This window comes from Gilvimarinus sp. 2_MG-2023 (assembly GCF_030547685.1).
GTDB lineage: Bacteria > Pseudomonadota > Gammaproteobacteria > Pseudomonadales > Cellvibrionaceae > Gilvimarinus.
Genome location: NZ_JAUOQM010000044.1, coordinates 224,750 through 282,420, shown reverse-complemented (window position 1 = coordinate 282,420; position 57,671 = coordinate 224,750). Strand labels below are relative to the sequence as shown.

At 49.1% G+C, this 57,671-nt stretch carries 44 protein-coding genes and 2 pseudogenes (1 of these 46 cut by a window edge); 26 read left to right on the top strand and 20 right to left on the bottom strand.

Translation table 11 applies throughout. The annotated features are described in order from the left end of the window. Positions 1–389, top strand: the final stretch of a protein-coding gene (locus Q4526_RS10590) for an alginate lyase family protein (protein WP_215977044.1). The gene continues 928 nt to the left of window position 1, outside the view; the window shows 389 of its 1,317 coding nt (coding positions 929–1,317); the start codon falls outside the window, past its left edge; the stop codon is at positions 387–389. 202 nt (positions 390–591) lie between these two features. On the opposite strand, the gene uxuA is transcribed toward Q4526_RS10590, so the two are convergent. From uxuA to Q4526_RS10570, 4 genes are all read right to left on the bottom strand, one after another. Next, positions 592–1,773: a mannonate dehydratase gene (uxuA, locus tag Q4526_RS10585; protein WP_215977043.1), complete on the bottom strand. Its 1,182-nt coding sequence runs from the start codon at positions 1,771–1,773 to the stop codon at positions 592–594. Positions 1,774–1,918: 145 nt separating this feature from the next. Then, positions 1,919–4,333 (bottom strand): glycoside hydrolase family 2 TIM barrel-domain containing protein, encoded by a 2,415-nt coding sequence (locus Q4526_RS10580; RefSeq protein WP_303609617.1) that lies wholly within the window; start codon positions 4,331–4,333, stop codon positions 1,919–1,921. A 45-nt stretch (positions 4,334–4,378) separates the two neighbouring features. Further along, the gene (gene kduD, locus Q4526_RS10575; protein WP_303609616.1) at positions 4,379–5,155 is read right to left on the bottom strand and encodes a 2-dehydro-3-deoxy-D-gluconate 5-dehydrogenase KduD; all 777 of its coding nucleotides are present in this window, start codon (positions 5,153–5,155) and stop codon (positions 4,379–4,381) included. 10 nt (positions 5,156–5,165) lie between these two features. Then, positions 5,166–6,416: a glycoside hydrolase family 105 protein gene (locus Q4526_RS10570; protein ID WP_215977041.1), complete on the bottom strand. Its 1,251-nt coding sequence runs from the start codon at positions 6,414–6,416 to the stop codon at positions 5,166–5,168. A 163-nt stretch (positions 6,417–6,579) separates the two neighbouring features. On the opposite strand from Q4526_RS10570, the gene Q4526_RS10565 reads away from it, so the two are divergent. The 3 genes from Q4526_RS10565 to Q4526_RS10555 all read left to right on the top strand — a co-directional run bounded on the left by Q4526_RS10565 (position 6,580) and on the right by Q4526_RS10555 (position 11,781). Further along, complete coding sequence (locus tag Q4526_RS10565) at positions 6,580–7,788, top strand: DUF4861 family protein (protein WP_215977040.1); 1,209 nt, start codon at positions 6,580–6,582, stop codon at positions 7,786–7,788. 11 nt (positions 7,789–7,799) lie between these two features. Beyond that, the gene (kduI, locus tag Q4526_RS10560) at positions 7,800–8,630 is read left to right on the top strand and encodes a 5-dehydro-4-deoxy-D-glucuronate isomerase (RefSeq protein WP_215977039.1); all 831 of its coding nucleotides are present in this window, start codon (positions 7,800–7,802) and stop codon (positions 8,628–8,630) included. A gap of 190 nt (positions 8,631–8,820) precedes the next feature. Continuing rightward, positions 8,821–11,781: a TonB-dependent receptor gene (locus Q4526_RS10555; RefSeq protein WP_215977038.1), complete on the top strand. Its 2,961-nt coding sequence runs from the start codon at positions 8,821–8,823 to the stop codon at positions 11,779–11,781. A gap of 1,301 nt (positions 11,782–13,082) precedes the next feature. On the opposite strand, the gene Q4526_RS10550 is transcribed toward Q4526_RS10555, so the two are convergent. The 4 genes from Q4526_RS10550 to Q4526_RS10535 are packed head-to-tail and all read right to left on the bottom strand — an operon-like array spanning position 13,083 to position 16,761. After that, positions 13,083–14,375: a TRAP transporter large permease gene (locus Q4526_RS10550; RefSeq protein WP_215977037.1), complete on the bottom strand. Its 1,293-nt coding sequence runs from the start codon at positions 14,373–14,375 to the stop codon at positions 13,083–13,085. A 10-nt stretch (positions 14,376–14,385) separates the two neighbouring features. Next, entirely contained in the window at positions 14,386–14,865 is a 480-nt protein-coding gene (locus Q4526_RS10545) for a TRAP transporter small permease (protein WP_215977036.1), read from the bottom strand. Beyond that, positions 14,865–15,854 carry a TRAP transporter substrate-binding protein gene (locus tag Q4526_RS10540; RefSeq protein WP_215977035.1) on the bottom strand — a complete coding sequence of 330 codons (990 nt, stop codon included), beginning with the start codon at positions 15,852–15,854 and terminating at the stop codon, positions 14,865–14,867. Before Q4526_RS10540 ends, Q4526_RS10545 begins: the two co-directional genes overlap by 1 nt. A 7-nt stretch (positions 15,855–15,861) precedes the next feature. Next, positions 15,862–16,761, bottom strand: coding sequence for a sugar kinase (locus Q4526_RS10535; protein ID WP_215977034.1), 900 nt, complete (start codon positions 16,759–16,761; stop codon positions 15,862–15,864). Positions 16,762–16,996: 235 nt separating this feature from the next. Here Q4526_RS10535 and Q4526_RS10530 point away from each other — a divergent pair, with 235 nt between their 5' ends. Continuing rightward, positions 16,997–17,692: a FadR/GntR family transcriptional regulator gene (locus Q4526_RS10530; RefSeq protein WP_215977033.1), complete on the top strand. Its 696-nt coding sequence runs from the start codon at positions 16,997–16,999 to the stop codon at positions 17,690–17,692. A 23-nt stretch (positions 17,693–17,715) separates the two neighbouring features. Here the strand turns inward: Q4526_RS10530 and Q4526_RS10525 are convergent, their stop codons facing one another. Both Q4526_RS10525 and uxaC read right to left on the bottom strand, forming a co-directional pair. Continuing rightward, positions 17,716–19,191 (bottom strand): mannitol dehydrogenase family protein, encoded by a 1,476-nt coding sequence (locus Q4526_RS10525; protein ID WP_215977032.1) that lies wholly within the window; start codon positions 19,189–19,191, stop codon positions 17,716–17,718. Beyond that, positions 19,188–20,606, bottom strand: a complete 1,419-nt coding sequence (gene uxaC, locus Q4526_RS10520; protein ID WP_215977031.1) for a glucuronate isomerase — start codon at positions 20,604–20,606, stop codon at positions 19,188–19,190. Before uxaC ends, Q4526_RS10525 begins: the two co-directional genes overlap by 4 nt. A 311-nt stretch (positions 20,607–20,917) precedes the next feature. On the opposite strand from uxaC, the gene tpiA reads away from it, so the two are divergent. The 5 genes and pseudogenes from tpiA (at position 20,918) to Q4526_RS10495 (ending at position 25,946) form a co-directional block, all read left to right on the top strand. Next, positions 20,918–21,694 carry a triose-phosphate isomerase gene (gene tpiA / locus Q4526_RS10515; protein WP_215977030.1) on the top strand — a complete coding sequence of 259 codons (777 nt, stop codon included), beginning with the start codon at positions 20,918–20,920 and terminating at the stop codon, positions 21,692–21,694. Positions 21,695–21,707: 13 nt separating this feature from the next. Further along, complete coding sequence (gene fbaA, locus Q4526_RS10510; RefSeq protein WP_215977029.1) at positions 21,708–22,787, top strand: class II fructose-bisphosphate aldolase; 1,080 nt, start codon at positions 21,708–21,710, stop codon at positions 22,785–22,787. Then, positions 22,780–23,790: a class 1 fructose-bisphosphatase gene (locus tag Q4526_RS10505; protein WP_215977028.1), complete on the top strand. Its 1,011-nt coding sequence runs from the start codon at positions 22,780–22,782 to the stop codon at positions 23,788–23,790. Before fbaA ends, Q4526_RS10505 begins: the two co-directional genes overlap by 8 nt. A 530-nt stretch (positions 23,791–24,320) precedes the next feature. Then, positions 24,321–25,211: pseudogene (locus Q4526_RS10500) on the top strand (glycoside hydrolase family 43 protein); the annotation flags it as partial. Between the two features lie 15 nt (positions 25,212–25,226). Continuing rightward, entirely contained in the window at positions 25,227–25,946 is a 720-nt protein-coding gene (locus Q4526_RS10495) for a hypothetical protein (protein ID WP_303609629.1), read from the top strand. A 179-nt stretch (positions 25,947–26,125) separates the two neighbouring features. Here Q4526_RS10495 and Q4526_RS10490 read toward each other — a convergent pair whose 3' ends face one another. Genes Q4526_RS10490 through Q4526_RS10480 form a run of 3 tightly spaced genes read right to left on the bottom strand, consistent with a single transcriptional unit; the run spans position 26,126 to position 28,884 of the window. After that, positions 26,126–27,508, bottom strand: coding sequence for an MBL fold metallo-hydrolase (locus tag Q4526_RS10490; RefSeq protein ID WP_215977025.1), 1,383 nt, complete (start codon positions 27,506–27,508; stop codon positions 26,126–26,128). A gap of 32 nt (positions 27,509–27,540) precedes the next feature. Further along, complete coding sequence (locus tag Q4526_RS10485) at positions 27,541–28,401, bottom strand: SDR family oxidoreductase (RefSeq protein ID WP_215977024.1); 861 nt, start codon at positions 28,399–28,401, stop codon at positions 27,541–27,543. A 12-nt stretch (positions 28,402–28,413) separates the two neighbouring features. Beyond that, entirely contained in the window at positions 28,414–28,884 is a 471-nt protein-coding gene (locus Q4526_RS10480; protein WP_215977023.1) for a hemerythrin domain-containing protein, read from the bottom strand. A gap of 398 nt (positions 28,885–29,282) precedes the next feature. On the opposite strand from Q4526_RS10480, the gene Q4526_RS10475 reads away from it, so the two are divergent. Genes Q4526_RS10475 through Q4526_RS10465 form a run of 3 tightly spaced genes read left to right on the top strand, consistent with a single transcriptional unit; the run spans position 29,283 to position 31,218 of the window. Continuing rightward, positions 29,283–29,513: a ChaB family protein gene (locus tag Q4526_RS10475; RefSeq protein ID WP_215977022.1), complete on the top strand. Its 231-nt coding sequence runs from the start codon at positions 29,283–29,285 to the stop codon at positions 29,511–29,513. A 59-nt stretch (positions 29,514–29,572) separates the two neighbouring features. Further along, on the top strand, positions 29,573–30,502 hold the full coding sequence (locus tag Q4526_RS10470; RefSeq protein WP_215977021.1) for a YihY/virulence factor BrkB family protein: 930 nt from the start codon (positions 29,573–29,575) through the stop codon (positions 30,500–30,502). Between the two features lie 59 nt (positions 30,503–30,561). Next, positions 30,562–31,218, top strand: a complete 657-nt coding sequence (locus Q4526_RS10465; protein WP_215977020.1) for a hypothetical protein — start codon at positions 30,562–30,564, stop codon at positions 31,216–31,218. Between the two features lie 44 nt (positions 31,219–31,262). Here Q4526_RS10465 and sufT read toward each other — a convergent pair whose 3' ends face one another. Then, positions 31,263–31,796 (bottom strand): putative Fe-S cluster assembly protein SufT, encoded by a 534-nt coding sequence (gene sufT / locus Q4526_RS10460; protein ID WP_303603886.1) that lies wholly within the window; start codon positions 31,794–31,796, stop codon positions 31,263–31,265. 746 nt (positions 31,797–32,542) lie between these two features. On the opposite strand from sufT, the gene Q4526_RS10455 reads away from it, so the two are divergent. Beyond that, positions 32,543–32,926: a GreA/GreB family elongation factor gene (locus tag Q4526_RS10455; protein WP_368411105.1), complete on the top strand. Its 384-nt coding sequence runs from the start codon at positions 32,543–32,545 to the stop codon at positions 32,924–32,926. A gap of 234 nt (positions 32,927–33,160) precedes the next feature. Then, positions 33,161–33,559, top strand: a complete 399-nt coding sequence (gene rnk / locus Q4526_RS10450; protein ID WP_215977017.1) for a nucleoside diphosphate kinase regulator — start codon at positions 33,161–33,163, stop codon at positions 33,557–33,559. Here the strand turns inward: rnk and Q4526_RS10445 are convergent. Beyond that, positions 33,543–34,514, bottom strand: a complete 972-nt coding sequence (locus Q4526_RS10445) for a D-2-hydroxyacid dehydrogenase (RefSeq protein ID WP_215977016.1) — start codon at positions 34,512–34,514, stop codon at positions 33,543–33,545. The two genes, rnk and Q4526_RS10445, sit on opposite strands and share 17 nt — an antisense overlap. A 189-nt stretch (positions 34,515–34,703) precedes the next feature. Then, the gene (gene hemN / locus Q4526_RS10440) at positions 34,704–36,095 is read right to left on the bottom strand and encodes an oxygen-independent coproporphyrinogen III oxidase (protein WP_215977015.1); all 1,392 of its coding nucleotides are present in this window, start codon (positions 36,093–36,095) and stop codon (positions 34,704–34,706) included. 196 nt (positions 36,096–36,291) lie between these two features. Here hemN and glp point away from each other — a divergent pair, with 196 nt between their 5' ends. Further along, on the top strand, positions 36,292–37,515 hold the full coding sequence (gene glp / locus Q4526_RS10435; RefSeq protein WP_215977014.1) for a gephyrin-like molybdotransferase Glp: 1,224 nt from the start codon (positions 36,292–36,294) through the stop codon (positions 37,513–37,515). Positions 37,516–37,720: 205 nt separating this feature from the next. After that, positions 37,721–38,407 (top strand): OmpA family protein, encoded by a 687-nt coding sequence (locus Q4526_RS10430; protein ID WP_215977013.1) that lies wholly within the window; start codon positions 37,721–37,723, stop codon positions 38,405–38,407. A 459-nt stretch (positions 38,408–38,866) separates the two neighbouring features. Here Q4526_RS10430 and Q4526_RS10425 read toward each other — a convergent pair whose 3' ends face one another. The 3 genes from Q4526_RS10425 to Q4526_RS10415 form a co-directional block, all read right to left on the bottom strand. Further along, complete coding sequence (locus tag Q4526_RS10425; protein WP_215977011.1) at positions 38,867–40,888, bottom strand: PhoX family phosphatase; 2,022 nt, start codon at positions 40,886–40,888, stop codon at positions 38,867–38,869. Beyond that, positions 40,881–42,731 carry a phytase gene (locus Q4526_RS10420; protein WP_215977010.1) on the bottom strand — a complete coding sequence of 617 codons (1,851 nt, stop codon included), beginning with the start codon at positions 42,729–42,731 and terminating at the stop codon, positions 40,881–40,883. The genes Q4526_RS10425 and Q4526_RS10420 overlap by 8 nt, the downstream gene beginning before the upstream one ends. A gap of 75 nt (positions 42,732–42,806) precedes the next feature. Continuing rightward, positions 42,807–45,575 carry a TonB-dependent receptor gene (locus tag Q4526_RS10415; RefSeq protein ID WP_303609615.1) on the bottom strand — a complete coding sequence of 923 codons (2,769 nt, stop codon included), beginning with the start codon at positions 45,573–45,575 and terminating at the stop codon, positions 42,807–42,809. A gap of 360 nt (positions 45,576–45,935) precedes the next feature. Here Q4526_RS10415 and Q4526_RS10410 point away from each other — a divergent pair, with 360 nt between their 5' ends. From Q4526_RS10410 to fabB, 7 genes are all read left to right on the top strand, one after another. Beyond that, complete coding sequence (locus Q4526_RS10410; protein WP_215977009.1) at positions 45,936–46,844, top strand: diguanylate cyclase; 909 nt, start codon at positions 45,936–45,938, stop codon at positions 46,842–46,844. Next, positions 46,844–47,875: a helix-turn-helix transcriptional regulator gene (locus Q4526_RS10405; RefSeq protein ID WP_215977008.1), complete on the top strand. Its 1,032-nt coding sequence runs from the start codon at positions 46,844–46,846 to the stop codon at positions 47,873–47,875. The genes Q4526_RS10410 and Q4526_RS10405 overlap by 1 nt, the downstream gene beginning before the upstream one ends. Positions 47,876–47,936: 61 nt before the next feature. Continuing rightward, positions 47,937–48,917: a Gfo/Idh/MocA family protein gene (locus Q4526_RS10400; protein ID WP_215977007.1), complete on the top strand. Its 981-nt coding sequence runs from the start codon at positions 47,937–47,939 to the stop codon at positions 48,915–48,917. An 85-nt stretch (positions 48,918–49,002) separates the two neighbouring features. Continuing rightward, positions 49,003–50,295, top strand: coding sequence for an NAD(P)/FAD-dependent oxidoreductase (locus Q4526_RS10395; protein ID WP_215977006.1), 1,293 nt, complete (start codon positions 49,003–49,005; stop codon positions 50,293–50,295). 81 nt (positions 50,296–50,376) lie between these two features. Then, positions 50,377–51,339: a polyprenyl synthetase family protein gene (locus Q4526_RS10390; protein WP_215977005.1), complete on the top strand. Its 963-nt coding sequence runs from the start codon at positions 50,377–50,379 to the stop codon at positions 51,337–51,339. Between the two features lie 121 nt (positions 51,340–51,460). Continuing rightward, a complete protein-coding gene (gene fabA, locus Q4526_RS10385; RefSeq protein ID WP_215977004.1) occupies positions 51,461–51,985 on the top strand; it encodes a 3-hydroxyacyl-[acyl-carrier-protein] dehydratase FabA in 525 nt (174 codons plus the stop codon). Between the two features lie 141 nt (positions 51,986–52,126). Beyond that, positions 52,127–53,341, top strand: a complete 1,215-nt coding sequence (gene fabB, locus Q4526_RS10380) for a beta-ketoacyl-ACP synthase I (RefSeq protein WP_215977003.1) — start codon at positions 52,127–52,129, stop codon at positions 53,339–53,341. A gap of 63 nt (positions 53,342–53,404) precedes the next feature. On the opposite strand, the gene Q4526_RS10375 is transcribed toward fabB, so the two are convergent. Beyond that, positions 53,405–54,268 carry a sugar nucleotide-binding protein gene (locus tag Q4526_RS10375; protein ID WP_215977002.1) on the bottom strand — a complete coding sequence of 288 codons (864 nt, stop codon included), beginning with the start codon at positions 54,266–54,268 and terminating at the stop codon, positions 53,405–53,407. An 862-nt stretch (positions 54,269–55,130) separates the two neighbouring features. On the opposite strand from Q4526_RS10375, the gene Q4526_RS10370 reads away from it, so the two are divergent. Next, complete coding sequence (locus tag Q4526_RS10370) at positions 55,131–57,131, top strand: hypothetical protein (protein ID WP_215977001.1); 2,001 nt, start codon at positions 55,131–55,133, stop codon at positions 57,129–57,131. Between the two features lie 206 nt (positions 57,132–57,337). After that, positions 57,338–57,671 (top strand): annotated as a pseudogene (locus Q4526_RS10365) (hypothetical protein); the annotation flags it as partial.

The window sequence follows — 57,671 nt, the reverse complement described above, 5'->3', positions numbered from 1 at the left end:
ACTACAGTGCTTTTAACCTGGAGGCTTTGTGGGGCTTGGCGGCAATAGCGGCTGACAATAATAAAATCGATGCTGTACTACCCCATCAAGAACAGGGCTCAGTCCCTTTACTTGTCGCTGCTTTGGATTACCTTAATCGAGAACAAAATAAACTTTTAACAAAAAGTAATTATGCCTCTGTGCAAGTTAGCCGGGAATCATTGATACAGATAAATTTAATCGCCGGCCAGATTTACCACCCAAGATTTACAATTTATGCCAAAAAATTGATGCAAAATCACAACGAATACGATTGCCTACTGGTTTACCCAGTCGATTTACAGGCTGCACCAGACACCTATTCCGGGAGTACCCACACCTCAGAAAGTGACGGCTTATGCCAATTGTAATTCGAAAGGTCAGTAGCGTAATGATTTCTATCGCTGCAACCCTGAACCTTCTGTACGCTAGTATCGTCCGGTATGGTCGCGAAAAATCACTCGGTATTAGTAGAATTCGGTAGTTAATTTAGGAGGCCGAAAAAACGCGTGGAATAAATAAAAAAAGACCGGCGGGATAAACCGCCGGCTGCACAAAGGTTGACAGGGAGGATTAATGACTCAATTGGGTTAAAGCGTGAATAACACCGCGCAACTCAGCCAGCCCGCGCATACGGCCACTGTACGAATAGCCCGGTTTAACACCTTCGGCTTTTTCTTCATCTGCCATTAAATGGCCGTGATCGGGGCGCATAGGAATGGAAGGCATACTTTCACCGGCTTGCTTACGGCGGCGCTCTTCTTGAAGTAGCGCATTGATCAGCCCTACCATATCGTTATCACCATCGAGATGATCAGACTCATAGAACGATCCATCCTCTTCACGCTTAACGTTGCGCAGATGAACGAAGTAGATGCGCGAGCCGAACTCTTCTGCCATGGCAACAAGGTCATTATCGCAGCGCGCGCCGTAAGAACCCGCACACAGGGTTAGACCATTGGCCGGACTGTCTACGGTAGTTAGAATCTTACGCGCGTCCTCGGCGGTTGACACCACACGAGGTAAACCGAACAGTGAAAATGGTGGATCATCGGGATGAATACACAACTTCACACCCGCTTGCTCGGCAACGGGAACAACTTCTTTGAGAAACTCCATTAGGTTATGACGCAAACCTTCAGTACCCAGCGCGATAAACTGCTCAATGGCAACTTTAATAGAGTCACGGGTGTAAGAACCCTCACCACCAGGCAAGCCGGCGATAATGTTTTTCTCAAGTAAGAGTTGCTCTTGCTCACTCATGGCTGCAAAACGAGTCTTTGCTTTATCCAGCACAGCCTGGGTGTAGTCGGATTCAGCCCCCTCGCGCTTTAGCAGGTATACGTCGTAGGCGGCAAAATCGGTAATTTCAAATCGCAGGGCCTGACTGCTGTTAGGCAAGCGATAACTGAGATTAGTTCGAGTCCAGTCAACCACCGGCATAAAGTTGTAGCACACGGCCGGAATACCCGCCTTGCCCACACTTTTGATAGATTCTTTGTAGTTCTCTATCAATTGCTGATAGTTGCCACTGCGGGTTTTAATGTCGTTATGCAGGGGAATACTCTCCACCACATTCCATTCCAGCCCCGCTGCCTTAATCTGCTCATTGCGAGCTTTCACTTCAGCTTCTGGCCAAACATCACCCGCCGGGATCTCATGCATGGAGGTGACGATATGAGTCGCCCCCGCCTGCTTAATCTTTTCCAGTGATATGGAATCACTCGGTCCAAACCATCTCCAAGACTCTTGCATCTGTACATTCCTAACTTATTTTGCAACGGTATTTCGATCAACCGCCCACATTGGCCTTACCATCTTACCACACCAATTTAATATATGCGATAACTAAGGAATACTGGCCCATCATGTTTACAAATTAATGTCAGTCAGCGGCGCCCTATCGGGCTGCCACCTCGACAAAAACACCTTTCACGTTTTGAGTTTTAACCTGTATCACCAGCGGGTGGTTAGCCTGGGGGGACACTTCGATGGAGGCATAGCCATCTGCCGCCTCTATTACGCTACTGCGCCCCGGAGAGCCGAACCCATCCACTAAAGCATCGTTAGAGCCCAAAGCAGAGAAATAAATACGATCCGAGTAATTGGTAAGTCGGCGTCCCTCAGCGTCTACGGCTGACACTTCAATCAAAGCGTTGCCGTTTTCCAGCATTTTCTGAGTGACTTCCAGTCGCTCAAATTTACCGGGCTCACCAACGTAATAAGTCACTTGAGTTTCATCACGCGCAACATTGTCACCATTGTTGCGACCAATAACACTGAGCTGGTTTTGCCCTTCTTTAAAGGGCACCTGCCACACTAAACCGGAGGCCGGAAACTGCCCCTGCTCACGTTTTCTTTCACCCAGCGACTCGCCATTTAAGAACAATTCCGCAGTGTCGGTGTTGCAATAAACATCAACCGAGCGACCCTCTGCGGGTCCATAGCGGTGAGTCCAGGTATGCGACTCGATATAACAAATGGGTTCAGCCGCCCAGTAGCTGGCGTAGACATAGTAAGCATCTTTACGCTTACCGCTGCGGTCAAACAACCCTTTTTGATTAACATAGGGAATTGGGTTTTCGGGGCGCAGTGGAGTACCAAAGTCCCGGATAGCCCACTGGGCGGTGCCCGTTAAGCCCGCCAATGATTCACTGACCATCAAATGCCAATCAAACAGGTCTACCATGTAGTTTTCGTTCCAATCCGAGGCTTTGGCCACACTCTTGACCACGGTTTGATTAACGGCCTCCTCGACAGAAACCTGCGCGCCGCGAATACCTTTGGCATCGATAGGTGTTTCGGTATGGCGCCCCACATGACTCGAACCGCCATACTCCATGTGAATCATATTGGGATATTTTTTCTGTGCGTTTTGCAAAGCTACTTCATACTGCCCATAGGCACCGCCATACCAACCCGCCCAGATAGAGGGCGAGAAAGAATCGACAATATCCGAACCTGGGTAATACTTACGAATACTGGTAAGGCGCGAACTGTCTTTGGCCTTAACAATATCGTTTAGCTTTTTCAGATAAGGCACCAAAATTTCATCGCGGCCCCCACCGGGAAAATCTTCTTCCCAATAAATCTCATTACCCAGCGACCAGAAGGCAATACTGGCGTGGTTAAAATTCTGGGCCAGTTGCTCGTGCAACAATTGCTCGGTATATTGCTCCCATTGCTTGCCGCCTTTACCACCACGGCACCAGGGAAGCTCATCCCAGAGAATAAGCCCAAGCTCATCGGCTGCGCGGTAAACCTCTGGGTCTTGCGGGTAGTGCCCCAAGCGCACAAGGTTGGCACCCATATTTTTAATAAGCTGCATGTCTTGGCGGTGTTGCTCATTGCTCATTGCAGCCCCAACACCGGCGATTTCTTCGTGGCGGTGAGTACCGCGCAGCAGCAAACGCTCGCCATTGACAAAGAACCCCTGACCCGGGATTTGTTCAAACCAACGATAGCCAAAAGCTGTTTCAGCCGTATCCAAAATTCCGTCACGCTTTTGCTCTAAAAGCTCGACCTTAATGGTGTAAAGGCTCGGCGATTCAGGAGACCAAAGCTTGGCATCAGCAATGCCATCCAAGGTGATTTTTTGCTGAGAAGGACCTTTGGCAACTACCACCTCCTGCTCAGAAGACTGAACCATTGCCCCTTCTGGGCTAATAAGGCTTGCCTTTAAACGCGCCTTAGTTTTCTTGGCGCTATCAAGAAATACAGTCAGTTCTGTTGTGTAGTCTTCTTTTTCAACTCCGGGAGCGCGCGCCTCAAATCGATCGATTAAGGTATCGTTCTTAAGCACCAGCCACACATCGCGCGTAATCCCGCCGTGGATAAAAAAATCTGATTTTTGCGAAGGAATAAGGTGCGGGTTGTACGCATTGGACACCCTGACTACCAACTCATTTTCGCCTCGGGTTTTAATCGCATCGGTCAACTCAACGTCAAAACCGATATAGCCACCAATGTGCGAGCCTACTTGCTCCCCGTTGAGATAAACATCGGTTTCCATATTGGAACCTTCAAAGTGTAAAAAGTAGCGATCGGCTTTTTTTACACTGAAGGTTTTTTTATACCAGCTAACCCCTCGACGATACCCCGGCACCTGGTCTACGGTATCTTTAGCGTTCCAGGTATGAGGGAGGTTAATGGCTTGCCAGTTTTCTGAAACTTCACTGGGTTTATCAACCCCCACTTCGGAATACTGCCAATCGCTGTTAAAAAGTAATCTATCGGCTTCGGCATAGCCTACCTGACTAATCAGCAGCGAACTTAAAACCGCGGCAAGTAAGGTCAGAATCTTTATATTTTTCATAATCAACACACAATGTTAGTTTAAATATCGAGGCACAATAAACGCTTAACGCGCCATCCAACCACCGTCTACCAGCAGTACATGACCGTTGACATAGTCAGATGCCTTACTGCTTAAATAAATCGCAGTACCGGCCAGGTCGTCGGGCACACCCCACCGAGCAGTTGGAATACGGGCACTAATGCTGGCTGAACGCTCGGAGTCTTTGCGTAAATTCTCTGTATTATCGGTTTCAAAATACCCGGGGGCGATTGCGTTCACCTGAATGTTATCTTTGGCCCACTCATTGGCCAGTGCTTTGGTCAGCTGTGCCACACCACCTTTACTCGCCGCGTAGGCAGGCACAGTAATACCCCCGGAAAAACTCAGTAAAGAGGCGATATTGATGATTTTCCCCGAGCCTTGGCTAAGCATTGACCGGCCCACTTCGCGGCACATCCGAAATACTCCGTTGAGATTGGTCTCGATCACATCGTCCCAATCCTCATCGGAAAATTCGTGAGCCGGAGCACGGTGAATGGTACCGGCGTTATTAATGAGAATATCAATACGACCAAACTCTTCGAGCACCTGTGCCACGGTCGAGCGAATAGAATCGGCCGAGCGTTGGTCGCACCCCAGTGCGCGAATTTCCAGCTTGTGCTGGGCAAACAAATCACAGGTTTTGTTCAAGCTTTCCGGACGCGACCCCAGCGCCACCACCTTGGCACCTGCTTGAGCCAACGCCAATGCCATGGCTTGACCCAAGCCCCGGCTAGCGCCGGTGACCAAGGCGACCTTTCCCTCAACGGAAAATAACTGTGAAATTATTGAATCGCTCATGCTGTTCCCCTTACTTCTCAAGCAACTGATAAACTTCGGCCGCGGCCAGTAGTAGTGCGCCGGTACCATACAACTGGGTATCCTCAGCCGTGGCACTCTCTGGCGCATAGCCCACCTGCTGAACAAAACCCAACTTGCCATTGGGCTGAACGGTACTCACTAACGATTTCCAGCCCTTTTCAACCGCTGGACGATATTCATCCGCAGGGAGTACATCGTTATTGATACCCCAGGCCAGCGCAAACACGATTAAACCGGTTGCGCTCGACTCGGGGTTCTGTGTATCGCTTATTTCCAGCAAGGAGGCGGGCCAACTACCATCGCTCTTTTGCGCCTTCAGCAAACTCTCGCTGATTTCTTTATACAGCTGGACGTACTTTTCCCGATCGCTAAAGTCTTGAGGAATATGAGGCAAAGTACGCGCTATACCTGCCAGTACCCACCCGTTACCACGGCCCCAGTAGATTGGCTTACCGTTATCGGCTTTACGGGTAAAATAGCGGCTGTCACGCAAGAACAGCTGATCTTCCTCGCTGTAGAGGTAATCAGTGGTCACCCAGAACTCGCGGTTCATAAACTCCAGGTACTTATCTTTACCGGTAATCTCGGCCAGTTGCGCCCATACCGGCGGCGCCATAAAAATAGCATCGGCCCAGCACCAGCGCACCGTACACCAGGGGTCTACATACTTACGGTTGGCACCGTGAATCACCTCTTTTTCGGGGTGTTCAAACGCCAAATCTCGGTCACTTTGATGCTCCAGAACCCAGTCGAACACCACTTCGATGTTCTCTTTCATCACCGGCTCTTGGTAAGTCTCGTAAAGATCCAGATAGACTTGACCAATGGCGTGATCATCCGCGTGATAACGTCGGGGCCCTAAACGCCACAAGTTGACCGCGGCAATATTACGCACCGCCTGCTCATAGGCAGGCTGGCCTGAAACCCGCGCCCAATCCAACAAGCCCGAGTGCAAAGGTGCGTACATCCAACCTTGAGGTAAACCACTCGCGCGCCCTTCGGGACGCATTTTGTTAGAACGGATGTCGTATTGATCCAGTTGCCAGTCAGCAACCTGATTGGCAATTTGGCTTACTGCGCTGCGGCTTAGCTCGGCACTCAAGGCAATATCAGTTGTACCGGGCTTTTTGTACTCCACCAACTCGGGCCAAGCCAGGCCCTGGCTCTGATCTATCTCGGCGGTCGCACAACCACAAGCAACCATACCTGCCAGCAGTGCAGAGAAGGGTTTCAGAAACATAGGAATCTCCAAATCATTATTGTATTTAAGCAAAAGCCAACTCAGTAAATAGGCAAACACTTAAACTTGCCAACTGGTAATGTGGTATTACCAATGATGTTATAGTATATTTCTCGTTAATTAAAGTCTAAGTTTTAACAAAACATTACCGGAGATCCAGCAAATGCTACGACTCACCACAGCCTCCATCGCCGCTGGCATAGCCCTACTAAGCGTTCCCTGCCTGGCCACACCCGCCACAGAAACCGTTTCATACTACTCCGTCGAAAACCCATTGTCGCAAGCACGCAAAGAGGTGATTAGCCTCCATCTCAACAGCCTGGCACCTAACCGGGATTCAGTTGTCATTATTAATGGCGAAGAAGCCCCCAGCCAGACGGCGGGTGACAAGCTGTTGGTACAGGTAAAATTACCTGCCGAAACAAAACAAACCCTGGCAGTACACCAATTAAACGATGGCTCCCTTCAGGTCGACTACCCCGCTCAAACCTACGCGGAACTAGCGGTAAGAGTCGGAGGCGAAACGGATAAAGAAGGTAACTACAGTGGCGGCCGCTATCACAACGCCCAAGCGATGCAACTGCCCGCCACTCACACCATAGGCAACAAGTTATTCAAATACGAAGGCTTTGGCTGGGAGTCAGAGCAGGTCGGTTATCGCTACTACTTTGATGAGCGCGGCGCCATCGACATCTTTGGCAAACAACAAAACGGACTTTCCCTAGCCCACACCGGGCTTGATGGCGGCGACTACCACAGCATGGCCGACTGGGGCATGGACATATTAAAAGTGGGACCATCTCTGGGGCTGGGCGCTGTAGGAGCTTGGCTCGATAACCGCTTGGTTAAACCCGAGCAAGTGGCCGACATGTCGGTAACCATAGCAACCGGCCCTCTGGAATCGAGCGCAACGGTTACTCACGGAGGTTGGAGCCCCGACTCGAGAACCGTCGACCTAACCACCCGCTACAGCATCCGCGCCAACTCATATCTGACCCGGGTAGACGCCCAGGCCGGGGACCTTGAGCAGCTGGCCACAGGTATTGTCGATCATGGTGTGCAAGTTCTCACTCACACACCCGATGACGGCAAATGGGGGTATCTAGCGACCTACGGCACCCAAAGCCTAAATGACGACAAACTAGGTATGGCGATATTTTTCCCGATAAACGCCTTTGACTCCTTCCAGCAAGACGAACACAACCAACTTGTTATTCTCAATAACAGCGCCGCGGGCGCCCACTATTATTTCGGTGCATTCTGGTCAGCGCACCCTCAAGGCCCGAAAACCATAGAGCAATTTAAAGTAGAGCTTGCAAACGAAATCGACAAGCTGAACAGCCCTATTCGCCTCAAACCCACCAACCCTTAAAAAGGTGAACCATGAAATTACGCTATACAGCCGACATTAATAGCTATAAACGCATGACCAATGCCGAACTTAAACAGGCATTTGTTATCGACGACCTATTTACGCCCGGCGAAACCGTTCTTACCTACACAGATGTGGACCGCGCCATCGTTGGCAGCGTAGTGCCACAGACCAAACCACTGGAGTTACCACAATCAAAAGAACTGGGGTCTGAGTATTTTTGCGAACGCCGCGAAATCGGGGTCATAAATATAGGTGGCGATGGCACCATCGAAGTGGACGGCAAGCGCTTTGAGATGACCTACAAAGACTCACTCTATATTGCTCGCGAAAGTAAAAATATACACTTTACCAGTGTCGACCCAGCGCAGCCTGCACAATACTATTTGGTCAGTTATCCGGCCCACCGCACCACGACGACCTGCCACGTGAGCAAGGCCAACGCCAAACACATCGAGCTTGGCAGCCCTGCTGAATCGAACGAACGCACAATCAACCAATCCATCCGCCCAGGTATTGTCGATAGCTGCCAACTGGTTATGGGGTTTACAGAGTTGGAGCCGGGCAGCGTCTGGAACACTAAACCGCCACACACTCATCGCCGCCGCAGCGAAATCTACATGTACTTTGAATACAACGATGAGAACCGTGTATTTCACTTTATGGGCGAGCCCAGCGAAACCCGCAGCTTGGTGCTCGCATCCGGCAACGCGGTCATTTCGCCCGCATGGTCTATTCACAGTGGTGCAGGCACCAGTAATTACACCTTCATCTGGGCTATGGGCGGTGAAAATCAAACGTTTGACGACATGGACCACATTCCCATCAGCGATATTTCATAGTCCATTACCAGGAGTCCATTACCAGGAGCCCCCTCCACGGGGGCCACACATCCGGCCTTACCACTTGACTACCTACCTGACTTCGCGTAGATTTTAGTATGCCCGCCAACTCTCTAGGGTTGAGCCAGACCCAAAAAGGACGGTTGGCGGGCAGCTGTGCTCCTCATAATAAATAAACGAAGGACTCATTATGAAAAACCGAACTATTCAACCACACCTGAAATATTTCAAAAAATCCATACTTGGTATCTCAATTGCTCTCGCCGCCTCTACTGCAGCCGCACAAGAACAGCAAGATTCGGCCACGCTGGAAGAAGTTGTAGTGACAGGCATTCGCGCCTCGCTGGCAAGTGCCCTCGAAGAAAAGCGCGAGTCAACTAAATTAGTAGAAGTGATCATCGCTGATGATATTGGTAAGTTGCCCGACCAAAACCTGGCCGAAGTAATGGAGAACATCACGGGTGTTCAAATTACTCGTACGGCGGGTGTGGGTACTGGTGTACAAATTCGTGGCACTAACGCTAACCGCGTAGAAATCAATGGCGTTGCCACCGTAGGTTCAGGTTCTGGCCGTAGCGGTATTGGTTTTGAAGATGTCAACCCAGCAATTATTGCCGCCGTTGAAGTAACTAAAGCACCAGATGCTAAAACTGTTGAAGGCTCTGTAGGTGGTACGGTTAACCTAAGAACTATTCGTCCATTAGACTTAAAAGAAACATTAGGCTCAATTAGACTTCAAGGCGAAGACAGTAGCTTAAGCACAGAAGGCATTCAACCTAGATTTTCAGGCGCTTATGGCGATAACTGGGAAACCAGTGCTGGCGATTTCGGTTTTGTAATCAGCGGTAGCTACACCGAGCAAGAAGCTTTGTCTTTCCGCCCTCGTGCTGATCGCGATGTTGTAGTTACTCAAGGTGACAATACTTTCAATGGCATTAACTTCTTGCTACAAGAGCAAGAAAATGACATCTACGAGACTGTTAACGTAGCATCAACTTTTGAGTGGGCGCCTAGCGACCAATTGAAATTCCATGCCGATGTTATCGTTAACGATCAAGAAAGAAGCCGTGACTCATACAAAATTGAAGGCTCAGGTGTTGGCTCAATAAGATCTATCTCCGTCCCAGACTCATACGAAACCGTTGACTTCGGCTACGGACTGGGCGAGTTCAAAATGGCTGAATCGGGGCGCTTGTCTCCGAACCTTGCTTTTGATGATGATGATCCAAACATGCGTGTGACTAGCGAGACAAACTCACGTGTCACAGACTCCACACTCTTTAGCATTGGTGGTGAGTGGCAAGGCGATAAGTTGACAGCAAGTTTTGAAATTGCTTCAGCAGCCTCTGACACGAGCACACCCAAGCTAAACACAACAATGAACTTCATTAACCCTCAAACTCCTCTTGATGGGGGCGGAGATACACCGACAGCATCAACTGGCAACGATAACGCTGTGCCATATATTTATGATCTGTCTGGTGGTGCCTTAGCATTTGGTATCGACTTTGAAAATGAATACGCACCAACCGTTGCGGATTTACTTTCAGTTGATAATTATGTACTTCGCGCACTCGATGTGAGCCGTGACACACAAGAAAATAGCGATGACCAAGTCCGTGTAGACTTCTCTTATGCTTTTGATCAGTTTGGTATTACATCCATTGATGCGGGCTTACGCTTCAATAGCACTTCTGCTGAATCAGTAACCATTAACGATAAGCTTGGCAACTTCAGTAAATTAGGTGACTCACCAAGAGCTTCTCTATTCTCTGACCTTGTTGTTCCTGGCCCGTCTAACTATGGCGATACGGGTGATCGTGACCTATTTGTTGGCGACTTCTTAATGATTGACGCTGACAAAGCCTTCTCTGACCCCGATGGAACAATCGAAACCTTTGAGGCTGCTTTTGCCGCTAACCGAGCGATTTTCCCTGAAGGTACTGGCGCTACTGCTCTAGAGCTAGAAGAAGATTTAAACGCTTACTACTTAGTTGATGAAGAAACAACCGCACTCTACGCACAAGCCAACTTTGAGTATGGCATACTGAGTGGTAACCTAGGTGTTCGTTATGTAGAGTCTGAAATTGACTCGGTGGCTTATGGCACTGAAGTAAATGGAGTTCGATCTTTAGAAACTACCAGTGGCAGCTACGACTTTCTCTTACCTCGTTTGAACTTAACTGCTCAAGTAACCGAAGATTTAGTAATTCGTGCAGGCTATGGTTCAGACATAAGACGCCCTGATTTTAACGATTTAAATGAAGGTTTCTCTTATAGCCAATCTGAGAATGATGTAATAGAACTGGGCAATTCAAACCTTGAGCCAGAAGAAGTAGACTCATTAGATCTTTCTATTGAATGGTACTTTGCACCTTCTGCGGTAGCGTCTGTTGCCTTCTTCAAAAAAGACCGTAGTAATATTATTACGACAATCTTTAACGGCGCCCCATTGTCTGAAAGCACTACGACAGTTGGTGGTCTCGAGCGTTCAACTGATCCATCGTGTCCAGGCGGTGGCTTGTGGAACCCAACAGTTATACCCAATACTTTAGGTGACCCTAATACGGTAGGTTTGTGTGTTGACTCTAGTCAAAGAGGTAACGATTCTGCGACAACGACTCAAAAAGGTATTGAGATGCAGGTTCAGTATGACCTTGCAGAGTTCGAAAATTCTCTAGGCTGGGCATCAGGCTTTGGTTTCTTAGCCAATTACACCATCCAAGAGTTTTCAGGTGGTTCGCAAATTGATACTACATCCGGTCGCGGCAATACTGTTCTAGGCGACTTCTCAATACCTCAGGGATTACTAGAGTTCTCTGAAAATGCTTATAACATTACGGCGTATTACGAGAAGTACGGCCTTTCTGCCAGAATGCGTTACACCTGGCGTGAAGCATACCGTTCACAAGACTTCGCGGGCGGTGCAGGTGTTGCTAGCACCTATAGCTTCCCTGTTGTAAATCACGACAGAGGCCAGTTAAATGCTAGCGTTAGTTATGATGTTACCGATCAACTAAACATTGGTGTTGAAGCGGTTAACCTTACCGAAGAAGGTATTCTTCAAACTTGTGTCTCCGAAACTGGACCTGTATGTTTTTCAGGCTATCCAGATCGCAGAATTACATTTGGTGCGAGCTACCGTTTCTAAGCTAGCTTACTGGAACAGAAGTTCAGGGCCTGCCCTGCTACTGTCTTAGAGCATGACAGTCATGAGACCAGCCTCACTTGGGGCTGGTCTTTTTGTTTGGGTAACAAGATTGAGCTTAGGCTCTAGAACCTCTTTTAGTTATATTCTCTCAAACGAATTGACCTGTAGCACTTCTAACAGACGCCGAACTAACAAACCCGTATTAAGCTGTAGTGTGACAATACGGCCAGCAAGTCTCTAGTTTCTTATACACCCATTAACATCTTATATAGGCACATTTCGTACTCAAGCAGAGAACAGCATTATTACGCTCAAATCGGATCTGTATAGTGTGATCCAGAACGATCCAATTAGACGCTGCATGTTCATTAGGATCTAATGCCAACCCAAGGCAGTAGCAAACCCGTGCTTGCCGTTTGAGTGGCCTCAAAATGGCAAAACTGCTTTGAGAACGGCACCTCAAGGTACAAATAAGTTTTATTCTCGAGCTCTTTAACCCACACCTCACGATTAACCATTTCCATGCTTTTTGGTATTACCACTTGACAGCAATACCCATCAGGCGTAGTCTAAAGATGTTAATTTAAAGGTTTATTAGCAATCGGCTATTGCGAATAGTTTATTCCTGAAACAAGTCGCTGCTTCGTCTTGACACTATAAGTGTTGAACATATTCCTTTAATTACGCTCGCTCTCACTGTCGCTACATGCGACTCTCTCTCTTGGCCGGCGATAACGCCGGCTTTTTTTCCGCAAGTTTTGCGTGGCTAGCGCTGAAAATGATCCCATCAAGTAACCCTCCCAGCTTGATAAGCTAGGTTGACGCTGCAGCAAAGCCCTACATCACATTATTGATCATGTCCTAGGTTTCAAAGCGCTGGAGCTTGAAAAAAGAGAGCCCAAAAGCGTCAATGAAATGGTGGGACTAGCGTCAGCTTTTATTGCCCCATTGGTACTCGATCACAACCAAAGAAATGATTCGATATATTGATCGGTATAAAACAGAGTTTAGCGTCGAGACATTGGCAAATGTATTAAAGTTAGCACCAGCAAGCCACCACCATAAACATAAACAAGTAAACGCGATCCAGATAGAGTCTGGAATAGAGACAGGGCCGGACGATCTCTTGACGTTTAAAATCCCTTAGTCTGGAAAGACTAACGTCTGTACTAGAACATTCTTAATATCTTAAATCAACATCTGAGAAATAAGGTTAAGGTGGATGGGAATATTAAGCTAGCCTCCTGTTATTAATGACAAGGAGGCCGTTACATCAGTTCAAACTGAGATGAATTAATAATTTACAACAATACCGAGGGAAGCCAAGTAGACAAAGATGGCAGACAAATAATAATCAATAACGCTATAAACATAGCAAGGTACAGCGGTAACAACGGGGGTATAACACGTGCGAGAGAGGTCTTACCAATACTGCAGCCGACAAATAGCACACTCCCAACCGGCGGGGTACACAACCCAATGGAAAGGTTAAGGATCATAATAATACCAAAATGGATCGGGGATATACCTAAGGCCTCAACCACTGGAAGGAATATGGGTGTAAAAATGAGTACAGCTGGTGTCATATCCAAAAAGGTACCGACCAACAGCAAAAGAACATTAATCATCAGCAGAATAACAATCGGGTTGCTACTAAAGCCCAGAAAAAAATCACTGATTGATTGCGGAATATTCTCATAGGATAAAACCCACGACATCGCAGAAGAGGCCGCAATCAGCAACATTACAATTGCAGTGGTACAAACTGATTTATTGATAACCTGAGTAAGCTCTTCGAACTTTACTTCTTTATAAACAAAAGTTGCCAAAACAAACGAATAAAGAACCGCAATGGCACCTGCTTCGGTCGGTGTAAAATAACCTGAGACAATACCGCCAATAACCAGAAAAACCAAAAACAGGCTGGGCAAGGCATCGAGGGTTTTTTTAGCTATTTGCCCGGTATTTTTATCTGTTTGTACTCCATAGCCTTTCATCTTAGCATAAATTCCGCTGGCAGCCATAAGACATAAAGCAACAAGAATACCTGGCAAATAACCTGCTAAAAATAGTGCGGCTATAGAAACCCCGCCACTGGCTAAAGAGTAGACAATAAGAATATTGCTGGGGGGAATCAGCATGCCTGTCGTCGAGGCGGTTACAGTCACAGCTGTCGAAAATTCACGGCTGTAGCCATCTTTTTCCATTTCAGGAATAACAAAGCCACCAATTGCCGATGTTGCAGCCACCGCTGAGCCGGATATCGCCCCAAACAAAGTGCATGAGAGAATATTAACAAAAGCCAACCCGCCCGGTAATCGAACAACCAGAATCTTGGCGAACTCAATTAACCTGTGGGCGATGCCCCCCTGCCCCATTAAAAATCCAGACAAAATGAAAAAGGGAATAGCGAGCAAGGCAAAACTATCCACACCGGCAGACATACGCTGCGCCATGGTGGTCGTAGTGGAGGCAAAATCAAGGCTGAAAAGCAATGAAAAGAATCCAGACAACGCGATGGACACGCCTACAGGAACATTTAACAGCAATAACGCGATAAAGCTGGCGACAAGAATTACAATTGAAATATCCATAGGAATTCCACTAAATTTTGTTTGAATAGTTTTTAAAAAATTCAACGGTAAACAACACAAAAAGTAAACCACTAATGGGAATCGCGAGGTACACAAAGCTAATTGATACCCCAAGTGATGCTGAGGTTTGCTCTAAATCCCAGGCAAGATAAGAAAGCAATGATCCGCCAATAATGAGTATGCATACACTAAAGACAACTACAAATAAAAGCACCAAATTAATAATTTTTCCCTTAACTTTGTCAGAAAACTTTTCCACAAAATAATCAAGACCTAGATGAGCGCCTTTTCGAAAGGCGTGAGCAGCCCCCAAAAAGGCAATCCAAATAAGGAAGAAACGAGCCAACTCTTCGGTAAATGAGCTGGGATCTGAAGTGAAGAATCTCGTCATCACTTGCCATGTCACATCCAGAACCAGTCCGACCATTAAGATACTGGTAAAAACTTCTAAAAAATAATCTATACGATTACAGATCTTAGAAAATGGCATTATCGAGCCTCTCTTATTCTATTAAACAGTTCGCCGAGTTCAGAACTTTCGATCTCATCGTGAATAGATTTGACGCTATCCAAAAAAATGCTTTTATCGGCCTCTATAACCTGAACACCAGCCTGCTTGACTGCGGCCAGAGATTCCTGACTGATTTTTTCCCATAATTCGCGCTCAAAGGTAACCGAATCACTCATCGCTTTCGCGACCCATTGCTTTTGCTGTTCTGTCATTCGCCCCCAGGTTTTGGTTCCGGTTATAACTACATCCGGTATTGACGTGTGCTCATCTAATATTAGGTATTTCGCTACTTCGTAGTGTTTAGATAAAAAGAAGCTCGGCAAGTTGTTTTCTGCGCCATCGACAACTCCTTGTTGCAACGAGGTATAGAGCTCTCCCCAGGAAATCGGAGTGGGCGATCCCCCCATGGCCTTAACCATTGCCACCGCGGACGGGCTATTCATTACTCTTATTTTCATTCCCTTCAAATCTTCGGGCGAGTGGACCGGTTTTTTAGTTGAGTAGAAGCTCCGACTTCCAGCATCGTAGTAGCCCAACCCTTGAATTCGATAGGGAGTGCCCGAATTAAGCAACTCTTTGCCTATGGAGCCATTAAGTACTTTCCATAGGTGATTGCTATCCCTAAACAGGTATGGAGTACTGAATATCTTCGTTTCAGGTATAAAGGGCTCCAGCGAACTTGCCGACACCTTGGTCATATCAATACTGCCAATCTGTATAAGCTCAATGAGCTCACGCTCACTACCCAGTTGACCAGAAGGGTAGAGCTCAACCTCCATTTCACCTTTCGAATATTGTCTTAACCTCTCGGCAAAATGAAGCATAGACAGATGGACCGGATGCTTTGTATCCAGACCATGAGCCAACTTAAGAACTTGTACCCCTCGATCATTACTACAAGAGCTCAACAGAACGAAAAATATGGATACTAATATAAATTTTATAGTTATCGTTTTCACAATGTTCATCTCTAAATTATTGAATTTTACGATCGATAATAGCCCCGGGGTGCTGAATCACCACTGTTGCACATTCCTGGCCATGTCTGATCGCCTGCGCAACTGAAGCATTTTTAGATCTAGCGGCAAGGTATGCTCCATTAAAAGAGTCTCCGGCTGAGGTTGTATCAACGGGCCGCACAATGTTCGTCAGTGGATGATGGTGCAGCTCATTGCCTATTAATGCATAGCAACCTGATTTGCCGTCTTTAATGATGACTTCGCCTACGCCCAAGTTACGATACTTTGCTGCGCAGGCCTCTACCCCCTCTAGCTCAAACAATTCTTTATCATCATCCAAGCTGGGCAAAGCGATATCAACCAAGGTTAAAAAAGTTGAAATTACTTCTTGCGCCTGCTGCTTAGATCGCCATCCTTTAGCTCTATAATTGGTATCAAACGCGACTACCCCGCCCCGGTTGCGAAATTCGCGAACAAATTCAGTAATGACGGCTCGATCCAAGCCATCAAATAAAGACAGTGTAATACCGCTCAAATACAAATAGTTAAACTCGTACAGACCGTTTAAAGCATCGGGGGATCGTTTGATAATTGCCCTGACGGGAGCGCTGGATCGCCAGTACTCGAAACTGCGCTCGCCCTCGTCATCTGTATCGATAATATAAAGACCGGGGACTTCGCCCTGATAACGAAGCACTAAATCAGTATTAATCCCTTCAGAGCGCCAGGCATTTATTAAGTATTCGCTGTAGGTATCGTCTCCTAACGCCGTAAAATAGCTTACATCGGCACCCGCACGCGCCATATATACCGCGCTGTTAAGGGTGTCGCCCCCATAGGCAAGACGATAATCTTGGCTGCCTGTTTGCGACAGCTCCAACATACATTCGCCGAAGGCCACTATCTTACTTTTCATCAAATAATCACACACTGTTATACTTTATTGTCATTGGTAATACCACCTTACCATGATAAGATACCGGTATACACCTTCAAAAACAAGAGCCACCAACCAAGAAACTGGTTAATGTTCGTGTTAACTTAGGTTAATATACGCAGGATTATTGATGGCTTGACCTTTTGATAGCCATCTTATAAAAACTTATCCTCAGTGTCGTATTCGAACCCAATGATTCAGCAGGTTTAAAACAGTGGAATTCCGTACAATCAAAGCAGAGCGTTTATACATTAAAGTTGCCGAGCAGCTTTCTGGCCTAGTGAAAGATGGCACTTTGAAGCCCGGTGATAAATTTCCTGCCGAACGCGACCTAGCCGAAAGACTAGGGGTAAGCCGCCCTACGATTCGCGAAGCCATGATCGCCATGGAGCTATCGGGAATTATTGAAATTCGTACCGGCTCGGGCATTTATGTTTCCGACACCAAACCCAAGCTCGACACGGGTGATAAAGGGGTTGGCCCATTTGAGATCTTAGAGATTCGGTACATTTTAGAAGCTGAAGCCTGCGCTCTGGCCGCCGCGCGCATTACGGATGAAGAAATCGCAAAACTGAAAGTCGCCCTGCAAGACATGGCAGAAGAAGAGAAACACGAAGATGCCTCAGAGAAGGCCGACTGGACCTTCCACAAAATCATTGCCGACGCCAGTCAAAATAGCGCCATTTCAGCGGTGGTCGACTGGCTCTGGCAGCTGCGCAATGAATCCGAACTGAGCACCGCATTTCTCGAGCGCTTGCGCAAAGAGGGAGTGCACCCCTCTATTGATGATCACAAGCGCATCATAGAAGCACTGGAACAGCGCAATCCAGAAAAAGCTCGCAACGCTATGCGAGTTCACATAGACAATGCCTCTGAAGCGGCGGCCACTTACTTCGGCCGCCCCAGCTAACTGACCCGCTTATCACCGCCCCCTCAGCGGGCGGTGACATTAGCCAATACTTCGGCTACCCCCAGAGTCTGCAAACTCTGGAAACACTCAAGTACCAATGACTCAAACACCTCATCCTTTTGCAAAGACTCGGGGAAAATTCCGCTTTGTGACATCATCGCACTCACCAGCGCTGTAGAGTCCTGCAAATGGGGCGTAATAATCGCCTCTAATCTTTCCAGGTTGGGGTCGCTGACCGAGTAAGAACCACCCGCAGCAAAACCCACCAAACACTGCAACCAGGCCGCTACCGCCAGAGCAATGCAGTGCGGCGTAATGTTTTTCTCCCGAAGATCATTCGCAGAAAATAACAAGCGCTGTGGTAATTTTAACGATCCGTCAGTTGCCACTTGTGCATTGCGATACGGTACGTATTTATTTTTAAACCGCTCTATAACCGCTCCGCTGTACTGCTCAATATCAATATCAGACGGCACTTGAAGTGACTTACTTTGCTCTGAGCCCATTAAACGTGCAATAAAGGCTTCCACTTCGGGGCGCGCGATGGTTTGGTGAATAAACTCATCCCCCAACAGTGAGCCAATATACGCCAGAGCAGAATGACAGCCATTAAGCATTCGCAACTTTAGTTTTTCATAAGCCGCTACATCTTTCACCAAAAGCGCACCGGCCTCTTCCCAGGCGGGTCGCGATGAAAGAAAGTTGTCTTCTATCACCCACTGCTTGTATGGCTCGCACAGAAGAGCCCCAGCATCATACAAGCCGATATCGGTGGATATTTCTTGCACCAGTTGCTCGGTTGCGGCGGGAACTATACGATCCACCATGGTTGAGCAAAAACGTACATTGTCATCAATCCAGTTACGCAGTTCAGCCTGCAAAGTATCGGCAAAATCCGTCACTACATTTTGCAGAATCTCGCCATTGTTGGGCAGATTGTCGCAACTGACAATAGTGATGCCAGCTAACCCGGCCTCTTTGCGGGCAAGCAGTGCACGGGCCAAATAGGCAGGCAAGCTAGTACAAGAACCCGATTCAATGTCGGCCGTCACCGCCGAATTGGACGTATCCAAACGTTGGTTCTTCTGACAATAGCCTTTCTCGGTAACGGTGACCGTGACTATTTTGGTCGACTCGTCAGCGATCTGATCAATGACTGCCTGGGCATTTTCACTCCCCACCAAAATATCTTCCAGACAGCTGATACAACGTAAGTTATCTTCGTTTAACGAGCGTTCTTTGATGGTATACAAATAATCTTGCGGCTTGAGCGTATCTCTCACACCCGGGCTGCGCAGACTAACCCCCACAATGGACCAGTAGTCTTGCGTTTTATCATTCGCAATTTGGGTGTAGAGAGCCTGATGGGCACGGCTAAACGCTCCGATGCCAATATGCACAATTTTGTTATCAGAGCGCTTGCCCACCGAAGATGGTTGGCCGAGAGCGGCCTTTGCCTGTGTGAGATTCGCCTTATTTAGTCGCGGTTGAGTCATCATAAATGGTAGGCCTTTTTGGCAAGGTTGTAGGTTAAATCAACGGCCACCTCTTGGGCGTCCCCGAGACTTAAACGCCCGGTATTGACCAATCCAGCCAAATACGCACAATCACAGCGCCGCGCTACATCGTGCCGAGCTGGGATGGATAAAAACGCCCGGGTGTCGTCGTTAAAACCTACTGTATTGTAAAAGCCCGCAGTCTCGGTCATTTGCTCACGGAACCGTTTCATACCCTCGGGGCTATCGTGAAACCACCAGGCCGGCCCCGCCTTAAGACTTGGATAATGCCCCACCAAAGGAGCAATTTCGCGGGAATAATTCGTTTCATCCAGTGTAAACAGGATGATTTCCAGATCTTTACTATTACCCAAACGGCTGAGCAAGGGTCGAAGATTCTCGACAAACTCAGCTCTCAGCGGAATATCAGCCCCTTTGTCCCGACCAAAATTCTCGAATAAACTCTGGTTGTGATTGCGATAGCTGCCTGGGTGAATTTGCATCACTAAGCCATCGTCGATACTCATTTTGGCCATTTCGGTTAGCATTTGCGCCCGGAAAAGCTCTGCCTCGGCGCGAGTGCAACCACCAGACCGGACGGTTTGATAAAGCTTGGCTGCCTCAGCTTCAGATAAATCGGCAGTGGCTGGCGTCGGGTGCCCGTGGTCTGAAGAGGTGGCACCATGCTGCTTAAAAAACTCGCGCCTTTGCCGCAGCGCATTCAGATAGCCTTTAAAATTGCTGACATCTTCCGAGGTCAACTTGCCCAGAGAGTCGACATTGTCGTTAAATCCGTCGTGCTCTGGATCAACCACATTGTCTGATCTAAAGGCCGTAATTACTCTGCCTTGCCAATCGGATTCCATGATTTTGCGGTGGTGTGCTAGGTCGTCCAGAGGAGACTCGGTGGTTGCCAAGACTTCGATATTAAAGCGCTCAAACAACTGACGCGGGCGGTATTCATCCTGCCCCAAGGCCTTTTCGATGGTGTCATAGTAATGATCAGCCGTGTCCGATGACAGTACAGAATCCAGCGAAAAGACGTTTTTAAATACATAGTCCAGCCAAGTTCGGCTGGGTGTGGCTCGGAACAAATAATAGTGTTCAGCAAACAAGCGCCAGGCGTCGCGGGGATCTACCTGGGCGGCATCGGGGTTTGCACGGTTTTTTAAGCCCAAATCTGAAAGCTCAACCCCCTGACTGTAGAGCATACGAAACACATAGTGGTCGGGCTTAATCAGCAGCTCGGTGGGGTTGGGAAAACACTCATTGTCGGCAAACCAAGCCGGATCGGTGTGCCCGTGAGGACTGATAATAGGCAGGCCTTTTACACTGTCGTAAAGCTCGCGGGCGATGGAGCGCTCGCGAGCATCTGAGGGGAATAAACGGTCTTCATCAAGTACTAGGGGTATATCCACGGGTGACTCCAGATAAAATAAGCGTGAAGCAATACTTTTGGCACAACACATCTGGTAATGCCACTTTGCCAATATAATCAGTTAGAACTCAAGTTTCAACATTTAACCCCCCTTTTATAGCTTCCGTTTGACTTAAAATAGCCATATCAACCCTTTTGCTCGGCCAATGCTACCCAATTAAGGCAAAAAACAACCCATCAGCCCACTCAATATTGGTAGGGTTGTCATACCAATATTTATAATCTATCATCCTGCCTTAACAGAAATAGACTTTATACAGCCTTCATCATCGTAACTAGCAGGTTTATGCCGTGAACCAAACCACGAAGCAATCAACAAGTCGCCGTTCATTAATTATCGCCAATTGGAAGCTCAATGGCGGCATTGATCTAATGTGCACGTCCATCGCCACCTTAGTAGGAAAAGAATTTGATACCGATATCGCCGTTTGCCCACCCTATATTTACATACGTGACATGCTTAGCTTGCTTCACCATTCAGAAGTGCAAATTGGCAGCCAGAATATCAGTAAATTTGAGTCCGGCGCTTACACAGGTGAAACCTCGGCTGAAATGCTTAAAAAGGTTGGCTGTAGTCTTTGCCTAATTGGCCACAGTGAACGCAGACAGATGTTTCGCGAGAACAACATCAGCTGCAATATTAAAGTACAAAATGCATTGGCCCACGGCCTGCTTCCGGTTTTGTGTATTGGAGAAAATGCAGAAGAAAAAGAGGCGGGGATCACTAAGGATATAATTTTCCGCCAAATCGACGAGGGACTGAAAGACATAGAGCCTAATGAGAGTAATGTGTGCCTTGCCTACGAGCCCGTTTGGGCAATTGGCAGTGGGCAATCTGCCGACCCGGAGCTGGTTCAGGAAATTCACCAGTTTATTCGTGAATGCCTAGCCGAAAAGCATGGCACGGCCTTCTCTCAGAAAACTCGTATTCTTTATGGGGGTAGCGTCAGCCGAAAGAACGCCTGCGAGCTACTTGAGAAGCCGGATATCGACGGCTTGCTCGTCGGAGGCGCCAGTCTGGACCCAGAGCATTTCCTCCAAATATGCACACAATGCGAACTAAAATAACCACGGAGTCGCTATGAACACCTCATTAGAAAATATTTCTCCCGGCGTAGTCAGCGGCACTGATGCCGAAACTATTTATAACCACGCTCTCAAAAACGGTTACGCTTTACCCGCAGTGAATGTGGTCGGCACTAACTCAGTCAATGCCGTGCTGGAGTGCGCAAAGCTTGTGCGGTCACCGGTCATTATACAGGTGTCCAACGGGGGAGCCGCCTTCTTTATCGGTAAGGGTGTGGGCGAAAATGCCATAGAAAACTCCATACGTGGATCGATCGCCGCTGCCCACTATATTGACATAGCAGCAAAATTTTACGGTGTTCCCGTTATTTTGCATACCGACCATGCGGCCAAGAAACTCCTTCCCTGGATTGACGGTCTTATACAAGCCAATAGAGATCATTTAACGAAGAGCGGGCGCACTCTTTTTAGCTCGCATATGCTCGACCTATCCGAAGAGCCACTGACGGATAATATTAAAACCTCGGCTCAGTACTATCGAGAGCTTAATGAGCTTGGCATGGGCATTGAAATCGAGCTGGGCTGTACTGGTGGTGAGGAAGACGGTGTTGATAATAGCGATTTGGATAGCAGCCTATTATATACACAGCCCGAAGAGGTAGCCGAAGCGTACAAGGTTTTGTCAAATATTGGCTCTAACTTCAATATTGCAGCGGCTTTCGGCAATGTGCACGGTGTTTACAAACCGGGCAATGTTCAATTGCGCCCCGAAATTCTTAAAAATTCCAGAGATTACCTTAAAGATTATTTATCATCTGCTCAGGGGCCTTTACGTTATGTTTTCCACGGCGGCTCCGGCTCCGCACTTGAAGATATACACGATGCCATCGACTACGGTGTGGTAAAAATGAATATTGATACCGATACTCAATGGGCCAGCTGGCAGGGTGTTTTAGACTACTACTCGGAAAATTCGGGGTATCTGCAATCTCAAATTGGTAACCCTGCAGGTTCAGACAAACCGAACAAGAAATACTATGACCCCAGAGTATGGCTACGCAAGGCCGAAGTATCCATGGTTAGCCGTCTTAAAACCTCATTTTCCGATTTAAAGTGCGTGAATCGCTATGAATAACTTTACCTTAACAAAAACTTTTGCCAACTTTCTTTTAAGAAGTTCAGTTGACCTAAATCTTGGAAATGTTGTTAATGACATTTTGTTATCTTGTATTGAAATCTCAGAGCTGCTGGCAAAATCACCGATCGAAGGTCTGACAGGCTCTACTGAGAAAGCAAACAGCTCTGGTGAAACCCAAAAGCAGCTTGACCTGCTATGCAATCAAATCTTACGGGATCAGTTGCGCCAGAACCAAGCGGTAAAATATTTTGCCTCTGAGGAAGAAAGCAGTGCTATCACAGTACACGATCAGGGTGTATTCGCGGTTGCCTTTGATCCGCTTGATGGTTCAACCAATATTGATATTAACGGCTCAGTCGGAACCATATTCTCGATTCTACCCGCCCTTTCGGGAAAGTCTGCCGAGGAATCATTCCTTCAGGCCGGCACCAATCAAGTGTGTGCTGGTTATGTGATTTATGGGCCCGCCACTCAACTGGTGATCACTTTTGGGCGCGGAACCTATATTTTCACCCTCGACCCGGAAGAAAATATATTTTTTCAGACCGATGAAAATGTCCGTGTTCCCGTCGATACAAACGAATTCTCCATCAATATGGCCAATGCCCGGAACTGGAGCCGTGAATTCAGCAATTATGTTTTCCATCTACTGGATGGGAAAGGCGGCCCCAGACAAAAAACCTACAACATGCGCTGGACCGGCGCTATGGTTGCGGATATTCACCGGGTGATTTCGCGCGGAGGCATTTTTTTATACCCCTCCGATCAGCGTGCAAACATGTCATCGGGTAAGCTCAGACTGATTTACGAAGCTAACCCTATGGCACTTATTCTGGAAAATTGCGGCGCAAGCGCTTTTAATGAAGCTCACTCCATTTTAAGCATTACCCCCACCCAGCTGCACCAAAGGGTCCCTGTTATCGCAGGCTCCACCAAAGAGGTTTTTGCATGCTTAAATTATATCCAAAATGAAGGAGTGGCAGGACAAACTCGTCTTTAAAAGCATCATTGTGTCATGACTTAAGTGTTTTATGTGATCTCGGCGCCTATGCTACCCCAACCAAAACCGGCTAGGATGGGCGCCACTGAAACACTGAATATCCTCAGAATACGGTCTGCTCTTAATTTTTCCCCAATACCTCTCTATATATATCCGTCAATATCATCAATACGCCGAATGTCGATTCTGGGAAATAAAACCGTTAATATCTCAACCCTATATTGAGCCCGATTATCTAAGCAGTTGATATTGTTAACAGTGCAAAAAAGATAACGATATTCAAGGCGCACACCCTGTATAACCAAAGATTTTTAAGTGAAGCGGCACCGCACTCTCAATAACAATTTAAACGATCAGCACAGTCTTGCATTACCTTTACGATTATTAAACTGAAACATCTTGAATTCAGTCATGAAATGCATCATAAAAGTAATCAACGAGTGGACACTTTAAAAACAGCAATGCAATAGCCCGGGGTCATATCCATTAGTAGTAAGTGGCAATATACAAGCAAACAATAGGTTAAAATAATGATTATCAATCCAATTATTAAAGGGTTTAATCCAGACCCTTCAATTTGTCGAGTCGATGACGACTATTATATAGCCACATCAACATTTGAATGGTTCCCTGGTGTACAGATACATCATTCACGTGACTTAGCTAACTGGACATTAGTTACTCATCCGGTCAATAAAACTTAATTTCTGGATATGCGAGGCCACCCTAACTCTTGTGGAATTTGGGCGCCATGCCTAACCTATGCAAACGGTTTATTTTACTTAATTTTCACCGATGTACGAGATTATCAATCCGATTATCAAGTTAGAAAAAATTACTTAATCACCAGCCCCAGCATAACCGGTCCTTGGTCAGAACCTATTTTCCTAAATAGCAGTGGCTTTGACCCGTCGCTATTTCATGATGATGACGGCCGAAAATGGCTACTTAATGTGCTATGGGATCATCGACCTGAAATGAGTATTAATCATCATCGTCCGGCAAAGTTCTTCTCTGGAATTATCGCCCAGGAGTATGACTCTGCTAATGGCACGCTTACCGGGCCCATTCACAATATATTTAAAGGGTCCGACCTAGGTCTCGTAGAGGGATCTCACCTTTACAAGATTAACGACTATTATTATTTACTCACAGCAGAAGGTGGGACTTTTGCCCATCATGCTTCACTCTTTGCGCGCAGCAAAAATCTTTTGGGGCCCTATGAAATAGATCCTGATCAGCACTTCTTAACCAGTGCTGCTCATCATACCAGTGAGCTTCGTCGTGCCGGTCACGGCGATCTAGTCTCATTGCCTAACGGGGACTACTATTTCGTCCACCTTGCATCACGCCCACTTCCTCACCGAGGTCGAAGCGTTCTCGGTCGAGAAACAGCCATCCAAAAACTAATTTTTTCTGAGGATGGATGGCCGAGATTGGCTCACGGCCACCAAGGGCCCGAACTGGAAGTCCCCAACAGCCTTGGTTTTACTTCAAATAAAAGTCTGCAAAAAGAGCATTTTGATTTCTCGACCGACAAACTAACTCTTCATTACCAAAGCCCACGATTTCCCCTAATTGAGCCATATTTGTCATACCAAGCTCGCCCTGGGTATTTAAGACTGTTGGGACAAGAGCCACCCACCAGCCTGTACGAGCAAAGCCTAGTTGCCCGACGTCAGCAAGAGTTTTGCTTTACAGCCGAAACCACTGTTGACTTTAACCCCACCAATTTTCAGCAGATGGCCGGCTTAATCAGCTTCTACAATACTCAGAAATTTATTTACCTGTGCATTACCCACGATGAATCCTTAGGGCGAGTAATTGAGATAGTCATGTCTACTATGGACGGAAGTATGCGCTACCCATTAGGCAAGCGAGTTCCAGTACCTCACGGAAAAATTCGACTTAAAATTCAGGTTGAATGGGATCAGTGGCGTGGTTTCTGGTCCACTGATCTGGATAACTGGGAGCCTCTAGGCGGTTATCTTGACTACAGTGGCCTGGCTGATGAGGTTGAAGCGGAGCACTTTACAGGCGCTTTTATAGGAATGGCTTGTCACGATATATCAGGACAAGCCATTGCAGCGGACTTTGCCTCATTTAGCTATGTTGAGAACGATGTTTCAGATTCAAAACTGAAATCTGTGCAATAAAAATTATCGACAGACTGTTCGGGATAAAAAGGAAGGCTTGTGCCCGAACGGGACACCGGTGGAAATTAGCCTGGGAGTAATTATTCGCGGCATAGAGTGAGACATAACGCAGGCAGAGTACTTTAACAGCGATAGCCCGTGTGTTCTTACCCCGGGCTACCGGTTAAAAATGTGTAAGATCATTCAAATTTTTCTCGACCTGACTCGGTGGGAAAATTTAGGGTTTTCCATGCGCTCATTCCACCGAGCAAGTTGCGTACATCCTTAAAGCCGGCGCGCAGCAGAATACTGACAGCGACGCCCGCACGGTGACCGACACCGCAAGTAACGACAATGGGCTTTTCAGGGTGTAGGTGCAGCTCGTTAAGATGCTGCAGTAAGTGCCCGACATACATATGACGCGCGCCGGGAATATGGCCACTGTTGTACTCATCTAGCTCGCGCACATCGAGCACCTGCAGTGCTTCACCGGCGAGATTCAGCTGTTGCGGGGTTACCACGCCCGAGGTTTCTAGCGGTTGCCCCGTGTTGCGCCACGAGCCAAAACCACCGGCAAGCCCGCCTGCTACACCATCAATGCCAATGCGACTTAAGTGTGCTGCCGCCTGTTCAATGTCTTGGTTGCGATCGGCCACCAGGTACACGGTGGATTGATGATCGGCCAGCCAGCCGCCAAACACCGGCATACCACCCAGCCACACACTGTAGCTATTGGGAATATGGCCGCCGGCAAAACCTTCGGGATCGCGACAGTCCAGCAAGATGGAGTCCTTGGGCCTTTGCGCTATATTTTGGGCGGTTAGTAGTGGTGTGGAAAATGGCACACGCGGGGCGAGGCCGCCGTCTAAATTTACTTTTTCCATATGCCGGAAAAATGGTGGTCGCGGTAGGCTTTCGCTGCCTTTCTTTTGAGCAAACTCTTGACGAGATAGAGTAAACACATCGTTGTATTGTTTCTCATCCCCCAGGGTGGAAGATGACCGGTCAGCCATGCCACTACCACATACCGAGCCTGGGCCGTGGGCAGGCAGAATCAGTGCAGTATCGCCTAATTCGGCGATTTTGTTGTGTACGGAGTCGTACAGAAGTTCAGCATACTCGATGGATTTATCGGCATCGGGCAAGTCGGTACGCCCGGTTGTACCAAAAAATAAAGCATCACCGGTAAACACGCCCCAAGCACTATGAGGATTCTGCGGGGCAAACACTGCGTAAGAGTAGCTCTCGGGCGTATGACCTGGCGTGTGCAGGGCTTTTATAGTGAGGTCACCCAAAGTGAATGACTCGCCGTCTGCCAAGCGTTTATCGCCATGGCCAAACAATTCATGATCGCCGGTAATAATCTCGGCACCGGTTACCTCAGCCAGATGCGCCGAGCCCAACACAAAGTCTTCTTGTCGGTGAGTAACTATCACATACTTAATACGAGCACCAACCGAATTCGCGGCTTTTAAATACTCATCAATATCCCGACTGGGATCGATCACCGCAGCTTCTGGGCCATCGGCAAGCATATAGGCATAGTGAGAAATCTGGGGGGTTTCGATTTTTACAAGTTTCATTGGGTTCATCTCGACATTGAATCTTTGGATACTTACCCATCGATGACAGTGCCGCCATTGGGATGCAGCACCTGCCCAGTCATGTAACTGGCATCTGGTGATGCCAAAAATATAAAACTGGGAGCGACCTCATCGGGCTGACCGGCTCTCCCCATAGGGGAACCTTGACCAAAGCCTTCTACCTCTTCGGTGCTGAAAGAAGCCGGTATTAATGGCGACCAAATAGGGCCAGGCGCAACAGCATTCACGCGTATTTTTCGTTCGGTTAAATTGTCAGCCAAGGAACGTGTAAGGGCGACTAATGCGCCTTTTGTCGCCGCGTAATCCAAGAGTACGGCTTTGCCCCGATAGGCGACGATGGATGTGGTATTGATAATACTATCGCCTTCACTGAGCTGCTCGAGCGCGGCCTGCGATAGAAAAAACGCTCCAAACACATTGGTGTCAAACGTTCGACGAAGTTGCTCTTCAGAAATATCACGAATAGAATCCTGAACATGCTGCTCGGCGGCATTATTAACCAATATATTTAAATCACCTAAAGTAGCCACCACTTTTCGCACACAACCGGCGCAAAATTCGGCATTTGCAATATCACCTTTTATTGCCAATGCCTGCCTTCCTGTTTTGCGAATTTGTTGACATGTTATTTCAGCATCTTGATCCTCCTCCTTGTAAATAAACGCTACATCGGCTCCTTCTTTCGAAAATCCGATACAAACAGCCCGGCCTATACCGCTATCACCACCACTGACGAGTGCGACTTTGCCTTTTAACTTTCCTGCCGCCTTATAAGCTTGCATAAAAGATTCAGGAAGCGGGTCCATGCCTTGCTCTTTACCAGGCTGATGCTCTTGATGTTGAGGTGGAAATGACTCTTCCTCAATACTCATTAGATATCTACCTCAGCGATTGGGACGCTTAACAATTGTTTGATCGGCCTCTTGATGTTGTTTCTCAGTTCTCATAGCAGCTTCCATAAACGCTGCCTGTCCACCGTCAAGTACTTTTTTAGCATCGTAAAAGACATCGCGCTCCTCTTCCTCTATATGATGCTCAAGACTTTCTTGCAACACTAAGAACTTTTTAAACCATGCCTCTCCAGTTAACGATGAATCGGTTAAATCAGTCAACAATTTCTCCGTCTCCTGATGCTCATTTTCACCGTGCCTCACCTCATCTTGGGTTTTTGAATAATCCTTAAGAGGATCATAGAATGCTTTTTCCTCGGCTTTACTGTGAACAATGATTACCTCTTTTAATTGATTAAAAAGCTTAACTCGCTCGGGAGAATCATCAGCCCCCAGAACTTTAATTCTGTCCATCAAGTTTTTAATATTCTCATGGTCTTTTTTTAGATAAGAGTAAATAGACATATAAAACCTCACAAATATTCATACAATGTGTGGCTAGAAACGCAGAAACCGTGCCAATAAAATAAAGCCATCCGACAAATCAACTCAGAAGGTGCAAACAATAAGACAATAATCACCTACCGCCTTAGATTAAAGGCAAGCATAACTGGGTAGGCAATCACAGGGATTACTCAACAGAAATTAAACTTGAAATATGTACCGCCACCTCCCCTCACCCCATATAGCGTGAAATTAATACATCCAATTTGTAGTTATTTCATTAAATATTCAATTTTCTTCTCAACGATGCGAATAATAAAGTGTTTGAATGGATAAATAATATGGAACATTTGATGCTTAAGAATCCACCTATGTCTTTAAGTCATCCCTATTTTAAATTCTGATTGAAGGAGAAAATCATGTCTTACCGTCAACTGAACGATCTTCCCGATTCGGTACAAGACGTACTACCCAACCATGCACAAGAGATATATCAAGAGGCCTTTAACAACGCATGGAACACTTATGCTAGGCCTTCTGACCGTAAAGGAAATGACGATCGCGAAACAGTCGCCCATAAAGTGGCATGGTCTGCCGTTAAACACTCATACACTAAATCTAACCGTGGCGACTGGGTTAGAAAAAACTAACCGATAATTATTAGATTACTTTCGAATCAACCAATAATATCGTTAAGCTAGGATAAACAATGATGGTGGATGACAAGCATTCTGAAGATAATCACACGCTTAATTCGCCAACGGAAATCCCCAAAAAATGCTGGAAGAGCATTTTATTTAGGATTAAAGGGCAACTTACATACAACCATATTTCTATTGTGGCCGCAGGAGTTACTTTTTACTCCTTTCTAGCGATTTTTCCTGCCATCGCAGCCATCATATCTATCTACGGATTAGCGGTTGATGCTGAAACCGTTCAACTGCAATTAGACCAACTTACCTCAGCACTGCCTGAACAAGCCCACGCCTTATTGTCCACTCAATTAAGCGAACTTGCGAATCGCTCGCCCTCTACTCTAAGTATCGGTGCATTGGTTTCTTTTTTACTAGCAATATGGAGCGCTAAAAAAGGCGCCAATGCCGTGATTGAAGGAATAGATATCGCTTACGGGAGCAAGAGTTCAAGAAGCTATGTACATAAAACACTGCTTACCTTAGTGTTCACAGCCGGTGGAATTTTACTAGCTATTGCCTGTTCGGCACTGGTGGTAGGCTTACCTGCGGCACTTACCACACTAAATCTATCAGAGCCTATGGACTTAACGTTAAGAGTCATTCGCTGGGGCGTATTGGCGGGGATTTTATTGATTTCTTTAGCGATTATCTATCGCTACGCTCCCAGCCGACCTACACCGCAATGGCGCTGGGTCACCCCTGGCGCCGTTGTCGCTATTTGCCTTTGGCTGCTCGCTTCATCGGCATTCTCATATTATGTCAGCCATTTTAATAGTTACAACAAAACCTATGGCTCACTCGCAGCCGTAGTGATTTTACAGATGTGGACCTTTGTATCTTCTTACATTGTTTTACTAGGCGCTGAGATAAATTCAGAAATGGAGCGACAAACTATTATCCAAACCGAGGATGGTCACCAGAAATGCGAGCTAGTTGATAGCTAATTCCCTGACATATTAGCGCAACATATAAACCACCTAATTTTAGACTAGGAGAATTCGGCTTGAATATTGATTGGATCAGTGCCGCCAGTAACGTGATAATGACCGTTATATGGTTTATTTACTTGCAGTTTTTTTACTTTAATTTTCGCCGCTCTAACCGGCCCTATATGATTATTCACCAGGCGCACAGCAATGGGCCCAGCTCACCTTGCATGTTTGTCAATATGAGCAAAGAGCCAGTTCATATACAAAGCATCGTTGCCTATATTGAAACTGAGAATGGCGTTAGGCGACGCTTTATTACCGATTACCAGCGTCACTCGCCGGAAGATAAACATGTTGAAGACACTTTACGTGAAGGGCCACTGCAGCCTGGCGGGTATGTTGTATTGGGTAGCTTTAAAGAAATCCTTCGAGGAGATAAATCTGAGAGCACCGAAGAGGCGCTCGTTCCAGGAGCGATTGAGAAAAGCCGCAACATTGAAATATGTATTGCGGTAACCCACGGCCCCAGTCAAAACTTAATTGGTGTTAGGCGCAGCTTTAGTATTCGCGAAGGCAATAACAATGCGAGCTTACAACCGCGCAATATTTATACAGAGCAAATGACATCACGTAAGAAACGCAAAGAAGTCCGACAGTGGGTACAAGACCGCTTTAAGCCAGAAAAAGACAGCGAAAGCGAAGATCAGAGCAGTGAGCAAACATTAAATTGACCCAATAACCCTGCTCTTAATACCTAGCGATAACCAGCGATTCGCTAAAAAAACATTCCGGTTTCAAGCTGAGCTTCTTCGCTCATCATGGAGCGATCCCAAGGAGGGTCAAAGACCAGCTCGACTTTACTGGCAACCACGTTAGGCACTTGCGCCAAGCGGCGTTTTACATCGTCCACCAAGACATCCCCCATGCCACAGCCGGGAGCGGTTAGGGTCATAACAACCTCAACGTGACCGGTGGCTTGGTCAATATTCATGCTATAAACTAAACCTAAACTGACGATATTGACCGGAATTTCGGGGTCGTAGACCAGCGCCAGGGCCTGCCACACCTGCTCTTCATCGATTTTGCCGTCGGGGCGGGCTTCAAATTCTAGGTTGTTCACCTCCAGCCCAATAGCGTCGGCGTCACTGCCCTCAATACGGATCAAGTTGCCGTGATACAGTAATGTGTAGCTGGCTCCTAGCGCTTGCGTTATAGCGGCTTCGGCACCTGGGGGTATGCTTAAATCATCACCGGACGGTACCAACTTGGCAAGAACCTCGCGCTCGAATACGACCTCGCGCCCCTGCACACTCTGTGGTTTTTTGGCATTGGGGGCTTTGATAGTAAGCAATTTTTGCTCGCCTTGGTTTTGCAGTCCAATTTTTAAGCCTTTAAGGTAAGGCAGGCTGGGCTTATCGAAATAGAGCTTGAGGTCGCCCTCATAAACTTCGAGATCGCTGTCGGTTTCTTCCCCTGCGCGGCAGTAGGCCAGGCAAGTTTCTGCGCGTGGCGTCCCCCCATCGGTCACAAATAAACGGGCGGCGTCCACACTTTGTCGCCTGAGCAAATCGGCTAAATAATCGCGGGCTGTAGGTTCAATATCAAACGCGGGGGTCATGAACTGCTCCAAAAATGACGTAAATCGCGCCGACATCTTACCATTAGGCGCCGGCCGGTTAAATACCCAAGTGTTTTAGTCAAGTATAGTGGGCGGCAGCGGCACCCCTCTACCACCCCGCGCAGCTGTATCAACCATCCAGCCGCCTTTTAACAATCTGTACATCAACTCCCTCGAATCAGTAGGTGGCATAACGCGAGCCATGAGCGGTGCAAGGCCTTAGGCTTGACTTTAATTATCGCTCAGGTACTCTCAACCTAACGTTTTTTATTTGAAAGACTAATTGTGCATAAAAACATTCCGCTACTTTTTCTGATGTGGAGGCTTGCCCCCATCTTCCCCTCTTAAACGAGTGCTTTCTAGCGCTCGTTTTTTCGCATACCCGGCTTTAAATCAATTTTTTACTTTTTACGTAAGCCCCTAGGTCGGTAAATTTTATGTGTAACTCATCAAGCATTGAGCTTACTCGCTCAATGTACCAGCGTGCGCGCCGATTTTACGTTTTGCGAGCCTGGGGCGTAAACATTGCCCCCATGACGCTAACGACAATTTTGGATGATTGGCAACCTAGTGATGCCAACACGCCGAGAAATAGCAAGGTGATTGGCATGAACGCTGAAGTCACTCTTTTAGATTTACAAGAAAAAGAAATTTTTATCTTAACTATTACAACACCAGCTGACAGTCAACCCGAGCAGGGAATTATCTCTTGTCTTTCGCCTTTAGGTGCGGCATTGCTCAACAAAAAAGTAGGGGATTTGATTGCCATACCAGTATTGGGAAGCCAAATGCGCTACCGCGTCATTACTATTAAACCATAACGTATTGACAGGAGGTTATCGCCTTGTATGACGGTAAGTGGCATAGCCACGTTTCTCGACAAAAATATTTAATTTTTATGAGGAATAAACAATGTCTAAGAGCGCAAAAAAACCGGCCAAACGTTCGTTAAAAGAAAAACGTGCACTTAAACGCGAACGTAAGGAAGCTGTGAAAAAGGATTAACTGAATAGCCATGGACGGCTTTTTCAACAACACAACAAGTAGGTATAACCATGGCAAAAAAACCAAAATTAGTTATTTCTAAAGTCGTTTATCAAACCCTATCGACATTACTAGATAGCATGCCGGAAGATATGATAACTGAGCAGCTGCTTGATGAATTGGAGCGCGCTAGATTAGTGGTAGATGACAAATTACCGCATGATATTGTTACCATGCACTCGCTAGTCACTTTTACTGTGCAATCTACCGGTAAAACATTTACCTATACACTGGTGTACCCGCAAGAGCTAAACGACACCAGTAATCAATTGTCGATATTAAGTCCTGTGGGCAGTGCCATTATTGGTTTGCAAGCAGGTAGCAAAATTGACTGGGCGATAAGCCCCAGCAACCAAACCACCATTTTTGTAGAAAAAGTGCTGCCACCTTCGGTTACACCACTTGCCTAACCGTTCTACCCTCGCGCCAAGTGGCAATATTTTCAGCTGTTTGATCGATAGCCACTTGACGCGCTTGCCGGGAAGCCCAAGCGTTGTGTGGCGTTAGGATGAGATTAGGCACAATACCGGTGAGCAAGGGATGGTTTGCCTCTGGCGGTTCGTGGGTGAGCACATCCAAAGCGGCACCCGCTATGGTGTGTGCCCGCAACGCAGCGGCAAGGGCGTGCTCGTCAATTAAGGCTCCGCGCGCGGTATTAATTAGTACGGCACTGTCTTTCATTGCAGACAACCGCTCGGCGTTAATCATGCCATGCGTGTCATCTGTCAATGGGCAGTGCAGTGTCAGTACATCGGCCTGCTCAACCACCTGGTCAAACGCAACCCGGCCAGCCCGCGGGGTCTGGCCGACACGCTCACTGATTAACACGCGCAGCCCAAATGCTTCAGCCAGAGTGCGTACAGCCCTACCAATATCACCATAACCCACAATACCCAAAGTAAGGCCACAGGTTTCTACAATAGAGTCATTCAGCAAACAGAACAAAGATGACTGGCTCCAGTCACCTTGCTGGACCTGCTTTTGGTATGAGGGCGCAGAGCGCAACAGCATTAGGATTAACATTATCGCGTGTTGCGCTACCGACTGCGTGCTGTAACCGCGGCAGTTAACCACCCAGACGCCATGGGCTTGCGCCGCTTCTAAATCGACGTTATTGGTGCCCGTGGCGATCACGCACACCAAACGAACTTCTGGGCGCGCGGCAAAAAAATCCGCACTGACCTCAACTTTATTGGTAATAATACAGGTGGCGCCCTCGGTGCGCGCCAATAATTCGTGTGGCTGAGTATGGGCGTAAAACGTTAGAGGTTCGGCGCAGTGTTTTAAACAACTAATATCTAACTCATTTGGCCGAACGGTCTGGGCATCGAGAAACACGGTCGGCACAGTATCAAACACATGCATATAACACCTCTATAACAAACACTAGGCTACCCACTGAACTGCAAACTGGCTGTCAAAAAAAACACTGGCTACTTAACCACTTTTTTCCTAAACCATTGTGCACCAAGTGGAATGCGTTTTGCCATACCCGAGCGCTGTGACCTACCTCCCTCTGTTCGGGCCGGCTTGCGGCGCGCAACAGCGAACGGTTTAAATCACTTTGGAGTAGCGAACTGGCGAACCTTGCGCCAAATACTGATCGAAGGCCATACACACGCGGCGAATCAGTAAGCGGCCCCGATTAAGCACTCGCAGCCCCTGCGCGGTCCGCTCAATTAAACCGTCCTCAATCATAGGCTGCAGGGTGGCCAGTTCTGCCGCCAAATGCTCTTCTGGCTGAACGGCAAACTTTTGAGCCAGCGCGTTAAAGTCGAGTTCAAAGTGACACGTTAACTGATTAATGATCCAGCGGCGCAAGTGATCCTCGCGAGTTAAACGAACCCCCTTTTGCAGTACTGGCTGCCCCTGCTCAATCAGTGCATGATACTCATTCAGTGTTTTGACATTTTGTACATAAGTGCCACCATAATAGCTAATAGAAGACACTCCAAACGCGAGCAGGTCGCACTCGGCGTGAGTTGAATAACCCTGAAAGTTGCGCTGCATTCGCCCCTGTTGTTGCGCAATCACCAAGCTATCATCGGGCTTAGCGAAATGATCCATACCGATATATACATACCCGGCCCGCTGCAATTGATCGATGGCACTGTGCAATATATCCAGCTTTTCTTCAGTTTGAGGCAGAGTGTCTGTTTTAATTAAACGCTGGCTTTTGAACAGGTGCGGAAGGTGCGCATAGTTAAACAGCGATAGGCGGTCCGGCGCCAAATCAATCACCTGATTGAGCGTCTGCGTGACACTAGCTCGCGTTTGAAAAGGCAGCCCATAGATTAGATCCATACTGATCGAGTGGTAGCCCTGAGCGCGGGCAACGCTCATCAATTCACTGACTTGCTCCACGCTGTTATAGCGATTGACGGCCTCTTGCACCTTAGAGTTAAAATCCTGCACCCCCATACTGAGCCGGTTAAATCCCAGTTCGCGCATGTGCACCAGTTTGCTAATTGGCATGCGAGCGGGGTGTATTTCTACTGAGTACTCCCCCTCATCGGTATCTAACAAGCGAAAGTGGCGAGCCGTGGCCTGCATCAGCCAGGTCATTTCCTCTTCACTAATATAAGAGGGCGTCCCCCCGCCCCAGTGCAATTGACTGACCGTCCGCCGCGGGTCAAATAGCTGAGCCTGCAAGGCCATTTCCCGCTCTACATTTTTCAGGTACGCCATGGCGCGGCTGCGGTTGCGAGTCACAACCTTATTACAGGCGCAGTAAAAGCACAGGGTGTCACAAAAAGGAATGTGGAAATAGAGCGACAGTGGTTTCTGCTCGCTGTTACTACGCGCAACCGCGGCGTGCCATTCCTGCTCGGCAAAATCGTCCAAAAATTGGGGCGCTGTTGGATAGGAGGTGTAGCGCGGGCCGCTAAGGTCATAGCGGTCGATCAGTGCTTGATCCCAAATAAGCGACTCTTGATACAAAGACATAGCTTTCCCAACCGTTTATGTTCAGTTTTATGCAGTGTAGTATCGGTTGCCACTCAATAGTTTGACGCTAATCAAGGCCGCGCACTTTAGCTCACTCGGCGGTGGCCGCTTGCCAAAAATAGGCCTGCGGCCGACAATGGCCCGTTAACGCGACACATACTGTACGAAACTTCTGACTAATCGACCGGAACAAGCAATGGCCAGCTGCGACGAACCTCAATTACTAGCGATCGACGACGCACTAACGCGCATGCGAACGGCGGCACCCATGGTAGCTGAACGCGAGCAAGTGCCGCTGTCCGAATTACTCGACCGGATAAGCGCTTCGCCCATTAAGGCCGGCTTTAACGTACCCGGTCACGACAACTCGGCAATGGACGGCTACGCGGTGCGCGCCGGTGACACTCACCAAGCGTTAACCCTAGTGGGGCAGTCACTGGCTGGGCACCCATTTAACGGTGAATTACAAACCGGTCAATGTGTGCGCATTACCACCGGAGCGACGATTCCAGCGGGTGCCAATGCGGTAGTGATGCAGGAGAATACGCTCGTCACCGGCAAGCAAATACAGCTGCATACAGCACCGCAACCGGGCGAGAACATTCGCCGCTGCGGGGAAGACATACGCGCCGGACAAGTCGTGTTTAACGCAGGCCACCGATTTGGCCCGGTGGACATTGCCCTGCTGGCATCATTAGGGCTGGCCCAAGCAACGGTTAAGCGCCGCCTTAAGGTCGCGGTGCTATCCACCGGCGATGAGTTAATTGCACCTGGCCAAGCGTTGCCCGCCGGTCATATTTACGACAGTAACCGCTACGGCTTATGTGCCATGTTGCGACGCCTAGATGTTGAGGTGCTGGACATAGGGCTCGTGCCCGACCAGCCACAAGCGATCCGCGAAGCGTTTCAAATGGCAGCCAGCCAGGCCGATGCCATCGTGTGCAGCGGCGGCGTTTCCGTGGGCGATGCCGACTACGTCAAACCAGCGCTCGACGAGCTGGGCGATATTGCTTTTTGGAAGGTGGCCATTAAGCCCGGCAAACCTTTTGCATTTGGCCACTTAGCGAACGCGGTTTTTTTTGGTTTGCCGGGCAATCCGGTGTCGTCGATGGTGACCTTGCACCAACTAGCGCTACCCATATTACGTGCAATGGCCGGCGAACAAGTTGCCGCGCCGTTAACACTTAGCGCCTGCGCCACTGACGGCTACAAAAAGCGCCCTGGCCGGCAAGATTTTCAGCGCGCCCAGCTAAGCAGTGTCGATGGCGTAAATCAGATACGCAGCGGCGGCGCTCAGGGCTCGGGGGTTTTAACGTCGTTTCTTGATGCCAATGCTTATGCCGTACTGGAGGCCGAGCGCGGTGCGGTAAGCGCCGGCGAAACGGTAACAGTGATTCCATTCGACCGGTTTATTCGCTAACACTAAGGCTCTATAGCCGTTTACATAAGCCTCGCCAACACAGGCTGCTGTAAACGGCGCCACTCTTCTCGCCCAAGCCGTGCGCCATATTTGGCCACAATTGTTCACCACGCTGCCAGATTATCCCCACGGCAGCGCCTTTTTTTCTGTGTTTAATAACCCTGCAGACAACGAAACTTCCGTATCAAACACAGGGGAAATCACCATGAAAAAAGCTATCTTAGCCAGCGCCATTGTCGCCACAACAGCGTTTAATCCACAACTGTCTCAGGCCGCCAGCCTGGAAACCAAACAAGCCGGTGTTGCCACCGCCGGTGTAGTAGCCGGTGCCCTGGCGGGCGGTCCGGTCGGTATGCTGGCCGCTTTTATTGGAACTGTTTACGTCACCGAACAAATGGAAAACAATGAAGAAGCAAAGCAGTTAGAACAGGAATTTTTAACCTCACAGCAGGAGTTACACACTCTGAATCGCCAACTGCAAACGGCCAACACCACCATCAGCGAGTTTGAAACCATCACGCTGGATCAGTTGCAGCTGCAAGTAATGTTTAAAACTGGCGAAGACACACTCAACTCGCACAACGAAAAAGCGCTGAGTACTTTAGCCGTATTTCTGCAGGACAACCCAGAGTTAACCGTACGCTTAGATGGCCATGCCGATCCGCGAGGCACCGATGAGTACAACAATGTACTGTCACAGTATCGGGCCAATGCGGTAAAAGAGGCTCTGCTCAGCGCAGGCATCCAACCTTCGCGTATTCACCTTAATGCCCACGGCGCTTCCACCACTCAAGCGATTGCGGGCGATTATGAAACCTATGCGCTGGAGCGCCGAGTGGATATCAAAATCATCAATCCTACCGACACCCCCAGCGTCGCTCAGGCCCACTAGAGCTGAGCGCTACTGAGCGATATTCCGATTCATTGTCTCCCTCTTGGGCGGCGCCTCTGCCGCCCCTTTTTACACGACTAAAGCGTGAGAGTTTTCGCGTCATTCATGCTTCCCTTTGATACAGCCACCCCAAATCACTAAGATTAGTTCTTTATTTAGCCCATCAGCACACAATTTTTGTACGATTACGAGTATACCGATGCTCGGTCTGAATTAACGACGATGAAGAGCAGTGCGGAAGACGGCTCCCTGCAGGACCTAGACGGGCGGGAAGCAACCATGGAAATTTTTAAGTCCAGCTTCGGACTGCTGGATATTTTGTTTTTGTTAGCGGGTATCTCTACGGCGTTTAAAATGGCACGCGAGGGGCGATCTATCCGCAGTCGGTTTTAGACCGGCAAAAAAAAGCAGAGCCCGGAGGCTCTGCTAAGGAAAACGAATATTCGCTCTAAGTCGTCATTAAGTACCGATCACGCCACCATCGTCTTTGGTCACCAAGATAGTGGTTGAGCGCGGGCGCGACTTGCCGTCACTACTGGGATAGCTAATTCCCGGGTGCTGCACATTAAACCAAAATGCGGTGCCATCGGGAGTGCCGGTCAGGCCGGTCAGCTCAGCACCAACGGGGCCGGTGGCAAACCGTTTAACCTCACGGGTGACCGTGTCGGCGCAGAGTATCTGATTGCTACCTTGACCTTGGTAAGCCGCTCCCAGTGCGTTGTAGTCGGTGGCAATCCACAGGCGGTCATCGCCATCAAACCACATACCGTCTGGACAAGAGAAGCGATCACCTTCCAGGGGCTTGATTTGGCCGGCTTTATCGATGGTACTTAATACCGGGCCCGCCAGTAAAAACAATTCCCAGTCAAAGGTGGTGGCGGTGGGCTTTTGCCCGTGTTCGCGCCAGCGCAGTATTTGCCCGTGGTCGTTATCCGCCCGTGGGTTGGCCGCGTCCAGTGGCTGCCCGGGCTCGACTCCACGTTTGTAGTTGTTGGTAAGAGAGACATAACCATCGGTGGTTTGCGAGTGCACGGCAACCCACTCCGGACGATCCATGGAGGTGGCACCGACCACATCGGCGGCGCCGCGCAGATTAATCAGCACATCGGCCTGAGAACTAAAACCCTTGCTAGCATCCAAACCGTTTTGACCGTATATCAGCGGCAACCAGCGACCGGTACCGTCGGCGTTGTACTGAGCACAGTAAACCGTGCCGCTGTCGAGCAAGTGTTTGTTGTGCTCCGGGCGCTCGGCATCGTAGCGGCCATCGGGTACAAATTTATAGACGTATTCGCCGCGGGTATCGTCGCCCGAATAAAATGCCATCGTGCCGTCGTCGGCCAACACACAGGTGGCACCTTCGCGCGCTAAACGCCCGAAAGCGGTCCGCTTGATGGGGGTCGAATTTGGGTCAAAGGGGTCAATTTCCACCACCCAGCCAAACCGATTGGGTTCATTGACAAAGCCCTGATGGGGTAAAGCGGCATTGGGGGTCGCGTCAAAGCGATCGTCGGCCGACTCCCAATAGTTGTAGTGGCTGTGCTCACCCTGGGCAATACCATAGCGTTTGTGTGCCGGGCGCGCCTGCCAGTCTTTTTCGTCGCGGTTGGCGAAATAGTTTTTCCAGTTTTCCTCGCAGGTTAAATAAGTGCCCCAGGGCGTAACGCCCATCGCGCAGTTATTTAATGTGCCCAGCACTCTGGTACCGGTTGGGTCCTGGGCGGTTTTCATGGCGTCGCTACCGGCTGCCGGACCGCGAATCTCCATCGGGGTGTTGGCGGTTAAGCGTCGGTTGTAGCGCGATGGCCACAAACGCTGCCACTGGCCTTGGGCATCTTTTTTCAGTTCGATCACACTGACGCCGTGGGCAGCTTGCTCTTTTTGCACCTCGGCCAGAGGGCGGACTTTCTCCCCCTTTGCACCTTCGGTCACACTGGGGCCCTGCGGGTGCAAGCTATCGTTAATGTACTCGTGATTGATCACCAATAGGCCGTGCTCGTTGGGGGCATCGGGGAAGGGGAAAAAGTGCATGCCGTCGTGGTTTTGCCCGGCTTGCGCAGCTTGGGCGGCCGCATCGGCGCTGGCGTCTTGCGTCCAGGCGGGCGCCTCGGCCAGCACTGGGTCACCCCAGCTAAAAAAGGGGCGCGCCGTGTAACCCTCGGGCACAGTGACCACGTCGACGCTATCGCCCAGCGCTACCGGCACTGATTTAAAACCAATGGCGGGGCGCACGCTGTCGCGAAATACTGCGCTTGTATTGTGCGACTCCGATGAGCTGCAGGCGCTCAACGAAAAAGGCCCGGCGCCAAGCGCCAGGCAAGTCGCGGCCGAGCCTGTTAACACAGAGCGCCGCGATATGGAGATTTGTTCCAGTGTTTCTGCCATCGATGAGCCGGTTAACCTCGGGTTAACCGGGATGTCATCGATATCACCGTCCCCGTAGGGGGTGTGTAGTGAATGGGTATTGCCGGGCTTATTCATTGAGTTCTAACTCCTTTGCAATAGCTTGCCAGGGCACCAGTTTAAAGTTCTGAGGTTGCTCTGGTATGACATTGTGCCCATCTTGCGCCACAAAAGCCCCTTTTTCTAATCCTTTACCCAAAGAACGGTGGGTGACTTCCAAGCCGTCGGTTTCGCTAATGGCATCGATACCCGCCGCAAGGTTATTGCCCACACTAAATTTACCCAAAACCTTATAGGGTGCATGCGCGCTGAGCACCACATAGGCGTTGTCACCCTGGCTGGAGACAATCAGATACTGACTGTTCACCGCCGGATACAGTGCCATACCCTCGACATCCGCCACCAGCGTTGCATCAATGCCTTTTACCAGCTCCAGTTGAGCGGGGTCTTCGGCCAGGGCGGAGAGCGTCCAAACACCGTAACCTTCCTCGCCGACAAATAAGCGACCGCGGGCATCATCGGCCACACAACCTTCAGGCTGTGTGGCTACAGCAAACTCGCGCGCCAGCGTCGCGGTAACATCGCCATTATCAGCGTGCAACCGGTACTGCTCAAAGCGCCCGCTTTTACCATTGGCAATGGCGTAGGTCGCCTCGTTATTTTGGTACATACACAGACCGTAGATTTCCTCCAACCCGGTGGGCAACTCGGCCAGATGCGTTACCGAACCCTCAGTCGGGTGAATACGGTACACAGACAAACTGTTGTCATTGCGCTGGCTGGCAACGGCGATATCGGCCACACCATTACCAAAATCGAAACCATAGCGCAGATCGACATTATTCAGTCGGCCCGTTGGCAGCATGCTCAGCAGCGTGCCCTGTAAGTCGTAAACCGCCAAACCGTGTTTTTTATCGGTCCCGAGAATACGGCTGTGCGCAGGTCGGCTCGGGTGAACCCAGATAGCCGGATCGTCCGCCGCATCGCCAAAACGCTCGACGGGCTCGGTCTGCATCGTCGGTTGCACACGGGCAACCTCAATACTTTTTTGCGCTACTGGCTTGGCTATTGGTTGATAGTCCAGCGTTTTTTGCACGCTTTGCCCTGTGGCATCGTCCCGGACAACTAAGTGCAATTTGCCATCTTTTATCCATGCGTGCAGGTTTTCGGCCTCAGTCAAACCGTCCCACTGGCCAATACGTGTGGCCTCCCAGCCCGCATCCGTTTGGCGATAAGCCAACACCTCTTTACTCTCAGCGGCAATCGCAACGACTTCGTCACCTACCACCGCCAGTGCTTCAGCGCCGCCTGGCAGCTGCCCGCGGGGCGCGGCTAAATCAATCAACTCTCGGCCGGGCGGCAATTCAGGGTTGGCTTGGTAACGCCAAATACCGACTTCCTCTTCCACCGCGAATATGCCACCATGCTGGTCGGCATCACAGGCAATGCTATTGGGAGCGATAGACAGGTCACGTACTTTGACCGGTTCTATTGTATTGCCGACAGACACCAACCAGTGCTCGGCCTTGCCTCGTTCATCGACGACAAAAAGTGCCGCTTGATCCTCACCTGCCGGAGCCAGACACAAAGTTTCTGGTAAAAATTCCGGCGACGGCAAAGCCGCTATCAGTTCTGTGCCTTGATCACTCACCCGATAAACGTGCGCTGCCGCCTCAATGCCTACGGTGGTTGCCACCAAAGTCGTGGCGTTTAGGGGCATGGTATCGAGCAACTGGGCATAATCAACCACAACCGTGTTGTCGATCATTAATTGTCCGGCCTGATTGATACTGGCCCAGCCGCCCGATTGATTGGCAAGCGGTGCAGCAATACTCGCCGTCAGGTTATCCGTTTCATTATTGGCACAGGCATTAACACTTAAGGTTAGCGCCAATGCGCTTATTAGTGTGGTTACTCGCATATTCTTTTCCATCGGTTGCAGAAGCATAAGAGGCTAAATCCTGTCGCAGCGACTTAGCCTCTCTCGGTGTTGCAATTAAAAATTGGTCACAGTCAAGCCCAGCTTAAACGTCAAACCATAACTTTCGTACTGCGCGTTATAGGCGCGGTTATTTAAATAGGCGTAGTAGGGTTCATCCGTTAAGTTAAGCGCTTCAAAGTAAACCTGAACACCGTCATTGACGTAATAGCGAGCCGAAAAATCCAATTGCGTTTGCTCATCGATGTAGGCGTCTTCTTCGCTGTCACTAACATCACCGACTTCCAACAAGTATTCCGACTTGTAATTGGCCGCCAGACGCACACTAAAACTGCTTGACTCATACCCCAGGCTAAGATTACCCGTCGTATCCGATTGACTTGGCATAGTGATGGTGCGGGTCATGGCGCCTTCGTCTTCATCAAAGTAGCTCATGGTAGCTTCCGAGTCGGACACGGTAGCGTTCGCCGTTACCAAGAGACCATCAAAAGGCGCAGGCAAGAAATCCAGCTGTTTTGATAAGGCCAGCTCAATGCCATACACCTCGGCGCTATCGCCGTTGCCAAATGTAATTGCCTCATCGTAATTTTCATAGCCTGGCGTGCCGGCTACATCTGTCTGGTAAATAAAGTTATCAATTTCTTTGTAATACGCAAACGCCGACACTACGCCTGCCACGCCCATGTAGTGTTCAATACCCACATCGATATTGCCCGACTCCATCGCCTCCAGATCTGGATTGCCGAATTCGGCCTCTTCGTCATCGATCACAAAAAATGGCGCAACCTGCTCAAAGTTAGGACGAACCAAGGCGTTGCTCCACGAGGCGCGCAACTGCGTGTTCTCGCCCAGCAGGTAGCGAGCATGTAATGATGGCAGTACATGGTCATACTGTTTGCTGGCCTGGGTATCGCTGAAGTCATCGCCGTCGTAACGGGTGCCCATGGCATTAAAATCTGTGTCTTCATAGCGCACACCACCCATTAGGCGTAAATCACCAAGGTCAATACGCCCCATTAGGTAAGCCGCGGCGACATCCTCTTGCACCACAAAGTCTTCAATGCGCGAATCTTCTTCGCTGTAAAACTCGTTTTTATCAAGCGGAGCGATCGCACTGGCAACGGCCTGCGGGTTAATGCCCGGGCCAAAATAACCCAGTGAGTAATCGGGTGCGGCATCGCTGTAATCGGCAAAGTTTAGTTGATCGTCGCTAAAACCAAATTCGTCAAAATCTTCGTAGACCCACACATCGACATTATTGTCTTTTTCCCGCTCGCGATATTTACCGCCGAATTTTAATTGAACGGAATTTTCACCTAAAAATAAATCGCGGGTGATATCCAACTGGAAAGAGCGCTCTTCATCGTTAGTTTGCGACGACGCCCATTCAACTTCATCCAATTCGTAAGCACTGGCGTCAGAAAAGCTCGCCGGTACCGTCAACAGAGGCTGAACGGTGTCGGTAAAAGATACACCGTCAAAGGCATCGCTACCGGAGAACACAGCGCCGCCAACATGCTCGGGCTCATCCTCTCCCGATTCAGACAATGCCGCCCGGTAATCCAGAGTCCAGTTGCCAGCACGGGTGCTACCGCCGAAGGAGGTGGAAAAAATTTCTTGCGTTTCAGCTCGGTCTTTTAACTCACGCTCAACCTCGGCAACACCGCTTTGACCGGCCATGACACCATCTTCGAACTCATAAATATTCGCCAGGCGAATTTCGGAGTCGGTATAGCGGCTAAACAGATTGCGCCAGTACAAGTCGGTATTGTCACTGGGTTTGTAATCCATATTCAGAGTAATGCCTGAGCGCTCACGGTTAACCGTGTAATCGCGCTGCTCGATTTCTTCCAGTAATACACCCTCATCATCAAAGTCCCAACCACCACCGGTTTCGACATTGTCTGAACCAAAGGAGCGGTCGTACCAACTGACACCAGCGGCCACACCAAAATTGTCTTCACCCGAGCCGATGCTAAACTGATCGGATGCGGTTAAGGCCAATTTCGGGCTGCTTTCTTCGGTCAGGTCATTGTAGCTTCCTTCGGCCGTGAAGGAGTAAAACATACCGTCGCGATCAAATGCGGACAAACTTTGAATATCAATACTGCCGCCCAGTGCGTTGGCATCCATATCCGGCGTGAGGGTTTTGCTGACGACCAAACCTTCCAGAAGGTCAGAGGGAATAACATCGAGCGCAACGGCCCGTCGACCACTGTCGGGCGAAGGCAAGCTGACACCGTTAATGGTCACGGCGTTATAATCTGGACCCAAACCACGCACCCGAACATAGCGACCTTCACCCTGATCTCGCTCAACCGACAGACCGGGTAAACGCTGCAGTGCTTCAGAGACGTTTGTGTCGGGCAGCTGACCAATCGCATCGGCCGACACGGCACTGACGACATTATCCGCTGAACGCTGGCGGTTTAACGCTTTGTTTAAACTACCGGCCTGACCTAAAACAATCAGATATTCCGTATTGGGCTTAGAGGGTGCGATTTGGAAATTGCTGATGAGTGTCTCATCATCGCGCACCGTCACCTGACGCGATAGGGTTTCAACCCCGAGGTAGCTAACACTCAACGTATAGTCACCGGCGGCAATACCACTTAATGCAAAGCGCCCATCGCGTGCGGTTACCGTACTCACATTGAGCTCTTCAAGTTTGATGCGACTTCCCTGCAGAGGCAAGCCACTGAGCTCGGCCGTTAATTGACCGCGAACTTGCCCATCGGCCCAGACATTACTGGCCGCTATCGCACTGATGGCACCAATCAATAAGTTGCGTTTAAACGTTTTGTTTTTCAAAGAGTACACAGTCACGGTTCGTTCCCCACGTTAAGGCTGTCGTGTTATTTATATCCGCGCTAGGCGGTAAAAGTGAGGCCACGCTAGAAAGCTCAGGTGACAATAGTGTGACAGCACTCCAGCCAAGGGGCTCTTTCTGCCACTGTGGAGACGCCATTGAGCCCATCGGCCCCCCTATAAGTCCAACTGACACCGAACCAACCCATGAACACCGCCACTCAACCAGCTTCAGACGGTTAATTTAATAAAAATTGCATGAGCTGATTTGCCCCTCAGGTTGAAATTTATTCGCTCCTTCACGTCGAATCTACTGTCATAAAACTGTTACAAATCGCTGGTAGACAGAATGCAAACTCCTATCTGTTACTGACGCCCATGATCAAACTGCACAAATGGAAATTACTCTTTATAGCCATAGCGACCAACTTCACCATACTGCTGACATTGGCATTGGGTGATCCAAAACTGTGGGGCGATATCGATTGGTTTGATATCGTCGGTGAGGGCGGGGTGAGTTTACTGGCGGCTATGTGGCTTGTCTTTATACTTAACAGCCGCCCAGCCGGCAGTGTCACCAATTTCCTATGTTTAGGTTTGGGTTTTATATTTATCGGCACATTTCAAGATCTACTGGATGAAATTATTGCGCTGCCAGACGAATCTTTTTTTCGCGGCGCCCTAGAGTCACTGCTGATGCCTTTTGGCTTAATTGTATTAACGTTTGGGCTATATCACTGGCATAAAGAACAACTGGTATTTCTTGAGCAGAGACGGCGCAGGGAACAAGAAACCCGAGAATACCGCTGGCAAGATCAGCTTACCGATTTAGGCGATGCACGATTTCTCAAGCTGCAACTCAGTCAGCAGATTCGCCAATGCCGGGCTAACCATCAACCACTAGCGCTCATCCTGTTGGACTTGGATCGCTTTAACAGTACCAACCGTACCTTTGGGCACTCGGAAGGCGACCGCTTATTACGTGAACTTAGCGAGCTGTTAATTCTCAATTTACGCCGCTGCGATCTCTTATGCCGGTATGCCGGTGACCGTTTTGCCATCGTACTACCCAACACCCCCGAATTGATGGCAAATGAGTTGGCACAACAATTGATTCGGGCAGTTGCCAGCTTTGCCTATAAAACCAACAACGGTGACACTGTCTATCACAATGCCAGCGTCGGCGTGGCCGCCGATAACCCAGATCGAGAAGAATCCATCACGGAGATAGCCACGGTTCGCTTAATGGCGGCGAAGGATCAAAAAAAATTAGGGAGTGCCGCCTAATGCTCGCTTGGATTGAAAGGGAAGAGCGTTATGTGCCCGCTCATCAATTCCCAGCGGTTATTATAGAGTTGGCCCAAAGTCGCAACACCGACATGGATAAACTGCTGCGAGGTACAGGCGTTTTCTGGGAGGATTATCTCAGCGGAGAACTCATCCTTAAGCCTGACCAATGCTTACAACTGATCACCAACTTGCGACGCTTATTACCCGGCAACGATATTCCATACTTGTTAGGACATCGTCTATACCCCGGTAACTTTGGGGCCAGTATTAACCCTGTTTGGTTTGCCAGTCATTTATCTGAAGCCATTGATCATTTTGTCCTTTGCCAAGCATCGCTTTCACCACTGCTTCATATCCGAAAATCGGTCGACCCGGATTATCTTTACCTACACTGGCAAAACAATATTACTGACACCGAGCACTTTCACTTCTTGCTTCAGTTATCGATGACGGCCATCACCTCGCTGCTCAACCATTTGTGCGAAGCCGAACCAAGTTGGGATTACCTATTACCCGGCCCATTAGACAATGAAGAACAATATCAGGTTAACTTTGGCTCACGTGTATTTGCCAATCAACACATAGCGGCGATGAGAGTACCTCGCTCGCAGCTATCCACCGCTTGTCGGCAAGCGAATGTCAATAATGCGGTTATTGCGCGCAATCAGTTTCTAGCCGCATGGAGCCAACAACCACCCCTAGGCTTTGTCGCTTATATTGACCAATGTATTCGTACTCACCTACCCCACCAGTTAACGCTCGAAGTATTAGCAGAACAACTTTGCATAAGCCCGGCCACACTTAAACGAAAATTAAAAAAACACGACACTCGATTTCAAGACCGCTACGACAGTGTTCGTAAAGAACTGGCCATCGATTGGCTGACTCGTCAGCAGTTAACTTACGATGAAATTGCCGAACGCCTTCATTTTCACGACATTCGCAATCTGCGACGGGCGTTTAAACGCTGGACAGGCACTTTACCCAGTAGCATCAAACCTTTAAGCCCGGCCAAGACAACGCCATAATCAGACAGACACCAACAATTGACGTATAATCTTTCCAGAATTTATGAATAAAGGGGAAGTTATGCACAAGGTTCGCTGGGGTGTGTTAAGTACCGCAAAAATCGCACGTAATCATGTTATACCCGCGATACAAACCTCACAATTCGGTGAAGTAACAACCATTGCTTCGCGCAGACTGGATAACGCTCAAGCCTGCGCCAAACAATTGAACATCGCTCACGCCGCTGGCAGCTATGAAGCACTGCTAGCCGACCCACACATTGATGCCATTTACAATCCGCTGCCCAATCATTTACATGTACCCTGGACACTCCGGGCACTGCAAGCCGGAAAACATGTGTTGGTAGAAAAGCCGGTGGGGCTAAATCAAAGTGAAGCTCAGGACTTGCTAGAGGCCAGCCAGCAATACCCGCAACTGAAAGTCATGGAAGCTTTTATGTATCGCTTCCATCCTCAGTGGGAAAAAGTGAAAGCCCTGCTACCCAGTATTGGTCCGGTGCGTAATATTCAATGTCAGTTCTCTTACAACAACCGCGACACAGACAACATTCGCAATCAAGCCGACATGGGTGGCGGTGCTTTAATGGATATCGGCTGTTATGGCATTTCGCTGGCCCGCTTTATATTTGACAGCGAGCCTGTACGTGTCATGGGGCATCAGCAATTTATGGGGCACGAGGTCGACACCATCACCAACGCCTTAATGGAGTTTGAGGGTGGGTGCGCCAGTTTTAGCTGTTCTACCAAAACCGAAGCGGGCCAGTGGGCGCTTATTAGTGGCGAACAGGGCAGCATTAAGTTGCTGATCCCCTTTAATCCCATTGCCGACATGCCTGTTCAAATTATTTTGCGCCAACAAGGCGAAGAACAAAGCATTGATATTACGCCGGCCAATCACTACCGCTCTATGGCCGACCAGTTCTGTCAGGCGATTATCAACAACAGTCCAGTTCCGACACCATTGAGCGATGCACTGGCCAACATGAAAGCGCTGGATGCTCTGGTGAGCAGCGCCCAAACAAACCTCTGGATTGAGTTATAATGCATTATCGTCCAGCATTTTATCTGGGGCCAAAAGCCCATGTATTAAACGGTGAATTACCCTTCACTAAACTGGAGAATTGTCTGTGAAAAAGATTGTCGTAGTCGGCGGCGGCGCTGGCGGGTTGGAATTAGTGACAAAGCTCGGCCGTAAATTTGGCCGCAAAGGTAAAGCTCATGTCACCTTGGTGGATAGAAACACCACCCATGTTTGGAAACCATTACTGCACGAAATTGCCGTAGGCACCATGGATGAAGGGGTGGATGCCGTCAGCTATCGCGCTCACGCGTTCGACAACCATTTTCAGTTTCGTATCGGTACCATGACCAACATTGACCGCGCAGCAAAGCAGGTCATTCTGGCCCCCATGTTTGACGACGACGGTCAGGAGTTACTGCCCGAAACCCGTATTGATTACGACATTTTAGTACTGGCCATGGGCTCATCCTCCAACGATTTTAATACTCCTGGTGTGAAAGACCACTGTATTTTCCTCGACGGCCCGACACAGGCACACCGGTTTCGCAATAAGTTACTGGGTAAATTCCTGCGCATACAACGGGTGAGTGATGCCCCAGACTCGGTCAATATCGCCATTATCGGCGGCGGTGCTACAGGGGTTGAACTGTCGGCTGAGCTGCACCATGCGGTAGAGAAATTTCACACCTACGGCTTTGATGCTATCGACAACAAGAACATTAATGTCACCCTGATTGAGGCTGGCCCGCGAATATTGCCCGCCTTACCCGAGCGAATCTCCACCGCAGCCAGTCGGGAATTAGCCAAGTTGGGGGTAAACATCAAGCTCAATACCCGCATCACTTCAGCCACAACCGAAGGCCTGCACACCGCAGACAATGAAATAATTGCCTCTGACCTAATGGTATGGGCCGCGGGGGTTAAAGTCACCGATGCACTAAAAAACATTGGCGGTATCGAAACCAACCGTATCAATCAACTGCCAGTGAACGCTTATTTGCAAATAAAAAATGAGTCCAGCTTGTTTGCCATCGGTGACTGCGCCGAATTTATTCAGGCCGATGGCACCCGGGTTCCCCCCCGCGCACAATCAGCCCACCAAATGGCCGACGTGTGTTTTCACAACATCAGTGCACAGCTAAATGGCGGCAATTTAAAAGTTTTTCGCTATAAAGATCACGGCTCACTGGTCTCACTGGCAAACTACTCCACTGTGGGCAGTTTAATGGGCAACCTCAGTGGCGGCAGCTTATTTTTAGAGGGGCGTTTAGCACGGTTGGTGTATGTCTCTCTCTACCGAATGCACCAAATTGCCATCCACGGTTATATTAAAACCGCTCTGGTCATGTTGTCAGGCAGTATTAATCGCTGGCTGAAACCCAAACTCAAACTGCATTAACCGGCGCAAAAAGGGGGCAGTGCTTGACAGCGTCTGGCCCCCTGCCTAGGATTCGCACTACTTTACATTCAGGACACCGCAATGCTGCCGTTTCACGACCCTGTCGCCGAGGATTTTACCCAGGTTAATGAGCTGATTATCCGTCAGCTGCACTCCGATGTTCCCATGGTGGAGAATATCGGCCACTACCTGATTGAAGCGGGCGGCAAACGATTGCGGCCACTTTTGGTACTGCTGGTGGCACGCGCTCTGAATTATCAGGGCACACACCACCTAGACTTAGCGGCGATAATTGAGTTTATTCACTCAGCCACCTTACTGCACGACGACGTAGTCGATATGTCATCCTTGCGCCGTGGTCGCCCCACCGCCAACGCCGAATGGGGCAATGCACCCAGTGTACTGGTAGGCGACTTCCTTTATTCGCGCTCGTTTCAGATGATGGTCAATATCGGCAATATGGATGTCATGGCCATTTTGTCTGACACCACCAATATTATCGCCGAGGGTGAAGTACAGCAGCTAATCAACGCCAAAGACCCGGATTTAACCGAAGACGACTATCGTGATGTGATTCGCAAGAAAACTGCCGTTCTGTTTGCTGCCGCCTGCGAAGTAGCCGCCGCCATTGCCGGTGCCGATACAGCTACCCGTCAGGCGCTTAACGATTACGGGCTGGACGTGGGGCTGGCTTTTCAGTTGGTGGACGACGCCCTCGACTACCGCGGCGACACCGAGACTCTAGGCAAAAATGTGGGCGATGATCTGGCCGAAGGCAAGCCCACTCTGCCCTTAATTTACGCTATGAGCCACAGTGCCCCCGCCGAGCGCGAGATTATCCGCCAGGCCATACAAAATGGCGATGCCAGCAAATTGCCAGAGATTGTCGCGATCGTCGAGGCTACTGGCGCTATGGAATACACACTCCAGGCGGCGCGCGATGCGGTATCACGCGCACTAACAAAGCTTGAGACACTCCCTCCCTCACGCTTTCGCCAAGCCATGCAAGAGCTGGCCGAATTTGCTCTAGCACGGGATCACTGATTAAAACTTGTACATTTGACCACCCTATACAACCCCGCCACTGGACAAGTGGCGGGCAAACGGTAGAATGTGGCCCTTTGCGGCTATCCGCGACACCAAGAACTGTTTAGAGTTGACACATATGACATCATTTGTCCCCAAGAGCTCATACGAATTGGACGAGCTGCTCGAATGCGGCCACGGCCGACTGTTTGGCCCCGGCAATGCACAGTTGCCCGTACCCAACATGTTGATGCTCGACCGCATCGCACACATCAGTGCCGAGGGCGGAGAGTTCAACAAAGGTGAAATTGTCGCGGAGCTGGATATTAATCCGGACCTGTGGTTCTTTGACTGTCATTTCCCTGGCGACCCGGTAATGCCAGGCTGCCTGGGGCTGGATGCTATGTGGCAGCTGGTCGGCTTTTTTCTGGCCTGGAAAGGCAACCCCGGCCGTGGTCGCGCCCTGGGCTGTGGCGAGGTGAAATTCACCGGCCAAATTCTGCCGACGGCGAAAAAAATCACTTACCATATCAACCTGAAACGCGTTATTGAGCGCAAGTTGATTATGGGTATTGCCGACGGCCGCGTATCGGTAGACGGCAAAGATATCTATTTCGCCAAAGATTTAAGAGTCGGTTTGTTTTCCAATACCGACAATTTCTAACAACCGATCAATAGCCCGGCTAATGTCGGGCACTAAGCTCGTGTACGGGTGTCCAATACACTCGTAGCAAAGACGTTACAATAGTCACAATTATTTTGGCAGTTTGCCAATCGTCAGGCCGAGCAAGTTAAGAGGTAGCCTATGAAACGCGTTGTAGTTACTGGAATGGGAATTGTCTCATGCCTCGGTAATGATAAAGCCACTGTTCTCGACGCTCTGCGTGAAGGTCGCTCCGGCATTAAACGCCAGGAGTCTTACGAAGAGCTGGGATTTCGCTCGCTGCTAGCGGGCTCGGTGGATATCGACTTAAAAGAGCACATTGACCGCAAAATTCTGCGTTTTATGGGCGATGCCGCGGCCTATGCCTATATCTCCATGGACCAAGCCATTCGTGATTCAGGCTTAAGTGAAGATCAGGTCTCCAACGATCGCAGCGGTATTATCATGGGTTCGGGCGGAGCTTCGTCTCAAAACTTGGTAGAGGCCGCCGATGTACTGCGCAGCCGCGGCTTAAAGCGTATTGGGCCCTATCGCGTCACCCAAACCATGGGCAGTACCACCTCTGCGTGCCTGGCCACCCCTTTCAAGATCAAAGGGGTTAATTACTCAATTTCCTCCGCCTGTGCCACCAGCGCTCACTGTATCGGTAATGCGATGGAGTTGATCCAACTGGGCAAGCAAGACGTTGTCTTTGCCGGCGGTGGTGAAGAAGAGCATTGGTCTTTGACCTGTCTGTTCGACGCCATGGGCGCCCTGTCGACCAAGTACAACGATACTCCCGAACAGGCCTCGCGCGCTTACGATGCCAATCGTGACGGCTTTGTGATTGCCGGCGGCGGCGGTTGTCTGGTTCTGGAAGAGCTAGAGCACGCCAAGGCCCGCGGCGCCAAAATTTATGGCGAAGTGGTCGGATATGGCGCCACCTCGGACGGTTACGATATGGTTGCGCCATCGGGTGAAGGCGCCGAGCGCTGTATGCGTCAAGCAATGGCCGGTATTGCCGGTGACATTGACTACATCAACTCGCACGGCACCAGCACTCCGGTAGGTGATTTGGCCGAATTAAAAGCCATTCGCAGTACCTTTGAGAAAATTCCGGCCATCAGTTCCACTAAGTCACTGACCGGTCACTCTCTTGGGGCCACCGGTGTTCAGGAGGCGATCTACTCGCTGCTGATGATGGAAAACAACTTTATCTGTGCCTCGGCCAATGTCGATGAGCTCGACGCTGAAGCGACCGACATGCCAATTGTGCGCGAACGCCAAGACGGCGTGACCCTCAACCGAGTGCTGTCTAACAGCTTTGGTTTTGGTGGCACCAACGCCTGTTTGGTATTCCAAAAATACGGCAGCTAAGCCTAACGCAAGCCAGGGACGGCTATCGCGCAAACCGCACCATTTCTCTCCACTCTATTACACTTAACCCGTCTGATTATTAAGCCATTGTTTTACCATGGGCATCAGATAGGTGCGCCAAGAGCGGGTCTGTACGCCAAAATCATTGCGCACTTTCAATGAGCTCAATACCGCACTGACCGGCTCACCCTGCGGAGCTTCGTCTATTCGATCCCAACGCGGCTCCGGCCCCTGATACCCTTGCTGCCCCAATGCCTCCCACAGTTGCTCGGCCAATTCGACCTGATTGCACACATCGCCCGAGCAATATTGATAGACTCCCCAGCATTCGGCACCACTGGCAATCTGCTTGATCAGCGCCACGACAACTCTGGCCACATCGGACAATGCCGTAGGTGCACCGCGCAAACGAGCATTCACCCGCCAGGGTTTATTTTGCGCTAAGGCGCCGAGTAAATGCCTTAAACGGTTATCGCCATAGCTTGAGATAGTCCAACTGGTGCGCAGTATCAGCGCCGCCTCGGTAGTATTTAAAACAGCCTGTTCGGCCTGCAACAGCGCTCGTCCCAAATCACTATTGGGTGTGCACGCGTCGGTATCGAGGTGCTTACTTTTATTGTCATCACCAAAAACCCGGTAACTGGACATCTGCACGATTACCGAGCCATAAGCCGCACAGGCTCGGGCCAAATGACTCGCGGCTATCGGCAACAACGTCTTATCTGCCGAGGCATCGCTGTCGCCCCAACCGAGTGTATTAATAACCACATCGGGACGATGCTGGCGAAGATAGTCGTCTACAGCATCAGCCGATTGCCAGTTAACCTCTTGGCGGCTGGGCTGCAGTAGATTAAACGGCTCTCGCTCTAACTCGTGCTCGATAGCAGTACCCAAGGTATGGGATGTATCGGTCAACAATAGCTTCAAAGGAAATCTCTCATTAAATTAGTACCCCACATTATCGCAGCCTGACAGTGGACACGCCAGCCAGTATGGCATCGAGCACTGGTTTAGCGAACAATCATCGATACTTTACTTGATTAAAAACGCATAAAAACAAGCCCACACACTATGGCCTTTCGAGCTTTTTTACTCGCCATGCCAATTAGCCCCACGTTTGGCTGGCCGACAAGAAACCAATGCTGGCAACACACCGGTCAACCCCTTACTTTTCAAGACTAATTGTTCTGGTTATGAAGAAAACTGCAGACAATTGCGGCTCAAATAGACCGCGCGAATATATCGTCACAGTGGAAATAGAGGGAATCTCAAGCTTTCCCACGAAGACCGCGAAGTTGCCAGAATTTGGAGCACGACTCGCCCCCTGCGTGAATTTAGCTTAAGAGTTATTCTCTTTGCCCTGCTTAAAGGTTCACACAAGTATCGCCACTGATTTATTCGTGAAAGCGAACAAAATCGATCGACTCTCTGACCGATTTGCGCCCAGAATTTTAGTCATTCAAGCTTGAGCAACGCTTTATGCTGAACCACTATTAATATTTTGCCAACTGACACTATAGCGCTCGAGCAGAGCGCATATTGGTTTGGCTAAATATTACCAAACGAGAGGGCAACTGCGCTGAACTGTTTTAACTCTCTATCCGTCCAGACAAAGTTGACACACGATTCAACCTTTCAATCTGTAATTAATTAAATTAATGCCCCCCACCAACCCCGTAAAACAGCCCTCTCGAACAAACTAATCCTGTTTTTTTGAACCTTTCACGCAATTGCCGCGACTTAAGAATATCATAGGCGAATAATAGGACGCCTCTTTTGGACATTAATCATGAATAACGCCTTGCGCACTGCGCTCATTTTTGCCCAGCCCCTAATTGCCTGCGCGAGCTTAGGGGCAACACTGGATGTTTCCCAAATTACCCTGACACCGCCAGCCCAAAGCCAGGCATACCTACCCAGGGAGACGCTAACGATTAAGCTAGCTGGCTTCAACCCAATTGCGAGTGGCACTCAATTAAGCCTAGAACTTGATACCATAGACGTGACGGCAATGGCATCATTAAGCGGCAACACCATCGCTTTCTCCCCTGTTAAACCTCTAAGCCCCGGTCATCATGAATTACGGCTGGTGGCCTACCAAAACGACGGAAGCATCAGTGAGCTAGGTTATTGGACCATCGATGTGCGGGCTCCTACCTTCTTTCGCAATGCTTCATTTTCCGGCCAAGCCACACTCAATGTAACCCAACGACTCGGCAACAGTACGGACTTCGACCACGCCAATGAATACCAGATACAGGGCAGTGCAAGCTATCAGACTGAAGCCAACACCGCTAATGCTCAATTCTCTGGCAGAGCCGACCTACTATACATTAACACTTCTGAGCATGCTGCCACTGGGAAGTCTCTCGACCTTGGAACCTTTGTGGCCCATACTGAAAACGACTACAGCTCGGTGACCGTCGGCCACCAAACACTCTCCGATCAAGGCCTTATGTTTGACGGGTACCAAAAACGCGGGGTTGCAGTGTCAGGTAACTGGCAAGCTGCTAAAAGCCAGTTAATCGTGTTTGGCATGAGCTCCCAAGACCTGGCTGGTCACAATGACATACTGGGAATTAATGATGAGGAAAATCGCTATCATGGCGGGCTGATAAAGAGTCAACTATGGCAGAGCGAATTTTTTGAGTCGCACCTAATCAGTACCTATATGTCGGGAAAGCGCACGGTGGCCGGTTACGGCAGTTGGTCTGATCCGAATGAGGTAACACAGGCCGATGGCTGGGGGTTAACACTCGACAACTATTGGTTTGAGCGCCAGCTTCGCATGCGTTTAGAAGGTGCCGGTAGCGACAGTAAACAAGGCCAGAACCAAGACCAGTCCGATGATGCATACAGCGCCTTGGTTGTTATAAACCCCACTCTGACAAACTTGCAGTGGCAATTAGGCGTTGAAGCAAAAGAAATTGGTGCCAATTACTATAGCTTGGCCAATCCCTACCTGCCAACAGATCGTAATTTATCGCGTCTATTTACCTCCCTGAGCGGTGGTAAATGGAACGCCACAGCAAGCGCCGGACGTGAGATCACAAGCCTCGATCAACGCCCCGAGCGCTCAACAACTGCTCAACAACTGCAACAGATCAATGTTTCCTACAGTGATTACAACACAGCCGAGGCCGGCAGTATTAAATCCTGGATCGGAAACCCCAGCTACACACTATCACTGCAACAGTCCACACTAAAGGACGATTACACCTCGCCAAGCAGTAACCGGCAAGATTCACGAACCGAGACGGCTATGTTTAACGCCGCGTTCACAGCATCAAGCTGGCAATGGAATTTTGGCTATAGCCTACAAACGTTTGATGACTTTACCAATGCGCAAATAGATAGCCGCATCCACTCGTTATTTGCCAATATGAGTTTAAGATTTGGAGAAGCCGTTAGCGTGCAACCTGGCTTTCAGCGCCAGCGTACCGATAATCGAGACTATGGCAGCATCACCTATTCCACACTATACAATTTAGCCGGGCAATTTATATTGATTCCCCGCCGCTTAAGTATGTCACTCAGCTGGAATCAAAACGCCATTGAGGCGCTTAACGACCCTTTCTACATACAAGACAATAACAATCAGTTCTTATCGGGCAACATCACATGGCAGGCCCGACTCGCCAAGGCCAATAAAGTCGGCATTGAGCTCGCACTCAGCGCCAGCTCGCAAGATTATCGCGATCATCTATTCAGTCAAAACAACAATGACAGCTATCAGGTTTTTCTTACGATAAAGACCACCTTGCCGTCGCAATTCACCGGAGGCCTATAATGAAACACCCACTTTTCCCCCTTTCGGCGAGGTTCCTGACTATGGCCCTACTGACAGGAATAATCCTCAACAGCCACGCTAATATCGACTCAATGTGCACAGCGGCAAGACCCTGCACAGTTAACGGTGGAGCAGTTGTAGGTCAAGCTACTAATCGAACAGTGCGCTGGCGCGGTACTGTCAGCTCCCCCTCGGGCGCTCCCACAATGACGGTTGCTTCAGCCGCAGGCGTTTTTTACGCCAAAAATCAAATGCTGAGTATGACCAACTCTACACTGCAAACCAATGTCTCAATACCGTCATCAACATTGCAAAATAATTTTAATATCAATGAGAACCTGCACATCAGCGCTTCGGTAACAGCTGCCGCAGGCAATGTGAACGCTAATGAAATTATTTACCGTCGTCAGTTTTCAGTTGCGGGCACTGGCGTGGTACAAGGCGAGGTCCGCATCCCTCTGACTCAGCCTATTACTGAGCCGACACCAGAACCTGAGCCTACTCCGGAGCCCGAACCTACCCCAGAACCTGAGCCTACTC

Excerpts from the sequence above, each read along its gene's own strand:
- kduD (WP_303609616.1), bottom strand. The coding sequence starts at position 5,155 with ATGAGCGATTCAATAATTTCACAGTTATTTTCCGTTGAGGGAAAGGTC.
- Q4526_RS10480 (WP_215977023.1), bottom strand. The coding sequence starts at position 28,884 with ATGTCTATTTACTCTTATCTAAAAAAAGACCATGAGAATATTAAAAAC.
- Q4526_RS10565 (WP_215977040.1), top strand. The coding sequence starts at position 6,580 with ATGCTACGACTCACCACAGCCTCCATCGCCGCTGGCATAGCCCTACTA.
- Q4526_RS10475 (WP_215977022.1), top strand. The coding sequence starts at position 29,283 with ATGTCTTACCGTCAACTGAACGATCTTCCCGATTCGGTACAAGACGTA.
- Q4526_RS10410 (WP_215977009.1), top strand. The coding sequence starts at position 45,936 with ATGATCAAACTGCACAAATGGAAATTACTCTTTATAGCCATAGCGACC.
- Q4526_RS10550 (WP_215977037.1), bottom strand. The coding sequence starts at position 14,375 with ATGGATATTTCAATTGTAATTCTTGTCGCCAGCTTTATCGCGTTATTG.
- Q4526_RS10535 (WP_215977034.1), bottom strand. The coding sequence starts at position 16,761 with ATGAAAAGTAAGATAGTGGCCTTCGGCGAATGTATGTTGGAGCTGTCG.
- Q4526_RS10485 (WP_215977024.1), bottom strand. The coding sequence starts at position 28,401 with ATGAGTATTGAGGAAGAGTCATTTCCACCTCAACATCAAGAGCATCAG.
- hemN (WP_215977015.1), bottom strand. The coding sequence starts at position 36,095 with ATGTCTTTGTATCAAGAGTCGCTTATTTGGGATCAAGCACTGATCGAC.
- fbaA (WP_215977029.1), top strand. The coding sequence starts at position 21,708 with ATGAACACCTCATTAGAAAATATTTCTCCCGGCGTAGTCAGCGGCACT.
- rnk (WP_215977017.1), top strand. The coding sequence starts at position 33,161 with ATGGCAAAAAAACCAAAATTAGTTATTTCTAAAGTCGTTTATCAAACC.
- Q4526_RS10555 (WP_215977038.1), top strand. The coding sequence starts at position 8,821 with ATGAAAAACCGAACTATTCAACCACACCTGAAATATTTCAAAAAATCC.
- Q4526_RS10445 (WP_215977016.1), bottom strand. The coding sequence starts at position 34,514 with ATGCATGTGTTTGATACTGTGCCGACCGTGTTTCTCGATGCCCAGACC.
- Q4526_RS10425 (WP_215977011.1), bottom strand. The coding sequence starts at position 40,888 with ATGAATAAGCCCGGCAATACCCATTCACTACACACCCCCTACGGGGAC.
- fabB (WP_215977003.1), top strand. The coding sequence starts at position 52,127 with ATGAAACGCGTTGTAGTTACTGGAATGGGAATTGTCTCATGCCTCGGT.
- kduI (WP_215977039.1), top strand. The coding sequence starts at position 7,800 with ATGAAATTACGCTATACAGCCGACATTAATAGCTATAAACGCATGACC.
- Q4526_RS10580 (WP_303609617.1), bottom strand. The coding sequence starts at position 4,333 with ATGAAAAATATAAAGATTCTGACCTTACTTGCCGCGGTTTTAAGTTCG.
- Q4526_RS10400 (WP_215977007.1), top strand. The coding sequence starts at position 47,937 with ATGCACAAGGTTCGCTGGGGTGTGTTAAGTACCGCAAAAATCGCACGT.
- Q4526_RS10540 (WP_215977035.1), bottom strand. The coding sequence starts at position 15,854 with ATGAACATTGTGAAAACGATAACTATAAAATTTATATTAGTATCCATA.
- Q4526_RS10545 (WP_215977036.1), bottom strand. The coding sequence starts at position 14,865 with ATGCCATTTTCTAAGATCTGTAATCGTATAGATTATTTTTTAGAAGTT.
- Q4526_RS10430 (WP_215977013.1), top strand. The coding sequence starts at position 37,721 with ATGAAAAAAGCTATCTTAGCCAGCGCCATTGTCGCCACAACAGCGTTT.
- Q4526_RS10370 (WP_215977001.1), top strand. The coding sequence starts at position 55,131 with ATGAATAACGCCTTGCGCACTGCGCTCATTTTTGCCCAGCCCCTAATT.
- Q4526_RS10570 (WP_215977041.1), bottom strand. The coding sequence starts at position 6,416 with ATGTTTCTGAAACCCTTCTCTGCACTGCTGGCAGGTATGGTTGCTTGT.
- uxuA (WP_215977043.1), bottom strand. The coding sequence starts at position 1,773 with ATGCAAGAGTCTTGGAGATGGTTTGGACCGAGTGATTCCATATCACTG.
- Q4526_RS10455 (WP_368411105.1), top strand. The coding sequence starts at position 32,543 with ATGTGTAACTCATCAAGCATTGAGCTTACTCGCTCAATGTACCAGCGT.
- Q4526_RS10505 (WP_215977028.1), top strand. The coding sequence starts at position 22,780 with ATGAATAACTTTACCTTAACAAAAACTTTTGCCAACTTTCTTTTAAGA.
- Q4526_RS10405 (WP_215977008.1), top strand. The coding sequence starts at position 46,844 with ATGCTCGCTTGGATTGAAAGGGAAGAGCGTTATGTGCCCGCTCATCAA.
- Q4526_RS10420 (WP_215977010.1), bottom strand. The coding sequence starts at position 42,731 with ATGCGAGTAACCACACTAATAAGCGCATTGGCGCTAACCTTAAGTGTT.
- glp (WP_215977014.1), top strand. The coding sequence starts at position 36,292 with ATGGCCAGCTGCGACGAACCTCAATTACTAGCGATCGACGACGCACTA.
- Q4526_RS10490 (WP_215977025.1), bottom strand. The coding sequence starts at position 27,508 with ATGAAACTTGTAAAAATCGAAACCCCCCAGATTTCTCACTATGCCTAT.
- Q4526_RS10470 (WP_215977021.1), top strand. The coding sequence starts at position 29,573 with ATGATGGTGGATGACAAGCATTCTGAAGATAATCACACGCTTAATTCG.
- fabA (WP_215977004.1), top strand. The coding sequence starts at position 51,461 with ATGACATCATTTGTCCCCAAGAGCTCATACGAATTGGACGAGCTGCTC.
- Q4526_RS10390 (WP_215977005.1), top strand. The coding sequence starts at position 50,377 with ATGCTGCCGTTTCACGACCCTGTCGCCGAGGATTTTACCCAGGTTAAT.
- Q4526_RS10525 (WP_215977032.1), bottom strand. The coding sequence starts at position 19,191 with ATGATGACTCAACCGCGACTAAATAAGGCGAATCTCACACAGGCAAAG.